This is a genomic window from Thermus neutrinimicus (genome assembly GCF_022760955.1).
GTDB classification, from domain to species: Bacteria; Deinococcota; Deinococci; order Deinococcales; family Thermaceae; genus Thermus; species Thermus neutrinimicus.
On record NZ_JAKTNU010000005.1, the window covers coordinates 56622 to 110075 of the forward strand.

Below are 53454 nucleotides of genomic sequence, written 5' to 3' on the forward strand. Positions count from 1 at the left end.
ACCCCTTTAGCCAGAAGGGAGAGGAGGAAAAGCCCCACCCCGCCCAAAAGGGGCAGAAGGGCTCCCCGGCCCCGGGCCATGAGGGCCCAAGCCCCTCCCAGGACCAGGGCCAGCCACAGGGTGCCGGGGAGCTTCCCTTCTAAAAGCCACACCAGGGAAAGGGGGGCGAACATCAAAAGCTCCCCGATGGGCACCAGGATCACCCGGGTGACGGCAAAGACCAGAACCAGGGAGAGGGCCAAAAGGCCGTAGACCACCCCGTTTTGCAACCCGTCCAAGAGCAGGAAGCTGAGGATGGTGGCGTCCATGGCTTAGCGGAAGGTGCGCTCCAGCTTCCAGCGGCCCCCCTCCACCCGAACCATCACCGCGGCATCCTCAAAGCGCAGACCCAGGTGATCCTCCTTGCTGAAGGTGAAGACCCCGTGGGTGGCCACCAGGTTCCGGGTGGCCTCGATCTCGTCCCTGAGGGCAGCGCGGAAAGCAGCCAAGTCCTTGGCAGGATCGGCCCGCTTCAAAGCCCGCTCCAGGGCCGGCTTCAGGATCAGCCAGGCATCCCAGGCATGGGCGCCGAAGGTGGAGTAGCTACCGATGCCGTACTTGGCCTCGTAACGCTGGATGTAGTCCAGGGCCACCCGCTTGCTGGGGAAGGTGCCGGGGAGTTGCTCCGCCACCAGGATGGGCCCGGCCGGGAGGAGGGTGCCCTCCACGTCCTTGCCCCCTACCCGGAGGAAGTCGGGGTTGGCTACCCCGTGGGTCTGGTAGATGAGGCTGGCGTAGCCCCGTTCCTTCAGGGTGCGCTGGGGAAGCACGGCGGGGGTGCCGCTGGCACCGATCAAGACCGCATCGGGCCGCCGGGCGATGATGCGGAGCACCTGGCCCGTCACGGAGGTATCCGTCCGGTTGTAGCGCTCGCTGGCCACCACCTGCAGGCCCTTGGCCTTGGCCTCCGCCTCGAAGAAACGGGCCCAGCCCTCCCCGTAGGCATCGTTAAAGCCGATGTAGGCCACGGTCTTGACCCCCCTGGCCACCATGTCCGCCACGATGGCCCGGGCCATGAGCTCCTCCGTCTGGGGGGTCTTGAACACCCAGTACCGCTGAGCGTCCACGGGGTGGATGATGTCCTTGCTGGCCGCCAGGGAGATCATGGGCACCTTGGCCTCGGCCACCACGGGAATCATGCCCAAGGAGGCCGGGGTGGTGGTGGTGCCCACCACGGCCACCACCCCCTCCTCCACCAGGCGCCGGGTATTCCGTACCGCCTGGGTGGTATCCGAGGCATCGTCCAGGATCACGAACTGTACCTTGCGCCCGGCCACGCCGCCCGCGCGGTCCAGCATCTCCTGAAGCATGAGGAAGGTGTTCCGCTCGGGGATACCCAAGGAGGCGGCAGGGCCGGTGGCCGAGACCACCACGCCCACCTTGAGAGCCTCCTGAGCCAGGGCCGAAAGGCCTAAAACCAACAGGGCTACCAACCAGCGCTTCATCTTCTTCCCCTCCTTCGTCCTCTTTGCCGTCCATTCCCACCGGGCGAGACCCGGATTGGGTCTAACTAACGCTCGTTTGCCTTCCAGTTTAACCAGGGACTTCTGTCCCGTCAAGCTAGGTCACGTGCTCGGGGATGCCCGCCAGGGGTGAAGGCCGCGTGGCCACGGGCTTCCCCTCCAGGTCCAAAAGCGCGCTTCCCTCCAGGAACCAGCTCTTCGGGGTCCTGTGCCCCCAGAGGGTCTGGCGCCTGGGGTCGTTCAGGCTCCAGCGCACCGGGGGCAGGTCGGGGTCCACGGTGAGGTAGTCGGAGGTGTAAAGCTCGATGCGGTGTCCGTCTGGGTCCTTAAGGTAAAGGAACATGGCGTTGGAGATCCCGTGCCGCCCGGGCCCTCTTTCGATCTGGTCCGTCCTGCGGGCTCCCGCCAGGATGTCCGCCGCCTTGAGGATGGCCATGGGATCGGGAAGCCAGTAGGCGAAGTGGTGGAGCCTCGGGCCCTCCCCGTTGGTAAAGGCCACGTCGTGCACGTTCCCCTTGCGGTGGAGCCAGCTGGCCCAAAGCCTCCCCTCCTCGTCCTCCGTGTACTCGGTGAGGCGGAAGCCTAGCCTCTCCTGGTAATAGCGGGTGGCCCGCTCCACCTCGGGGGAAAAGAGGTTCAGGTGGTCGATGCGCAAAACCCCCGGCCCCCGGTAGAGGTGGTACTCCTGCAACACCCGAGGAAGCTTCTCCGCCCCCGCGTAGAAGACCAGGGGATAGCCGAAGGGGTCCTGGACGCGGAGCATCCTGGGCCTACCCCAGTCCGTTTCCAACCGGTGGGGAAGCCCCTCCCCTTCCGCCCAGGCCTGGGCCTGCTCCATCCCGTTCTCGTCCACCTTGAAGCCCAGGCTCCGCACCGCGGGCCCTTCCGCCTGGGTGAGCTTCAGGCTCCACTCCAGCTCCTCGTAGCCCCTGAGGTAGGCGCTTTGCCCCTCCCTACGCTCCAGGCGGAAGCCCAAAAGCCCCTCGTAGAACTCCAGGCTCCTCTCCAGGTCCCTCACCCAAAGCTCTATGAACCCCACCCTCACGATGGCCATACCAACCTCCTGTAACCCCGGCCGAAGTACACCAAGGGAAGGCCCGGCTCCCCCAGCTCCACCCCCTCCACCCGGCCCACCACCAACCGGTGGTCCCCCCCGGGGTAGGCCGCCTCCAGGCGGCAAAAGAGCACCGCCAGGGCCCCGGGCACCCTGCCCGCCACCAACCCCACCCCTTCCTGGGGCTTTCCGGCAAAGTGTTGGGAAACTGCCTCCTGCCCCTCCCTCAGGAAGCTTATGGTAAAGGCCCTCGAGGCCTCCAATAGGGGTAGGAGCCTCGCCTTCTCGTGGATGCCCAGGGCCACCAGGGGAGGCTCGAGGCTCAAGGACATGAAAGCGGTGGCGGTCATGCCCCTCTCCTCCTCCCCTAGCCGGGCGGCGACCACGGTCACCCCAGCGGCAAACCGGCTTAGGGCCTCCTTGAAGGCCTCCCTTAGGTGTTCCGCCGGGGAAGCGCCTGTCTTATGGAGGCCCATAGAACCCTCGGTCACGCCTCCACCTCCGCAAACACGGCAAGCGCCCTCTTCAGGTAGGCGCGGATCCGCTCCTTGTAGGGTTCCTTGTCGTACACGCTGAAGAGGGTCTGGTACATGCGCACGGGATCCCCGAAGAAGAAGCGCTCGTAAAGCTCCTGCCGGGCCCCGAATCCCGAGAGGGTCATGTCCCAGGCAAGGCGGAAGAGGGCCACCCGCTCCTTGGCCTCGAGGGTAGCCCCTTGCAGGTACTTCTCCAACATGGGGGCCAGGGGTCCCTTGAAGTCCCGCTCCGAGGGGAGGGTGATCAGGCCGCTGGCCCCGATCTGCTCCAGGATCTCCCTAAGCCGGGGGTAGAGCCTGGGGTAAAGGTTCCGCGCCCCGTCCAACGCCCCCCGGTCGGGTACCAGAAGGCCAAAGGCATTCTCCTTGGCCTCCTCCTCCGCCCGGGTCCAAAAGGCCCGCATGGCCTCCAGATAGACGATGATCTCGGCGATCTTTTCCTGCACGTGGCTGTAGGCGTCGGCCCCGATCCCCTCGGCCATCAAAGCCGCCACCCCCAAAAAGGCCTCGGTCTTGGCGGTCTTCAGGGCCACCACCTGGTGGGCCATGTGGTGAAGGGCCCCCGTGGCCGCGTAGGCGTTGTTGCAAAGCTCCACGTTTCCCAGGATGAAGACCCGCTCCCATGGGACCAGCACGTCGTCGAAGATCACCAGGCAGTCCATCTCCTCGAGGCGGCTGCTAAGGGGGTAGTCGAAGGGGCTATCCCCGCCCACCAAGGCCTCGCGGCAGAGGAAGTGCAGGCCCGGGGTGGAGGTGGGCAGGGCGAAGGCGATGGCGTACTTCTCGCTGCCCGGCCCCTCCTTAAGGAGGGTGGAAGGGAAGATGAGGACCTCATCCGCCAAGGGAAAGGTGGCGGTCATGCGGGCCCCCCGCACCACGATGCCCTTTTCCGTCTGGCGCACCACCCCCACGGGGATGTAGGGGTCGGGCTGGGCCGAGGGAGGCTTGGCCCGGTTCACCTGGGGGTTGGTGAGGGCGTGGGTGGTGGCCAGGTCGCGGTCGCGGAGGTAGCGGTAATAGGCCCGCACGTGCTCGGCGAACTCCCCGAAGTACTCGGCGCTGGCGGCATAGGCCATGACCACGGCGTTCAAGTAGTCCGGGCTACGCCCCATCATCCCCAGGTTCTGGTCAGCCCAGAGCTTGTAGGCCTGGCCCCGCCGCTTTAGGTCCTCCTTGGTCTTGGGGATGAGGAAGCTCATCCCGTGCCGCCTCCCCTCCTCCTCGTAGGTGAGGGCCTCCCGGTACCGGGGGTCGTGTTGCAGGTCATAAAGGGCAGCCATGGTGCGCACGATGCCCCGGAAGACGGGATGGGTGGTGGGGTCCTCCACCTTCTCCCCCTTGTACCAGAGGTTGGGGGGCCGCTCCTTCAAGGCTTCCAGATACTCCGCTCCAGTCCTTGCCATCCTCTCACCTCTTCCCGAACTTGGGCACGTGGGGGGACCTCAGGGGAAGCCCCACGGCCTTGAGGTCGGTGTAGAACTCCAGGGCGTATAGGCCACCTTCCCGCCTCTCCCCGCTGGCCTTCACCCCGCCAAAGGGGGTGGGCAGGTGGCGCACGTTATGGCTATTGAGGTATACGAGGCCCGCCTCTAGCTCCAAGGCCAGGCGGTGGGCCCTTTCCAGGTCCTTGGTGAACACGTAGGCGGCAAGCCCATACCGGGTGTCGTTGGCCTTCCTGAGAGCTTCCTCCTCGTCCTTGAAGGGGATGGCCACCAGGACGGGCCCGAAGATCTCCTCCTGGGCGATTTTCATGTGGTTCTCCCCCACGAAGAGGGTGGGCAAAAGGTAGTTCCCCTGGGAAAGATCCTCCCCGCGGAAGGAGGTGGTGGCCCTCTTCCCGCCCACCAGAAGCCTCGCCCCCTCCTCGAGGCCCGCTTCCACATACCCCAAGACCCTCTCCAGGTGCTCGGGGTGGATGAGGGGGCCCACCTCGGTCTCGGGGTCCAGGGGATGGCCCACCCGGATGGCCCGGGCCCTTTCCGCCACCCTCTCCACAAAAGTCTCAAAGATGGCTTCCTCCACCAGGAGGCGGGAGCTCGCCGTGCACCGCTCCCCGTTGAAGGAGTAGATCTGGAAGACCACCGCGTCCAAAGCCCTTTCCAGATCCGCATCGGCAAAGACCAAGGCCGGGCTTTTCCCGCCAAGCTCCAAGGAGAGCCGCTTGAGGTGGCGGGCAGCGTTTTGCATGACGATCTTCCCGGTCTCCGTCTCCCCGGTGAGGGTGATGAGGGGAACGAGGGGATGGGCCACCAAGGCGGCCCCCGCCTCCTCGCCGTAGCCCTGGACCAGGTTGAAGACCCCAGGAGGAAGGTCAGCCTCCTGCACGATCTCCGCCAGCTTGCTGGCGGTTAAGGGGCTCCACTCCGCGGGTTTCAGCACCACCGTGTCCCCAAAGGCCAGGGCCGGGGCGATGCGCCAGGTGGAGAGCATCAAGGGGGCGTTCCAGGGGGTGATGATGCCCACCGGCCCCGCCGGAACCCTCAGGCTGTAGTAGAGCCAGTCCTGGTCCACGGGGAAGGTGCGGTCCTCCATGGCGTGCTCGGCGTACTCGGCGTAGAAGGCAAAGTTCTCCGCAGACCGGGCCACCTGGGCCTTCACGATCCGGAGCACCTGCCCAGCATCCAAGGCCTCCACCACCGCCAGCTCATCCGCGTGCTTTTCCAAAAGCTCGGCGATCCTCAGGAGGTAGCGCTTCCTCTCCCGGGCTGGGGTGCGGCTCCACCGCTGGAAGGCCTCGTGGGCGGCCTTGGCCGCCCGGTCCACCTCCCTTTCCCCACCCCGGGCCGCATGGGAGAGCACCTCGTTGGTGGAAGGGTCCAAGGTGGGAAAGACCTCCCCGCTTTCCGAGGGGCGGAACTCCCCGCCGATGAGGTGGAGGGCCGTCCACCCCTTTAGGGCCTTCCGAATAGCCTCAATCCTTTCCCAGGGAATCCCCGCCACCTGGTCCTGGTACCTCATGCCTCCTCCTCTATGGGGTTTTCCAGGGCGCCAAGCCCTTCGATCTCCAGCCGCATGACATCCCCAGGGAGCACCCGGCTTATGCCCTTGGGCGTCCCGGTGAGGATGACGTCGTAGGGCTCCAGGGTCATGAACTCGGATATGTATTCCAAAAGCTCGGCCACGGAGTAGAGCATCCTCGAGGTGTGCCCCTCCTGGCGAAGCTCCCCGTTCACATAGGCCCTTAGGGTGAGGTTCTGGGGGTCCTGCACCTCCCCCACCACCAGAAAGGGCCCAAGGGGGCCGAAGGTGTCCCGTCCCTTGGCCCGGATGGGAGGGCGGAAGGTGTTGGAAACATAGTCCCGCACCACCAGGTCGTTGGCGATGGTGTATCCCAGGACGTAGTCCAGGGCGTCCTTGGCCTTCACCCTGCGCATGGGCCGGCCCACCACCGCCGCCAGCTCCACCTCATAGTGCATGTACTCCGCCCCCTTTGGGTAACGCACCACCCCCTTGTGGGGGAGAAGGCTACTATTGGGTTTCCAGAAAAGGGCCGGCTCCTCGGGGCGGGAAAGGCCCAGCTCCTCGGCGTGGTCCGCATAGTTTAGGGCCACCCCTATCACCTTTCCCGGGGTGAAGGGAAGGAGCCAGGCCACCTCTTCGGGATCGTGGGCCTCCCCCGCCTCATCCAGGAGGACCCCATCCCTATAAACCCCGTGATGGAGCCTTCCCCTAGCCAGGAAACGGCAGAGCTTCATGCCTCCTCCCCGATCAGGCGGTAGCGCCGGGCCATGGCCCTCAGCCTTTCCTCCACCTCGGGGGTGGCGGGCCCCAAGGGGAGGCGCCACTCCTTCTCCAAAAGGCCCATCCAGGACAGGACGGTTTTCAAGGGGATGGGGTTGGTGTCCCAGAAGATGGCCTCGTTGGCCTCGAGGAGGTGGTAGTGGAGCTCCCTAGCCCCCCGGAAATCCCCTGCCAGGGCCAGCTCCGTCAGCCTGGCCACCTCCTTGGGAAGCCAGTTGGCGGTGGCGGCGATGGTCCCAACCGCCCCCAGGCTCATCATGGGCAGGGTGAGGCTTTCCAAGCCGCAGAACACCAGGAAGTCCTCTCCCACCTCTTGGAAGAGCTGGGAGAGGTACTCCAGGTCCTTGGAGGAGTGCTTGAGCCCCACGATGTTGGGAAAGTCCCGCCGGAGGCGGGCCACGGTCCTGGGGGCGATCTCCACCCCCGCCCGGCCCGGGATGTTGTAGATGAGGATGGGAAAGTCGGGCACCGCCTTGGCCACCTCGGCGAAGTAGCGGTAAAGCCCTTCCTGGTTGGGCTTCAGGTAGTAGGGAACGATGACCATGGCCCCCTGGGCCCCTGCCTCCTTGGCGAAGCGGGTGAGCTCGAGGGTTTCCTCGAGCCGGAGGGCCCCGGTGCCGGGGATGACGGGAACCCGGCCCGCCGCCTGCTCCAGGGCCACCTCCATCACCCGCTTCCTCTCCTCCAGGGTCTGGGTGCCGGGTTCGCCCGTGGTGCCCCCCACGCTGAGGCCGTGGGAGCCCCCTTGGATCACCCGCTCCACCAAGCCCCGAAGGGCCTCCTCGTCGATATGGCCTCGCCGAAAGGGTGTGGGTAAGGGAGGAATGGACCCGCGGAACATGCTGCTCCTTTCCTCCCCCAGGATGGCCGTCCCAGCCCTGGAGGGCAACTGTAGATAGCACAAGATTATGCAGAGAATTGTCCTTACATACAAAAGGCCCTCCCTTGTAGCCGGGCCTAACGGGGTGTATTGTGCAACAGAACAATGGCCATGCCCGAGTTTAGCTCCACCTCCATCTCCTTCCTCCGCCTGGCCCAGGACCTGGGCCTCGAGGTCCTGGTCCCTTCCCATAGGCCGGTCCTCTACCTGTTGGAAGAGGCCAAGCCCCTTCTGCCCCTGGAGGGGGCCCTTCTCCTCTCCCGCCCCGAGGGAAGCCTCTGGCGCTACCGCACCGCCAGCGGCTTCCTCCTTCCCGACCCGGATGCGGAACTCCTGGAGTATGCCCGGAAGGAGGGCCTGGGGGTGGGGGTCTACCCCCCTTGGCTGAAGCGGGAGGAGCTGGCCAAGGCGGTGGCCCTGCGCCTCTTCCACCTGGGTTCCGGCCTGGGGATGGCCGGGCTTTTGGACCTGCTGATGAGGCTTCCGGAAAGGCCCTTCCTGGAAGTCCTCTACCAGGCCACGGGGCTGGCCCTGGCCCGGGTAGCCCCATGGGGGGAGGTGTTGGGATTTGCCGGCCTTGTGCCTCCCCAGCACCCCAAGGAGCCCGGGGAAGGCCGGGGATGGCTTTCCCTGGAGGCAGGGGAGGGTGTTCTGGTGGCCTACGGGGAGGAGGAGGGCTTGCGGCAAGCCCGGGGCCTCCTCGAGGTGGCCGCCCGCCTCCTCCGGGTCAGGGCCCTGGAGCGCTCCTTGGAGAGAATGCAGGAGGAATCCCTGGGCGGGGCCCTCCTGGATGGCCTCATCCTGGGGGAATCGGAGCCCGACCGGCTCTTCGCCTTCGGCTTCACCGAGGGGGTGGAATGGGTCCTGGCCCTGGTGGAACCCAAGGCGGTGCCGGGCCGCCACCGGCTGGCGGAGGAGCAAAGGAGGGAGGCCACCCTGGAACTGAGGCGCCGGGCCGGCACCTTCCTGGACCGGCTGGGGGTGCCCTACCTCCTCACCACCCGGGGAAACCGCCTGGCGGCCATGTGGCAGGTGCACAACCCCAGAAGAGAGGCGCAAAGCCTCCTGGCCGCCCTGCCCCCGGGGAGCCGCCTGGGGTATTCCGCGGTCCACGCCGCTGGCGAGGAGGTGCAAAACGCTTACCGCGAGGCCCTCATCGCCCTCAAGGCGGCCCGGGCTGGTGAGGCCCTTTCCTTTAGCGGCCTGGACCCCGTGGCCTTCGTGCTCCTCCAGCAGTCCCCCGAGGACCTCAAGGCCCTGGTGGAGCGCTACCTACCCCTGCCCCCAAAGCTCCTGAAGACCCTCGAGGTGTACATGGCCACGGGCAGCGTGGAGGAGGCGGCCTCTTCCCTCCACATCCACCCCAACACCCTGCGCTACCGCCTCAAACGCATAGAAGCCGCCCTGGGTTCCCTGTCCCGCCCCGAGGTCCTGGCCCAGGTCCACCTGGCCCTCAGGGCCCGAGACCTCCTCATGGGGTAAAATCCCCTTATGCGACAGCCCAGGGTGGTTCTCCTGGTCCTCCTGCTCCTGGGTGGGGTGGGCTTGGCCCAGACCCTCCTGGAGGCCACCGCGGTGGTGGCCCTGGCCTCCAGCCTGGACCCGGCGGTGCGCCTACCCGCGGGAAGCTATCGGGCCAAAAACCCTGACCCCCTGCTCCTCCGCTTCCCCGAGGCCAAGGGGTATGCCCTCGAGGCCTTCGTGGCCAAAGGCATCGCCAGCAGGCTCCACGCCGCCTTCGTCCAGCAGGTGCTCACCAGCTTCGCCGCCGCGGGCTACTTCGTGGAAAAGCAGGAGGAAAGGACCGTGGACGGGGAGGTGCGAAGCCTTTACCTCCTCAAGGATAGCCTAGGCCGGTCCGCCATCCTCCTGGTGGTGCGCAAGGAGGAGGAGCTGGTCTACGGGTTCGGGAAAGGGCGCTGAAGCCCTAGAACTCCCCCCGCCAAGCCACCCAATAGCGCCATATTCCTTCCCCACCCGCCATGCTCAGGCCGAACCCCTCCAGCTCCAGGCCCACCCCCCACCCTAAGCCCTCCCGGTAGTTAAGCTGGAGCCAGTAATACGCACCCTCGCTCCCTCCCACCCAGCGCACACCCCAGGCCCAGGGATACATAATCTCTGCCAGGAGCTGATATTCCCCCAGGGCCCAGGTAAAACCCACTAGTCCCCGCAGCCCCCAACGAGTCAGGAAGGCCTCCCCATAGGCCAATCCTCCCCCTAGGGCAAGGTTTCCAGAAACCCCCAAGCCAAGGGGAAAAGCATAGACTTTGAGGTCAGACAGAGCTCCCTCGATCCAAAACCCCTGTGCCAAAGCATACCCGAGCCGCCACCTGACCTCCCCGTATAGGGTTAAGGAGACGCCCCAAACCCCCTCCTGGCCCCCTGCAGGACCAGGGGTATCCCAGGCGGAGGGGAAGAGGCGCCCTTCCCCTAGGGTCAAGGGCATACGGCCAAAAGCTAGGTCCACCTCGCCAACCTGTTCCTTTCGGGGAGCAACCCCTTCCACCACCAGATAAAGTTGCTCCAGGGAAAACCCTCCTTCCCCAAGCCCTAGCCGCCAGTAAGGGGCTAGAGCATAGCTGAGGCGCACCCCCTCCCCCATGGCCTGGCCCCAAAGCCGGAGGTAAAAGGCGGGGCCTTGGTCCGCCAGGCCAAAAGCCCCGACCTCTAGACCCTGGGCGACGGCAGAGCACAGGAGGGAAAGGAGCCAAAGGCTGCGCATGGACCCCTTACCTAACGCCGTTCCTCCCCCACGATAGTCCCGTCCTCGAGGTGCACGATCCGCCCCACATGCTCCAAGAGCCTGGGGTCATGGGTGGAGATGAGAAAGGTTACCCCTTGCTCCTGATTTAACGCCTTCAGGCGCTCAATCAAGGCCAGGCCGTTCTTGGAATCCAGGTTAGCCGTGGGCTCATCCGCCAAAACGATTAGGGGCTCGGCCGCCAGGGCCCGGGCCACCGCTACCCGCTGTTGCTCGCCTCCCGAAAGCTGGCGGGGAAAACGCCGGGCCTTGTCCATGAGGCCCAGGGCCTCTAAGGCAGCCAAAGCCTTCCTCTCCCGCTCGGCCCGGGGGATCCCCCGCAGCTCCAGCACCAACGCGGCGTTTTCCAGGGCGTTGAGAACCGGCAGAAGGTTGTAAGCCTGGAATACCAGGCCGATTCTCTCCAAGCGCGCCCGGGCCCTTTCACTTCGGGATAGGCCGGAAAGCAACCTTCCTCCCACCCAGACCTCCCCCTCCGTGGGCAAATCTAGCCCTGCCAGAAGGTGAAGAAGGGTGCTTTTGCCGCTACCCGAGGGCCCCACCAAGGCGGTGAACTCCCCTGCCTCCACCACCAAGTCCACTCCCCTAAGGGCCACGGTTTCCACCCCGTCGCCCCGGAATACCTTCCACACCCTTTTTGCCTCTAAAACGGGCATACCCCCCTCCTACGGTACATAGCGCATGGCCTCCACGGGCTCCAACCTCGAGGCCACATACCCCGGCCACAGGGCCGCCAACAGGGCAATCCCGATGGAGTAACCCAGGGTGAGGAGCACCTCCTTCACCCCTAGCCTTCCATAGAGCACCTCCGGCAGGCCAAACTCCCGGTACTGCTCCAGCATCCACTGGGGCATAGGCAGGCGAAAACCGTTGGCCAACTCCGCATGCACAATTAGCCCCGCCCCAGTCCCCACCAAGGCCGCCACCCCAACCAAAAGGAAGCTTTCCCAGAAAACCAGGGCCAAAACACGCCACCCGGTAAGGCCTAAGCCCGTCAAGAGACCGAACTCCCGCACCCGCTCCACCAGGGAAAGGTAGAGGGCGTTAAGGAGAATAAGCCCCCCGAGGACAAAAAAGATGCCCACGTATACAGCCATAATAGCGTCGTAAAGAGGAATAAGCGCGGCATAAATGGGATTGGCCTCAAGCCACGTTTCTACCTTCAGCCCCTGCAAGTGGGGAGCCAGGGTCTTCTTAACTTCCTCCAGAGCCTTAAAATCGTAAAGCCCAAGCCCTGGAAGCCTGATTTCCATCCGGGTCACCCGGCCTGGGGCCAAAAGAACCTGGGCATCTACAAGGGAAACCAAAAGTGTCTGGGCCTCGAGGGAGGTTTCCGGAAGGTCCAAAAGCCCTACCACCCGGAAGGGGTATACCCCCAAACCAAGCCCGCCGGGAGCGTAGACCACCACCTCCTCCCCCAGGCCCACCTTGAGGGCCTTGGCTAAAGCCTCGCCCAAAAGGGCTTCCCCCGAGCCTCGAGGAAGTCTTCCTTTCTTCAAAAGGCTCTGTTGCCGGGCCAGGCCTCGGGGCTCCAAGCCCGTAATCACCACCGCTCGGTTCCGCTCCCCAACAATGGCTAACCCCCTTCCCTCCAGCACCCCCTCCACCTCGGCCCCTGGGGCCAGGGGTAAGGAAGGGGGAAGAAAGACAAGGCTCTCAAAGTCTCTGCCCTCCTGGTATCCCTCCACCCGGACCACCAGATGCCCTGTCCTTTCCAGAAGAAGACGATAAAAGGCGTCAAAAGCTCCGGCGTACACAGAGAGAAAGACCAAAGATAAGAGGACCACCAAGGCCACCACGCCTCCCGTCACCAGGCTCCGCCCAGGGGTTCTGAGGAGGTTCCGCCAGGCCAGCCTAACCACCCTAGCACCCCCTTTCCAGGTAAAGGGGATTGAAGCACCGCTCGGGCACGGGTCCCACCTGAACCTCGGCTATCCGCAAAAGGGTGCGGTACCCTGGCTTTTCCACATCCCGAAGCTCCATCTCCCTGGGGAGGAAAGCTCCGTCCGAACGCTGGTAAGCGGAAAGTTTAAGCTCCCGCACCGCCAGGTTTCGCTGGTCGTAGTAAAGGATGCGCTCCACCAAGCGGTCCTTCAGGTACATCTCCACCTTCCCGTAAGGGGTAGGGGCTCCTGGCTTTGGGGTGAGCACCAGCACCCCCTGGACCTCCCCCACCTGGAAAAGCTCCTCTAGGTCCCGGCCCATAAGGTCCTGGTAGGTGAGGTCCGAACCCAGAAACCGCTCCCCCCGGCCCGCAGGGGGAAGGCGCAAGGTGCGGCCCAACCTGGGATCGTAAAGGTACAGGTCCTCCCCTAGGGAGAGAAAAGCCTGGCCAGCCTCGCTTCTAGGCTCTAACACCCGAACGTGGACCCTCTTGCCATCGGTGTACACCTTCAACCGGTAGGTACGCACTAAGCCGGGCCGTTCCACTCGAAGCTCGTACACCCCCTGGTGGGCCGGACCCCTTAGACGGTCCAAAGCTTCTTGAAGCTTTTCCAAAGGGGATTGGGCCAAGGCCAGGGTCAAAAGAACCCACGGGAAAACAAGCATCCCCTTCATCTCATTCCCCCCTCAGGTAATGGGATGGATCGAGGCGAAGCACCAACCTCCCTGGAAACAGGAGGGCTAGAAGGGCGGAAAGAACCACCACCAGACTGGCGTACAGGGCGTAGATGGGCCTCAAGGCCGTGTACAGATGCTCGGAAAGCCCCGCCTCCGGCAGGAGCTCCACAGAAAGGCGCATCAGGGGCCCAAACACATCATGGGTGGAGGTGTACCACAGGAGGGCATAGCCTAAAAGGAGTCCAGCCATCAGGCCCAAGGCGGCGGCAAGAGCGGCCTCTAAAGCCACCTGGGCCGCCACGTGGATTGGAGCTAAACCCAGGCTTTCCACTATCGCAAACTCCCTTAGCCGTTCCCGCACACTCACGTAGACCGTACTCACCACCGCCACCGCCGCCAGCAACATAAAAAGCGCCAAGAGGGGCAGGTAGAACAGGCGGCTTCCCTCATAGTCAGCCCGGATGGGTCCCATAAGCTCCCATACGTCCTTGGCCAAAAAGCCCTGGGGAAGATTTTCGTTAAGCTTCTGGGCCACCCGAGCCTCCTGCCCCCTGGGCACCTTCAACGCCAAATGGGTAGCCAAAATTTCCCTACCCGAAAGCCTACGGGCATCTTCCAAGTGCACGTAAACCCCAGCGAAATCCACGTTGCCAACCCCCGCCTGCACCAAGCCCACCACCTCGAGCCCCAAAGCTCCCTGGCCGGTCTCCACCACCAGCCTTTCCCCAAGCCGAACATCTAGCCTCTGGGCTAAACGGTATCCCAGAACCACCTCTCCCGGACCGCTAAGCCAGCGGCCCTCCTTCACCTTGGAAGGCACGCGGGAAAGCGCCTTCTCCTCTTCCGGTTTCACTCCGAGGACCACCCCGCCCTGCACGTGGTAGGGGGAGCGCAAAAGGGCATACAGGGAAAGCCGAGGACTCATAGCCTGGATGAGGGGGTAAGTGAGGCTGGGCATGACCCTTAGACCATGCTCCGGATCGCGGTCCTCCCACCATAGGGCCTGGGCTACCACTACGGGAGCCTCCACATACTGGCCGTAGGCTTCTACTAAGCTCTCCCCGTAGCCATCCAGGAAGCCGAACAGGAATAGAACTGCCACGGACACGTAGACCACCACTAAGGACAATAGGGCTGTGCGCCGCCTCTGCCTTAGCACATTGCGCCAGGCCAACCTCAGAAGGCTCATCCCTCCTCCACAAATCTTGCCAGAAGCTTGGGAAGCTCCCGCTCAAAGAAGGCGTACAGGTCTCGCATCTCCCTAAGCCGATCCCCCTTACCCTCCCCCACCAGGGCCAACCCCTTTTCCGCCCGCTCCCGGTAAAGGGAAAGCGCTCGGGCCTTTTCCATGAGAAGCCGTTTCCAGGCCCCTGGACGCACGGCATACCGATCGGCGCGCTCCCCGGGGCGACGCAGGCGCTCCACCAACTGCAGCCGAACAAGAAGGTTCAGAGCAGGGCTCAGGGCTCCCTTGCTAGCAGAAAGGAACTCGCTGATCTCCTTGGCGCTAGCCTCCGGGGGGTCGGACACCAGGAGGTAAGCCAAAACCCGCCCAGCCATTCGAGGCAGGCCTGCGGATTCAAAGAGAAGGCCGGTTTCCTCCACCCAGTGCTTCAAAGTAGGATCCACGCACACCAAGATACATGGATCGGTATGTTCTGTCAAGTCTGAACTTTCGGCTCTAAGTGAGCATAAACGCAGGGGTTATGTGTGCGGTTTTTCACGATATAAAGCGCATGAGAATACCCTCTCCTCTAACGACCCCACTTGGGCTCTAAAACTCCGCCAGGTCCACCCTCTCCAAAACCGGCAAGGCCCGAAGGGCCTCCAGGACCTCCGGGGCAGGCTTCTGGTCCACGGTGAGGACAAAGAGGGCCCTTCCCCCCGGCACATCCCGGCCCAGCTGCATTCCGGCGATGTTCACCCCCGCCTCGCCCAAGAGGGTTCCCACCTGGCCCACCACCCCGGGGCGGTCGTAGTTGACGCAGACCAGCATGTACCCCTCCGGCACCACCTCGAGGGCATAGTCGTCTATGCCCACCAGGCGCGGTTTACCCGCCATCACCACCCCCCGGGCCCGGCGCTCCTCCTGGTCGGTGGCAAGGCGTACCTCCAGAAGCCTGGTGTACTCCCCCGCCTCCTCCTGCCTGCGGGTCACGAGCCGGACGCCCCGCTCCTTAAGAAGGGGCCTGGCGGAAACCAGGTTCACCATCTCCTCCCCCAGCACCCGGGAGAGGAAACCCTTGGCCACGGCGCTGGCCACGGGCTCAGGGTCCTTGTCAAACCGGCCCAAGAAGCCTACCTCCAACACCTCGGGCCGGCCCCGGGCGATCTGGGCAAGAAGCTTTCCCAAAGCCTCCCCCAGGGGTAGGAAGCCCCTTAGGGCCTCGAGGGCCTCGGGGTCAAACCCGGTGTTCAGGGCATAGGAGAGATCCCCCTCCAGGGTACGCACCACCCGCTCCAAAACCGCCTCCCCCACCCGGTCCTGGGCCTCAAAGGTGTTAGCCCCCAGGTGGGCGGTGAGGACCACCTTCGGATGCTTGAGAAGCGGGTGGTCCTTGGGGGGAGGCTCCTGGGCAAACACATCCAGGCCTGCGGCGAAGAGGTGGCCCTCCTCCAAAACCTCCAAAAGGGCCTTCTCGTCCACGATGCCCCCTCTGGCCGCGTTCACCACCACCGCTCCCCGGGGGAGGAGGTAGAGCTCCCTACGCCCGATCATCCCCCGGGTTTCCTCGGTGAGGGGGGCATGAACCGTGAGGAAATGGCTCTGGCGGAGGAGGTCGGAAAGGTCCTCCAGGAGCTCCACCCCCAGGCTCTCCGCCCGGGTGCGGGGGATGTAGGGGTCGTAGGCCAAGACCCGCATCTCAAACCCCTTGGCGAAGCGGGCCACCTGGCTTCCGATCCTTCCCAGGCCGATAATGCCCAGGGTTTTCCCCTTAAGCTCCAGACCCAAGAACTTGCGGTCCCACTCCCCGGCCCGGATCTTGCGGTCGGAAAGGGCAATGCCCCGGGCTGCCGCCAAAAGAAGGCCAAAGGCCAGCTCCGCCGCCGAGCGGGTGTTGGCCTCGGGAACGTTCACCACCAGGATGCCCAGGCGGCTTGCCGCCTCGAGGTCCACGTTGTCCACGCCTACCCCGCCCCGTCCCACCACCTTGAGCCGCTTGCCCCGCTTCAGCAACTCCGCATCCACATGGGTTCGGCTCCGGGTAATGAGGGCATCGTAGGCGGGGATGATCTCCAAGAGTTCCTCCCGCCCGATCCCCGGCCGGTAGTCCAAAAGCACCCCGGGGTACCTCACATCCCCAAGCCGCATCTCGTCGGAGACCAAGACCCGCCACATATACCCTTGACCCTAGCAGAAAGCCCCTCTTAGAGCAATAAGGCCACCACACCCCACCCTAGACCTGTGGTATCTTGTCCGGGAGCACGAGGAGGAGATATGAAGGTTGCCCTGATCACCGACTCCACCTCCGACCTACCCCAGCCCCTAAGGGAACGCCTGGGGGTAAGGGTAGTACCCCTTTACGTGAACCTGGGAGGACGCATCTATAGGGACTGGGAGGAGATCACCCCCGAGGAGATCTTCAAGAAGGTGCGGGAGGGGGAGGCCTTTCCCACCACCAGCCAGCCATCCCCAGAGGATTTTCAGCGGGCCTACCAGGAGGCCTTGCGGGAGGCCGACCACGTGCTTTCCGTTCACATCTCGGCCAAGCTCTCGGGAACGGTGCAGTCCGCCCTTCTCGCAGCGCAACACTTTCCCGAGCGCATCACCGTCTTTGACAGCCAGGCGGCTTCCTTGGGGATAGGCATGATGGTCCTGCGGGCCCACGAGCTCCTGCAGGCAGGCCAGGCCCTGCCGGAGGTCATCCGCGAGCTTGAGCGCATCCGCCAGGACCACTTCGTGCGCTTCAGCGTGGCCACCTTGGAATTTTTAAAGCGAGGTGGGCGGATCGGCGGGGCCCAGGCCCTCTTGGGCACCCTCCTGGGCATCAAGCCCATCCTGACCCTGAAGGAGGGGCGGGTGGAGGCGGCGGGCCGGGCCCGGGGGGAAAAGAAGGCCCGGGAAGAGATCCTTAAGGACTTCCAGGCCTGGGCCAAGGGCCGGGGACGCATCCGGGCCTTCTTCCTCTACAGCGCCGAGGAAGGCGCCGTGAGGGACCTAAAGGAGATGGTCTTGGCCTCGGGCTTCCCCGTGGAGGAAGCCCTGGTGAGCGAGCTGGGGGCGGTAATCGCCAGCCACACCGGCCCCGGCACCTACGGGTTTTATGCCTATAGCCTCTAAGGTGGCCTTCGTGGCCGACTCCACCCTGGGCCTAAACCCGGAAGAGGCCTTAGAGCAGGGCATTCACGTGGTGCCCCAGCAGGTGATCTGGGGAAATAGAGCCCTCCGCGACCAGCTGGAGATCACCGACGAGGAAGTCCTGGACCTTCTGCGCCAAGGGGAGCGGCTTTCCACCAGTCAGGTGGCCCCGGAAGACCTGCGCACCGCCTACGAAACCCTCCTAAAAACCCACGAGCGGGTGCTTTCCGTCCACTTGTCCGGCCTCCTCTCGGGAACCGTGGCCAACGCCATGGCCATAGCCCAGGAGTTTGGGGGAAGGGTCAAGGTGCTGGATTCCTGGTCCCTTAACGGAGGCCTTCTCCTGGTGCTGGAGGAGGCCCGGCGGCTCCTTAGAAGGGGGGTGGCCTGGGACCAGCTGGAGGAGGCCGTGGCTCCCTATCGGGAGCGGGTGCGGGGCTATATCCTTCCCCAAACCCTCACCTATCTGCACCGCTCCGGGCGCATATCCGGCTTGCAGAGGTTCATGGGCGGGCTTCTCAGCATCCTTCCGGTGCTGGAGGTCAAGGGGGGCCGGGTCCTGGCTGGCCTCCGGGTGCGGGGCTTCCAGGAGGGCCTGCGCCGGCTGGCCCAGCTCTTCCGCCGCGACTCCCCGGCCGGGGGACCCGTCTACCTAGCCCATGCGGGCAACCTCGAGGGCGCCAGGACCCTGGGCGAGGCCCTGAGGGCGGAAGGGGTGGAGGTCTTGGGCCCCTTGCGGGCAGGGGCTGCGGTGAGCGTCCACGCGGGCCCGGGCACCGTGGCCCTCTTCGCCGGGCCCAGGGGGTGAGGCATGCGGGCGGTGGTGCAACGGGTTTCCGAGGCCTTCGTGGAGGCGAATGGCGAGGAGGTGGGGAGGATTGGCCTGGGGCTTCTGGTCCTCCTGGGGGTGGGGCAAGGGGACACGGTGGAGGATGCCCTCTACCTGGCGCGGAAGATCGTGGCCCTGCGCATCTTCGGGGACGAGAACGGCAAGATGAACCTTTCCCTGAAGGAGGTGGGAGGGGAGGTGCTCCTCGTGAGCCAGTTCACCCTTTATGCGGACACCCGCAAGGGCAACCGCCCCTCCTTCGTCAAGGCCGCACCCCCCGAGGTGGGGAAAAGGCTTTATGAGGCGGCCATAGAAGCCTTCCTGCAGCAGGGGGTGCACGTGGAAACCGGGATCTACGGGGCCCACATGCACGTGCACCTGGTGAACGATGGGCCGGTCACCCTCATCCTGGACTCGGAGGCAAGGCCCGAAAGGCTCAGGACCCGTTGAGGGGCATTGGAGCTCCAAAAAGTGCCCCCTGGGCATAGGGGAAGCCCAGCCGGGGCAACCCCTCACCCTCCCCACCCCAAGGGCCGCCAAGGGTACCCCGACTCCTCGGCCCACTTGGGCCTGGATATTCTCACCATCCTCACCCCCTTAGGGGCTAACCTGAGGCGCTCCTGGAAGGGAGTTAAGGTATGCAGAAGGTAGAGCCCAAAGACTGGATCCCCCTCATCAAACCCTACGCCAAGCCCCACACCCTACGGAGCCTCCGCCAGGTGGCCAATACCCTCCTTCCCTTTCTCCTCCTCTTCTACCTGGCCCACAAGGCCCTCTCCGTTTCCCTGGCCCTTACCCTCCTCCTGGACTTCGCGGCCGCCCTTTTTCTGGTACGGCTTTTCATCCTGCAGCACGATGCCGGCCACGGCTCCTTCTTCCCCAAGAAGTGGGCCAACGACCTTCTGGGCTTCTTCACCGGGGTTCTGACCCTGGTCCCCTATCACCACTGGCAGCTTTCCCACGCGCGGCACCACGCCACCAGCGGCAACCTGGACAAACGAGGGGTGGGGGACATCTACACCATGACCCTCGAGGAGTACCTGAAGGCCAGCCCCTGGGAGAGGCTCAAGTACCGGCTTTACCGGAATCCCTTGGTGATGTTCTTCCTGGGCCCCATCTACGTCTTCATGCTCTCCTACCGGCTTCCTTTAGGCTACGGCTCGGACAAGCCCTCGGTGCGGAACTCCGTGGCCTTAACCAACCTCTTCCTGGCCCTCTTGCTGGCGGGGATCGTGGTCTTTTTCGGGGTCAAGACGCTTCTCCTCGTATACTTGCCCATCCAGTACATGGCCGGAATGGTGGGCATTTTCCTCTTCTACGTGCAGCACCAGTTTGAGGACGCCTACTGGGAGCACGACCCCCGCTGGGAATACCTGAAGGCGGCCATGGAGGGAAGCACCTATTTGAAGCTTCCCAGGGTGCTCCAGTGGCTCACCGGGAACATAGGCTTCCACCACATCCACCACCTGGCCCCTAAGATCCCCAACTACCTCCTGCCCAAGGTGCAGGAGGAGGTGGACCTGGTAAAGGTGGCCCCCACGGTTACCCTCAAGGATGCCTTCAAGATCGCCTTCGCCGACATGCACCTCTACGACGAGGAACGCCGCAAGCTGGTGGGCTTTAAGGAGGCCCACCGGCGCTTGCGGGAAGCCCAAGGCAAAAAGGCCTACTAAACCCCTGGCTGCACCTTTGGGAGCCCCATGGGGCTCCCTTTCGGCTTCCCTAAGACCAGGTGTCCGCAAGCCCGCGGGCCCAGGTCCCGGGGGAGCCCCCCAACTGGATCAACAACCATGCCACACGGCCAGTGGGCTTGGCCTCGAGGCGCCCTAAGGGGAGGGATTCAATGCCGGAAGTGCCGCACCCCAGTGAAGACCATGGCCATGCCCAGCTCGTCCGCCGCCCGGATGGAGTCCTCGTCCCGCACGCTTCCGCCAGGCTGGATGATGGCGCGGATGCCAAACTCCCCCGCCAGACGCACCACGTCGTCAAAGGGGAAGAAGGCGTCCGAGGCCAGGACCGCTCCCCTGGCCTTCTCCTTGGCGGTCTTCAGGGCATGCTTGGCGGCGGCATAGCGGTTGGTCTGCCCCACCCCGATGCCCAGGGTCTGGCCCCCCTTGGCCACCACGATGGCATTGGAGCGCACGTGCTTCACCACCTTCCAGGCGAAGAGGAGGTCCTGCCATTCCTCCTCGGTGGGGGCCTTCTGCGTGACCACCTTGGGCTCCATGGGATCCCGGGTATCGGCGTCCTGAAGGAGCACCCCGCCCCTTAGGCGCCTCAAGTCCAGGTAAGCCCCCTGGGCGGGGAAGGGCACCTGAAGGAGGCGGAGGTTCTTCTTGCGGGAAAAGGCATCCAGGGCCTCTGGGGTGAAACCCGGGGCCAGGACCACCTCCAAAAACACCTCCCCCATGGCCACCGCCGTGGGCCCGTCCACCTCCCGGTTGAAGGCCACGATGCCCCCAAAGATGGAAACCGGGTCTGCCTCATAGGCCTTGCGGTACGCCTCCAGGGGACCTTCCCCCAAGGCCACCCCGCAGGGGTTCTGGTGCTTGATGGCCACGCAGGCAGGCCCCTCAAACTCCGAGACCAGGTTCCAGGCGGCCTCGGCGTCCAGGTAGTTGTTGAAGCTCATGGCCTTGCCCTGGAGGACCCGGGCCTCCAAAAGAGGCCCCTTCTCCCCATAAACCCGGTAGAGGGCCGCTTCCTGGTGTGGGTTCTCCCCGTAGCGCAAGGGGCTTTCCCGCCTCAGGACCAGAAACTTCTCGGGGGGAAACTTCTCCCCAGCCAGCCACTCCGCGATGGCAGCGTCGTAGCCTGCGGTGTGGGCGAAGGCCTTGCGGGCAAGCTCCCTCCGAAATTCCAGGGACGGGCCCTCCTCGAGGGCCTGGAGCACCCGGGGGTAGTCCTCGGGGTCGCACACGGGCAGGACCGCCATGTGGTTCTTGGCCGCTGCCCGCAGCATGGCCGGGCCCCCGATGTCGATCTGCTCCAGGGACTCGGCAAAACCCGCCCCCTTGGCCACCGTTTCCCGGAAGGGGTAGAGGTTCACCGCCAGGACCCCGATCCGCTCAAAGCCCAGGGCCTTTAGCTCCTCCTCTTGGTCGGGCCGGGCGAGAAGCCCCGCGTGCACCTTGGGGTGCAGGGTCTTGACCCGGCCCTCGAGGACCTCGGGAAAGCCGGTGAAGTCGGAGATGTAGGTGACGGGAAGCCCCGCCTCCACCAAGGCCCTATGGGTCCCCCCGGTGGCCAAGAGCCTGTAACCCAGCCCTAAAAGCCCTTGGGCGAAGAGCACAAGCCCCCTCTTGTCGGAAAGGGAAAGGAGCGCCCACATGAGGGGCATTTTACCGGCTACACTAAGTGGAGGATGAGCATCTACGAGGCCATCAAGGAAACCATCAAGGAGGCCATGAAGGCCCGGGATCAAAAGACCCTGGACTTCGCCCGGGTGGTGAAGGCGGAGCTGGACCGCAAAGGGGATGGCAAGGCCCTGCCCGACGCCGAGGCGGTTAAGGTGCTCAAGGCCCTGCGCGAGATCGCCCTGGAGCAGGGCAACACCTTCGAGGTGGAGTTCCTGGACCGCTTCCTGCCCAAGGAGATGAGCGAGGAGGAGATCGAGGCCTGGATCCGGGAAAACGTAGACCTATCCCAGTTTAAGACCCCTCTGGCCGCCATTGGGGTGGTGACCAAGGCCCTGGGACCCAGGGCCCCCGGGGAGAAGGTGCGCCGGGTCATAGAGCGCATGGCGAGATGAGTCCCTGGAAGCGCCTGGAGCTGGAAGAGATCCTCTCCGAGCCCGTGAGGCTGGTGCGGGAAAGGTTGCGCACCCACACCGGCAAGGAGCTCACCTACATCTACCGCCCGGGGCCGGTGGCCGCGAGTTTCGTCCTGCCCGTGACCGAAAAGGCCACCGCCCTCCTCATACGCCAGTACCGCCACCCCACGGGCAAGTTTCTCCTGGAGATCCCCGCGGGCAAGGTGGACCCTGGGGAAACCCCCTTGGAAGCCGCCCAGAGGGAACTTTTGGAGGAGGTGGGGGCCGAGGCCAAGCGGTTTTTCCCCCTTCCCCCCTTCCACCCCCAACCCTCCTTCACCGCGGTGGTCTTCCACCCCTTCCTGGCCCTTCAGGCGGAGGTGGTGGCCAGGCCAGCCCTGGAGGAGGGGGAGCTTCTGGAACCCGTGGAACTTCCCCTTCCCCAGGTCTACCGCCTCCTGGAGGCCGGGGAGATCCAGGACGCCTCCACCGCCCTCACCCTCTTTTACGCCCGCCCCCACCTGGAAGCCGAAGGCCTCCTGTAAAAAGCCGTCCTCTGATGCATAAAATGCGCCTGGGAAAGGGGCCAGGACCCTGGTAGACTGGCCCCGTATGAAGCCCAGCATCCATACTCCGCTTCCCGGTCCCAAGGCCAAGGCCCTCTTGGAAAGGGGTCAGGCCGTCCTCTCCTCCTCCTACATCCGCCCCTACCCCTTTGTCCCCGCCCGGGGGCAGGGGGTGTTCCTGGAGGACGTGGACGGGAACCTCTTCCTGGACTTCATGGCGGGGATAGCGGTCAACACCACGGGCTACGCCCACCCTAAGGTGCTGGAAGCCGTGCGGGCCCAGGCGGAGCGCTTCGCCCACGTGTGCTTTTCCGACTTCACCCACGAGCCCACCCTTTCCCTGGCGGAAAGGCTGGTGGGTAGGCTCGGCGGAGGCTACCGGGTCTTCTTCGGCAACTCGGGCACCGAGGGGATAGAAGCCGCCATCAAGCTGGTACGCCACCACACGGGAAGGCCCTACCTTCTGGCCTTTACCGGGGCCTTCCACGGCAGGAGCCTGGGCTCCCTCTCCCTCACCGCCAGCAAAAGCGCTTACCGCAAGGGCTTCTCCCCCCTTCTTCCCGGGGTGGTGCACGTGCCCTTCCCTAACCCCTTCCGCCCTCCCCTCGAGGCCAGGCCGGAGGAGGTGGGGAAAGCGGTGCTGGAATACCTGGAGCACCTTTTCCGCACCGTGGTGCCCCCGGAGGAGGTGGCCGCCTTCTTCTTGGAGCCCATACAGGGGGAAGGGGGGTATCTGTTGCCTCCTTCCGGCTTCATCCCCGAGCTCAAGGCTCTTCTGGAACGTTACGGCATCCTCCTGGTGGCGGATGAGGTGCAGTCGGGCGCCGGCCGCACCGGGCTCTTCTTCGCCCTCGAGCACGAGGGGGTGAAGGCGGACGTCTACGTCCTGGCCAAGGGCCTGGCCTCGGGCTACCCCATTAGCGCCCTTCTTTTCCGGGAGGAGCTTTCCAGCTGGCGCCCGGGGTCCCACGGCACCACCTTTGGCGGCCAGGCGGTGGCCGCGGCCGCCGCCCACGCCACCTTGGACCTCCTGGAGGCGGGCCTCATGGAAAACGCCAGGCAGGTGGGGGCCTACCTCCTCAGGGAGCTTAAGGCCCTTCAGGAACGCTTCCCCTTCCTTGGGGACGTGCGGGGGAGGGGGCTCATGATCGGCCTGGACTTCGGTACCCCAACGGAGGAGCGGCCCGACCTCAGGGACAAGGCGGTGGAGCTGGCCTTCAGGAAAGGGCTTCTCCTCCTTCCCGCAGGGCCCTCGGCCCTCCGCATCGCCCCGCCCCTCATCCTCACGGAGACGGAGGCGGCCATGGGCCTGGAGATCCTGGAGGAGGTCTTCCGGGCACTCTAAGGCCCTAAGGCTCCAGGGGCAAGGGGCTCAGAAACCCCTCCTGGGGGCCGTGCGGGAGGGATGCGGGAGGCTTGAAAACCATTCGCCCAGAAGCCAGGCAGCGGTGAAAAACGGGCCAGGGAGGACCTCCCTGGCCCCAACCCCGCAGGTTCTACTTGGGCTCTCCGGGCCAGTCCCCCACCACTCCTGGCGCCGCCCACTCCATGGTGAGGAGCTCCTCGAGGGTGGCCTTTTTGCCCGCCGGGATACGCAATACCCCCTTCCGGTCCCGGATGGGCCCCGTGAAGGGATCAAAGGTGGGCTTGGGGCTCTGCATATCCTGCAGAAGGGCCATGATGCGGTCGTAGACGCTCACCTTCTTCCCGCCCACGGTCATCTCCGCCTTCTTTAACAGGGGCACGTGCTTGGGGTTTATGGGCACCCCGTAGTCCGCGCCCATCTCCACCGCCTTGTGCTGCAGGAGCCAGAAGTAATCCACATTCTGCAGGTTCTTGGCGGTGTAGACACCCTCCCTCACCTTCTTGAGGAAGTCGATGTAGATCACATCCCAGTGGACGATCTGGCCGGAGACCACGTGGTCCGGGGCAAACTTCAGCATGGGGGTGTAGTGGCCGAAGGAGTAAGCCCCCTTTCTGGCCGCCGTCTGGATCACCGTGGGGGTGTCCTCGGTGAAGGCGAAGACGTCCGCCCCCTGGGCCAGAAGGGCCTCCGTGGCCTCCCTGGCCTTGGCCGGATCGTACCAGGCGTTAATCCAGCGCACCAAGACCTGGGCCTTGGGGTTCACCGCCCGAACCCCCAGGGTGAAGGCGTTGATGTGCCGCTTCACCTCGGGGATGGGGAAGGCGGCCACATACCCCACCTTACCCGTCTTGGAAAGGGCCCCGGCGGCCAGGCCGTTCAGGTAGTAAACCTGGTAGAAGTCGGCCATGTAGGTGGCCACGTTGGGAGCCCGCTTGATCCCGGTGGCGTGGGCGAAGATGACGTTCGGGTACTTCCTCGCCCCCTCGAGGACCGCCTCCATATACCCGAAGCTGGTGGCGAAGATCACCTGGCACCCTTCCTTCACAAACCGGTCGATAACGGGAAGGGCCTGGGCCTCGGGCACGCTCTCCACATACCGGGTCTCCAGCCAAGGAAGGGCGGCCTCCGCCTTCTTCCGCCCTTGATCGTGGGCGAAGGTCCATCCCGCATCCCCGATGGGCCCCACGTAGATGAAGCAGGCCTTGAGCCCATCCCCTTGGGCCCACGCCAACCCCAACGCCAACACCAGCAAAACCCCTATTCTCCTCATAGCTCACCTCCCCCGGTCAAAGGGCTGGCCCAGGGCCTTGGGGGCCCGGGCGCGGCCCGATAGGGCCAGGACCAGGATAACCAAAAGGTAGGGCATGGCGGCAAAGGCCTCCGCCGGTATAGGTACACTGCCCTGCAGGCGGAACTGCAGGAAGAATAGGAGGCCAAAAAAGTAGGCCCCCAACACGGCCCTCAAGGGGTGCCAGCCCGCCAGGATCACCAAGGCGATGGCTACCCAGCCCAGCCCTGAGGTCATGCCGTCTGTCCAGGAAGGGCGGTAGGCCAGGGAGAGGTAGGCCCCAGCCAGGCCGATTATCCCACCCCCCAGGGCCAAGGCCAGGTACCGCACCCCCTCCACGCTCACCCCGAAGAGATCCGCCGCCTTGGGGTTTTCCCCCACGCTCCTCAGGTAAAGGCCAAAGCGGGTGCGGGAAAGAAGGAGGTGGAGGCCCAAAGCCAAGGCCAAGGCCACCAGGGCCAGACCCCCCTCCGGCAGGGGCTGGGGTAGGGGCACCCCCTCATACCGCTTCCCCAAAAGCCCCGAGGCCCCAAGGCCCAAGGCGGCCAGGGCGAGCCCCGCCACGAACTGGTTGGCCCGGAGGACCACGGCAAAGAGGCCCAGGAAAAGGCCCATGAAGGAGCCTACCCCTACCCCGGCAAGAATCCCCCTAACCGGCCCGACCTCGAGGGCCACGGCAAAGGCTCCCAGGGCGGAGAGCGCCATCATGCCCTCCACCCCCAGGTTCACCACCCCACCCCGCTCGGAAAGGAGAGCCCCCAAGGAGGCAAGGAGTATGGGCGTCCCAAACAGCACCGCGCGCACCAGAGCCTCTTCCATCAGCGCCTCCAGATCAAGCGACGTTGGCTCAAGGCCTCAGCCCCGATGAGGCTAAGGAGCAAAAGCCCCGCCACCACATCCACCACCCGGAAGGGCATGGAAAGGGAAAGCTTCAGGGCATCCCCACCGGCCAGGATGAGGCCGAGAAGGGGAGCGGTAAAGAGCACCCAAAGGGGCCTTCCCCGGGCCAACCAGGCCACCAGGATGGCGGTGAAGCCGTACCCCAGGGAAATCTGGGCAGGCTCCAAGAGCCTCAGGTGAATGCCCGCCACCTCCCCCACCCCCGCAAGGCCCGCAAGAAACCCGGAAAGAAGCGCGGCCAAGGGGATCAGCCTGCCCCCCTTAAGGCCCAGGTACCGGGCAGCCTCGGGGTTTTCCCCCAGGATTCGCCACTCAAAGCCCAAGGGGGTGCGGAAGAGAAGGAGCTGAAGCCCCAAGGCCGCCGCAATGCCAAGGACCAGGGTGGGCCAGTGCACCAGGGTATCCCCCAGGCGGGGAAGCTTTGCCTCCGGGGGAAACGGGTCCGTGTAGAGGAAGCCGAAGACCGTCTGCCCCTTCCAGGGTCCCGCCACCAGGTAGACCACCAGGTAGTAAACCAGGTAGTTCTGCATGAGGGTGGTCAGGATCTCGTTGGCCCCAAAGCGCACCCGAAGCCAGGCGGCAAGCCCGCTCCAAACCGCCCCCAAACCACCCCCCAGAAGGAACATAAGGGCCAGGGTCCAGGGCCCAGGGGGTAGAAAAAGGGCCACGTAGGCTCCCCCTACCGCTCCCATAAGGAGCTGCCCCTCCGCCCCAATGTTGAAAAACCCCACCCGGAAGGCCAAGGCCAGGCCCGAGCCGATAAGGAGAAGGGGGATGGTGCGCCGCACCACCTCCGCTAAGCCCAAGGTATCCATGAGGGGCGAGAGAAGGAGGCCATACGCCTTAAGGGGCACTACCCCGTAAAGGAGGAAGAGCACACCCAGGCCCAGGAGGGATAGCAAAAGAAAAACGGCATAGGTGAGAAGGACCTTCGGGGGGGAGGGGTTTGGATCCAACTCCCACCTCATATTCGCCCCTCCGTCATCATCCTCCCCAGGCGTTCCCGGTCCGCCTCCCCCCGGGAAATGGGCCCCACGAAGCGCCCGCGGTACAGGGCCGCCACCTTATGGGAGAGGGCCAGGATCTCGTCCAGGTCCTCACTGACCAAAACCACAGCCCCACCCGCTTGTACCAGCTCTAGAATACGCCCGTGGACCTCCTCCGTGGCCCCCACATCCAGCCCGTAGGTGGGGTGCATGGCCAAAAGGAGGCGAGGCCCCCCCTGAAGCTCCCGGGCCAGGATCACCTTCTGCACGTTTCCCCCCGAGAGGAACCGCACGGGGGTGCGGGGGGAGGGGGTGCGGATGCCGTAGCGCTGGATCAAGCCCTCCGCCTCCTTCTCCATGGCCCGGTAATCCAGGAGGCCCCTGCGAACAAACCGGGGGTAGGTCCTAAGGGCTAGGTTTTCCGCCACGCTCATGCCGCCCACCACCCCCATGCTCCGCTCCTCGGGAACATGGGCCACCCCCTGTCGGAAGAGATGGTTGGGATCCCGGGGCCAGGGCCTGCCGAGGAAGCGCACCCGGCCCTGGTGGGGCCTGAGCCCCGCCAGGGCTTGCACCAGCTCCGCCTGCCCGCTTCCCGCCACCCCCGCAATCCCCAGCACCTCTCCCGCCCGCAGGGCAAAGGAAACCCCCTGAACAGGAAAACCATGCCGGGGCACCAGAAGGTCCTCCACCTCGAGGATCACCTCCTCCCGGGGCGGGGGCATCTTGGGGGGCGGGGCCAGGCTTCGGCCCACCATAAGGCGCACCAGGAGGTCCTTGCTGGCCTCCTTCCGCCAAACCTCCCCCACCTTCTCCCCAGCCCTAAGCACCGCGATCCGGTCAGCAATGGCCAAAACCTCCTCCAACTTGTGGCTGATGAAGATCACCGCAAGGCCCAGGGCCTTGAGGCGCAGGATCTCCTGAAAAAGCCCGTCCACCTCCTTGGGGGTAAGAACGCTGGTGGGCTCGTCCAAAACCAGCACCTTGGGGCGGTTGAGAAGGGCGCGGAGGAGCTCCACCCTTTGCTTTTCCCCAGCGGAAAGACGGGCCGCAGGCGCCTCGAGGTCCACGCCCAATGGATGCCCCTCCAAAAGGGCCGCAAGCCGCCGCACGAGAGCCCGGCGGGAGAAAACCAGAGGCAGATCCAGGCCTAAAGCCAGGTTCTCGGCCACGGTGTGGGCCTCGATGAGCTCAGGATGCTGGGGCACCAAGGCAATGCCCAGGCGCTGGGCGGCCTTGGGGGATGGGATGCGTACCTCCTGGCCCTCCAGGAGGATCCGCCCCTCGTCCGGGGCATAGAGGCCGTAAAGGATGCTCACCAAAGTGGTCTTCCCCGCCCCGTTTTCCCCCAGAAGGGCCAGGACCTCCCCCCGGGCCACCTCGAGGGTGACCCGGCGGTTGGCCACCACGGAACCAAAGCGCTTGGTGATGTTCTCCAGTTTCAGCATGGACAGGGCCCCGAGGGCCGGCCTTGAGAATACCATGCTCGAGGCCCCTTCTCGTCCCCTTAGGCGGTAGATAAGCCGCAAAAGGCATCCCCCGGCCATGCCACCGGGGGTAAACCTTTGCGTCCTGGGCTTGGCGGGCCCGGAGGGATTCGAACCCCCGACCTACCGCTTAGAAGGCGGCTGCTCTGTCCCCTGAGCTACGGGCCCATAGGCGAAGCCGGGGTGAAACCTCACCCCGGCCATCTGGAGCGGGAGACGGGACTCGAACCCGCGACCCTCGGCTTGGAAGGCCGATGCTCTACCAACTGAGCTACTCCCGCGTGGTCGGGGCGGCCCGATTTGAACGGGCGACCCCCTGCTCCCAAAGCAGGTGCGCTACCGGCCTGCGCTACGCCCCGGGGCCTTCGGCCACCCCAGAGGCCACGATAACACTTGACCTCAAGAGGGTCAAGGCGTGCTACAATAGCCGCATGCGCTTAGGTCCAGTGGAAATCCTCCTCATCCTTCTCGTCATCCTCCTCCTCTTCGGCGCCAAGAAGCTTCCCGAGCTGGCCCGGGGCATTGGCCAGTCGGCCAAGGAGTTCAAAAAGGGCCTCCAGGAGGGCGAGGAAAAGAAGGAAGAGCCTAAGGCCTGAGAACCCCCTCGGGCACCGGCATACCGCCTGGGGCGTAGAGGCGGTAGCCTGTTGGGCGCACGTAGGCCGCCAGGGCCAAGCCGTAGCGGCGGGCTAGCTCCACGGCAGGGAGGGTGGCTCCCGTGCGGCTCGCCAGGAGCACCGCGCCCATACCGATGGCTTTGCCCGCCATCTCCTGGCTTACCCTCCCCGTTACCGCCAAGAGCACGGGAGGCTGTACCCCCTCCAGGAGCATGTACCCCGCCAGGCGGTCCACGGCGTTGTGGCGACCAATATCCTCATTGATGTAGAGAAGCTGTCCGGAAAGGTCAAAGAGGGCCGCTCCGTGTATACCCCGGGTCCGGGCGTAGCGCACCGCATGCTGGCGCAGTTGGGCCATGAGCTCCAGGGGAAGTCTGGGCTCCAGGGGCAACCTAGGCAGGGGGGAAAGGCGGGGTTCACCATAGCGTAGCCCCGCAGCGCAACCGCTATCCCGTACGCCCACCCCCTTGTCGGGATCCCCGGGCAGGTCCACGGCCACCACCCCCTCGCCCACCAACCAGCGCACCCCCTCGAGGCCCGAAAGCACCCCGCTCAAGAAGAGATGGCCGAGGGCCAGGTAGGCCTCGTCCCCGGGGGTGTAGCTGAAAGAAGTCCAGGGCTTCCCGTTTACCAAAAGGAGGAAGCGCTCCTCCTCAGGCAGGGGGAAGGTTTCCCCCAGGAAACGGCCTCCCTCAAACCTCCACATCCTCTTCCTCCGCCAAGGCGTACCAAGCAGCCCTGGCCCTAAGGGCGGGTAGGTCTAGCTCCGCCTTGAGCCTTAGGTCCTGAACCACAAAGCGCTCCCCACAAGAGCGGCACACGTAAACCCGGTAAGGGCCCTCCTTTTCTATTCTAGCCGGCTATACCCCCTAAAGCCGCTTGAGCACCTCCTCCGCCTCCTTGTAGCCGGGCTTTAACTTTAAAGCCTCCTGGCACTGGTAACGGGCGCCCTCCTTGTCCCCTAGCTTTTCGTTGGCCAGGCAGAGCTGGTATCGGTACTCGGCCCGCTTGGGCTCGAGGCGCACCGCCACCGTGAGGCGGCTTTTGGCCTTCTGGGCATCCCCCAGGGCCAGGTAGATCTGCCCCAGGTAGTAATAGGCCACGGGGAAGCGCAAAGGGGCCAGGGCCACCGCGTTCTCCAGGGCTACCCCTGCCTCCTTGGAACGACCCAGGAGGAAATAGGCCTGGCCCAAGGTGTACCAACCCTCGGCATCTAGGGGCTTGAGGCGGTAGCCCTCCTCCAAAACCCTCACCGCCTCCTCCGCCCGACCCTTCAGGAGGAGGGCCGAGGCATAGCGGACCCTCAGGTTTCCATCCTGGGGTAAAAGCTGGACCGCTTTGGCGTACTGCTCCAGGGCCTCATCCAGGCGGCCTGCCGCCAGATAGAGCTCGGCCAAAGCCCCCCTCACCTCCGCGGAGTCCTGCAGGCTCAGGGCCCTCTTAAAGGCCTCCTCCGCCTTGTCCGCCTGGCCCAGGAAGGCGTAGACCAGACCCCTTTGGGCATGGAGGGGAGCGTAGCGGGGGTTCACCCGCTCGGCATCGCGGAGTACGGTCAGAGCCTGATCCAGATAGCCCTTCCCCTTCTCCCGATCCTCCGAGGCCCGAAAGAGGGCCACATAGGCCTCGGAAAGAACCATGTACCCCCCGATGTACCGGGGGTTCCTGGCCACCAGACCCTTGGCGTTCTCCAAGGCGGGGTTGAGGAGCCCCACTTTGAGCTGGGCCCGGGCCAGCCAGTAGAGGATGTCCGGGTCCTGGGGTTTCTCCTTCAAGGCCCGCTCAAAGAGCTCCAGGGCCGCCTCGTACCGGCCCAGGGCGTAAAGCTGTACCCCAAGCCGGAAGGCATCCTGCTTCTCCACCTGGTTGGAGGGGGGTGGGGGGGTCTGGGCTAGAGCAGGTCCAGCCAGCAAACCCAAAGCCAAAAGGATCCAGCGCATCTTTACCCTCCTACAGCACAAACCGCGTCATGTCCGGGGAAGCGAAAACCGCTTCCAACCTCTGCTCCACATAGGCCCGGGTGATCTCCACCCGGCCCAGGTCCGTCTGGAAGCTGACCTCCTCCAGCACCCGTTCCAAGACCGTGGCCAGCCTCCTGGCCCCGATGTCCTCGAGCTCCTGATTAGCCCGGTAGGCCGCCTCGGCGATGGCCCTTAGGGCATCCTCATGGAAGAGGAGCTCCGTGCCGTCTGCCCGTAAAAGCTCCGTGTACTGGCGGATCAAGGAGTTTTCCGGCTCCTTCAGGATGCGGTAAAACTCCTCGGGGCCCAAGGGGGAAAGCTCCACCCGGATGGGGAACCGGCCCTGGAGCTCGGGGATCAGGTCCGAGGGCTTGGCCACATGGAAGGCCCCCGCGGCGATGAAGAGCACATGCTCGGTGGACACCGGACCGATGCGGGTGGAGACCACCGTACCCTCCACGATGGGCAGGAGGTCCCGCTGGACCCCCTCCCCGGACACATCCGGCCCCACCGTGCCCTCCCGGCGGGCCACCTTGTCGATCTCGTCAATGAAGACGATTCCGTCCTCCTGGGCCCGCCTCCTGGCCTCTTCCTTCAACTCCTCCTTATCGATGAGGCGCTCGGCGTGCTGGTTCTTGAGCACCTCCCGGGCTTCCTTTACCGTCATGCGCTTGCGCACCGGCCGCTTGGGAAGAAGGCCTTTCAGCATCTCCCCCATGCCGCCAAAGCCCTCGCCCCCGAGGACACCCATGAAGGGCAGGCTCACCTCCTCTTCCACCTGCACCTCCACAGAGAGGCTATCCAGCCGCCCCGCGCGCACCTCGGCCACCGAGGCGCGGAGCAGGGTGGCCAGCTCCTCCTCGGCCAGGGCCAGGGCTTTTTCCTCCACCTTCTTTTTCATCTCCTCCATCACCAGCTGGTAGCTGGCCTCCGCCAGGTCCCGCACGATGGCGTCCACATCCCGGCCCACGTAACCCACCTCGGTGAACTTGGTGGCCTCCACCTTGACAAAGGGAGCCCCCGCCAGGCGGGCCAGGCGGCGGGCGATCTCCGTCTTACCCACCCCCGTGGGCCCGATCATGAGGATGTTCTTGGGGGTCACCTCCCGGGCCACCTCGGGCGGAAGTTTCTTCCGGCGGTACCGGTTCCTCAAGGCCACGGCCACCGCCCGCTTGGCCGCCTCTTGTCCCACGATGTGCTTGGAAAGCTCCCGAACGATCTCCGCAGGCGTGAGGTTCATGCTTCCTCCAGGGTGAGAACCGTCACCTGGCCCGAGGTGTAAAGATCCACCTCAGCCGCAATCTTAAGGGCCTCCTCAGCGATCTCCCGAGCGGAAAGGCCGGAGTGCCGGTAGAGGGCCTTGGCCGCCGCCAAGGCATAGGGGCCCCCAGACCCCACCGCCAAAAGGGGTTCCTCGGGGGTGATGACCTCGCCGCTTCCGGAAAGGAGCACCATCCCCTCCCGGTCGGCGGCAATGATCATGGCCTGAAGGTGGCGCAACACCCGGTCGGTGCGCCAAAGCTTGGCGGTTTCCACCGCCCCCTTGAGCAGGTTGCCCTTGGCCTCCTTAAGCTTCTCCTCAAAGCGCTCCAGAAGGCTTAAGGCGTCCGCCACCCCGCCGGCAAAGCCCACCAGGATGCCTTCCCCCACCTCGAGGCGCCGCACCTTCACCGCCCCCCGCTTGAGGACGGTCTGCCCGAAGGTAACCTGGCCATCCCCGGCCAAGGCGGTAACCCCGTCCTTGCGCACGGCCAAGATGGTGGTGCCATGGATCTCCACGAGAGGCACCTTACCGCCAGGGGATGAGAAGGGCGTTAGGCGAGGATTACGGGGAAGAGGACGCCAGGCCCTTCAGGCGGGCCCAGGCCCCTTCCCGCTCAAAGAGGGGAACACCCTCCCGCAGGGCCGCATGGACCAGGCCATGCCCCTCCCAAAGACCCCTTACCGCTTCCTCCCAGGTGTAGGGAAAGACCTCCACCCTCCGGATCCCCTGCGGCCGGTAGAGGACCAGGCGCTCGGGGAAGGGCAAGGGGGAGCCTTCCAAAAGGACCAAGAGGTCGGCGTCGCTCATGGCCGTGGCCTCCCCCCGGGCCAAGGAGCCAAAGAGGACCACCGCCAGAACCTCCGGCCGCTCCGCCAACCAGGCCGTAGCCCGTTCCAACTCCGCACGGCGGGCCTCGGGATCAAAGGTGAAAATCCTCGTCACAGCACCCCCAGTCCCTCCCCCGATTCATGCCCCTATGCTACCCCCGTGCCGCCCTCCGCCACAAACCCCTAACCTCCCCTGGGCCTAAACTGGAGGGGTGAAGGCCAAGACTCTCGGCGAACTCCGGCGCACCTATCCCATGGAGAAGCTTGGGCGCACCGTCAAGGACGAGGCCCGGGAAAACCTCAAGGAAAAGCTCCGCAAAGGGGAAAGGCTTTTCCCAGGCATCCACGGGTACGAGGACACCGTCATCCCCGCCTTGGTCCAGGCCATCCTGGCCAAGCAAAACTTCATCCTCCTGGGCACCCGGGGCCAGGCCAAAAGCCGTATCCTTCGCAGCTTGATCAACCTTCTGGACGAGGAGATCCCCGCCCTGGCCACCGAGCTTCGGGACAACCCCCTAAGGCCCATCTCACCGGAAGGGAAGCGGCTTCTGGAGGAGGCCGGGGACGAGGCTCCCATCGTCTGGATAACCCGGGAGGAGCGGTATGTGGAGAAACTGGCCACCCCCGACACCACCGTGGCCGACCTCCTGGGGGACATGGACCCCATCAAGGCAGCCCGCAAGGGAACGGGTATGGCTGACCTGGAAAGCATCCACTTTGGCCTCCTTCCCCGGGCCAACCGGGGCATCTTTGCCGTGAACGAGCTGGCCGACCTCGCCCCCAAGGTGCAGGTGGCCCTGTTCAACATCCTGGAGGAAGGCGACGTGCAGATACGCGGCTACCCCATCCGCCTGCCCTTGGACGTCTGGCTGGTCTTCACCGCCAATCCCCAGGACTACACGGCCAGGGGACGGATCGTGACCCCCCTCAAAGACCGCATCGGCAGCGAGATCCGCACCCACTACCCCAAGACCCTCGAGGAGGGCCTTCGGATCAGCGCCCAGGAAGCCTTCGTGCCGGAAGGGGTTCTCATCCCCGAGTGGATCCGCCTTTCCGTGGAGGCCGTGGCCTTCGCCGCCCGGGAAGACCGGCGGGTGGACCAGACGGCCGGCGTTTCCCAACGCCTTTCCATAAGCCTTCTGGAGGTGGTGGCGGCCAGCGCCGAGAGGCGGGCTCTCCTTCAGGGCACGCGGCCTGTGGCCCGTCCCCTGGACCTCTACGCGGGGCTTCCCGCCATCACCGGGAAGCTGGAGTTGGAGTACGAGGGGGAGCTTCAGGGAGCGGAAAAGGTGGCCCGGGACCTGGTGCAAAGGGCCTTTGGCATGGTTATCCCCCGCTACCGCTTGAGGACCGAGGCCATCGTGGCCTATTTCGAAGAGGGAAACCTCCTCACCCTGCCGGAGGGAAGCGTGGAGGAGGCCCTAAGCGCCATGGCGGAGGTGCCGGGACTCTTAGAGGCGGCAAGGGCCCTGGCGGAAAGCCAGGAGCCCGAGGGGCTCCTTTCCGCGGCGGAGTTTATCCTGGAGGGGCTGGTGGGCAGGAGAAAGCTCGCCCGGGGGGAGATGAGCTACCAGGCGGCGGAGAGGACGCGGAGCTATGGCAACTAGCCTGGACCGGGGCATGGAGGTGGCGGCCACCCTGGCCCCCTATCCCCGGGGCCCATGGGCAAGGTTTTTGGGAGGACGATGAAGGCCATCCGCTATAGCCGCTACGAGGGAAGCCTCGAGGACCTCTCCCCCGAGGAGATCCTGGGCCTCCTGGAGGACTTCCTCCTGGACTCCGGGTTTTCCGATCCCTTCCAGCGCTACGACCCCGACCCCGAACGCCGGCCTACGCTGGAGGATCTCTACGACGCCCTCCTCGAGGCCCTCCTCAAAAACGAACTGGTGCCGGAGGACTGGCTTAGGGAGGCCCGCTTCGCCGAGCGCAAGGAGGATACAAGGCTCCATCAGGCCCTCACCCGGATGCTGGAGAAGCTAAGGGAAGCCGGGTATCTCCGCTTCCCTGGAGAAGATCCCACTAACCCCGCCCAAGGAGGGTACAAGGGGGAGGCGGGCGAGACCCGCTTTGAGCTCACGGAAAAGGCCTCGGACTTCCTGGGCCTGAAAAGCCTCCGGGAGCTCCTGGGGGCCCTGGGCCGAAATGCGCCCGGGCTTCACCCCACCCCCCACCACGCCCCGGGGGTGGAGAAGACAGGGGAAACCAAGGGCTGGGAGTGGGGGGACCCCTTGGAGCTCAACGTTCCGGAAACCCTGAAAAAGGCCATGGCCAAGGGGCTTATGGAGCTCTCCCCCGAGGATCTGGTCATCGACCTCTCGGAGTACACCGCCAGCATGAGCACCGTGGTCCTCTTAGACTGCTCCCACTCCATGATCCTTTACGGGGAGGACCGCTTCACCCCCGCCAAAAGGGTGGCCTTGGCCTTGGCCCATCTGATCCGCACCCAGTACCCCGGGGACCGGGTGCGCTTCGTCCTCTTCCACGACACCGCGGAGGAAATCCCCCTCTCCCGACTTCCCCTGGCCCAGGTGGGCCCCTACCACACCAACACCAAGGCGGGGCTGGAGCTGGCCAGAACCCTTTTGCGGAAGATGGGCGGGGAGCTGAGGCAGATCATCCTCATCACCGACGGCAAGCCCTCGGCCATCACCCTTCCCAGCGGGGAAATCTACAAGAACGCCTGGGGCCTCGATCCCCTGATCCTGGCGGAAACCCTAAAGGAAGCCACCCTGGCCCGCAAGGAAGGCATCCCCATCCACACCTTCATGCTGGCCCGGGAACCGGAACTCCTGGCCTTCGTGAAGAAGCTTTCCCAGATCACCCGGGGTAAGGCCTACCTCACCCACCCCGGCAACCTCGGCAGGTACCTCCTCTTGGACTTCCTGAACAAGAAGGTGCAAAGGAACTGAACCATGAAGCCCCCTAAGCCCCAGGAAGCACCTCACCGGAAGGGGAACGGGAAAGCCCTCTGGGCTTTCCGCCTGAGCCTTCTTCTGGAAAGGCTCCGCCCCCACCTTTACCCCAAACCCCCTCCCGCCCTGGTGCAGGAGCTGAAGCAGGTGCGCACACCCCTCCGCCTGGATCTCCCCTACCATGTCGCCCGTTCGGGCCGGGAGTACGTGTTGATACCATGGGACAGCTACATGGAAGAGGGGGAAGAAATCCTAAGGAACCTCTGAGGGGGCCATGGGCATCCTCACCTATAAGGCTCAGGCCCGTTTGTCACATGCCCCTTGCCCCGGTCATGGCAGTCTGAAGGCATGGGCACGTGGACGTCCAGGTGGTTAGCCATCCTGGCCCTTCTGGCCCTGGCCGGGGCCATGGCCCAAGACTGGCGGCTTACCCGAAGCCAAACCCTAACCCAGGCGGGGGCCCGGGAGTGGCGGTATACCCTGGGCCCTTCCGGCAAGGAAGCCCAGGAGCTTTGGCGCAAGCTCTCCAGCCAGTACCAGGACCACCTGCGCGCGGGATACCGGGTGGACCTGGGGGCCTGGCGGGTCTACTTCCTGGGGGGAAGGCTACGATTGGAACCCCATTGCCAGGCGGTTAATCCCGCCTGTTTCACCTTCGGTGCCCTTCCTATACCCAAGGAACGGCAGGACCGCTTCCTCCTGGAGCTATCCCAACTCCTGTACCAGGCCCTTTCCCAAGCCCAAGCCACCGGGGGCGTGGTCCTCCTCACGCGGCTATTCCGCCTCGAGGTCCCCCGGGGGGCCAACCCTCCCTACCCCGCAAGCCCCTCGGGCTGGCGGCCCTGAGCACCCCCTGTCCCCTACGCTAAACTGGGGGCATGGCCTTCTTCTGGCAACCGATCGGGGAACATCCTAAAGGTGCGTCTCCCATGGGCATAGGTCCAGGGGGGTGGGCCCTCACCCCTCCCCCCTTGCGGGTTGCGGCGTGAGGGTGCTCAGGCTGGGCCTGGTGGCCTACCCCGGTCTGGGGGGTAGCGGGATTGTGGCCACGGAGCTGGCCCACCGCCTGGCCCAGATGGGCCATCAGATCTACCTTTTCGCCACGGAAAGGCCCTTCCGCCTGCCCAAGGAAAGCCCTGTGGTCTACGTCCCCGTGGACCTGCCCTTTTACCCCGTCTTCCCCGGCCCCCTTTACACCCTGTCCCTGGCCGGGGTGCTGGAGCGGGAGGCCAAGCGGCTGGGCCTGGAGCTGGTCCACACCCACTACGCCATTCCCCACGCCGCCGCTGCCTATCTGGGGCTCGGCGAGGAACTTCCCCTGGTGCATACCCTCCACGGCACCGATGTCTCGGTGCTGGGCATGGACCCGGCCTTCCACGGACCCACCCGGAAGGCCCTCCAAAGGGCCCAGGCCACCACCGCGGTGAGCCAAGCCCTGGCCCAGGAAGCCCGGAAGGCCTTCGGGGTTAGCCCCGTGGTCATCCATAACGCCGTGGACCCGGAGCGCTTCTACCCAAGACCGGAGCGGAAGAAGCTCTATGCGGAGGAGGGGGAGTGGCTTTTGCTGCACGCCTCCAACTTCCGCCCCATCAAAAGGGTGCCGGATATCGTGCGGGCCTTCGCCAAGGTGCGAAGAAGGGTAAAGGCCAGGCTCCTTCTCCTGGGGAAGGGACCGGAGGAAGGGGAGGCCAAGCGGGTTGCGGAGGAACTCGGGGTGGAGCGCTGGGTCACCTTCCACCCCCCCACGCCCCACCCTGAGGAGGTCCTGGGGGCTGCTGATCTCTTCCTGCTGGCCTCGGAGGAGGAATCCTTTGGCCAGGCGGCCCTCGAGGCCCTGGCCAGCGGGGTGCCCGTGGTGGCCACCGCCGTGGGCGGGGTTCCCGAGCTGGTACGGCCCGAGGTGGGCCGGCTGGTGGAGCTGGGGGACCTGGAGGGCTTCGCCCAGGCGGTGCTGGACCTCCTTGCCCATCCCGGGCTCCCCAGCATGCGCAAGGCTGCCCGGGAATACGCTATCGCCCGCTTTCACCCCGAAAGGATCACCCAGGCCTACTTGGAGGTGTACCAAAAGGCCCTGGAGGGGTCCCCCTGAATCAGGACCCCGCCGGGTGGCCTGCCCGGCGGGGAGAAAGGGCATGCCCCTGGCCCCTAGAGGCCACCCCTAGGCATGGGCCACCACTTCCCTTTTGCCCCGCGCCTTGGTTCCCCTGGCCTTGGCCTCCTTAGCCCTTTGCTCCAAGGCCTTGAGCCCACCCACCAGGGCCAGGTCCAGGACCGTGTCCAGGTGTTCCACGAAGTGGAAGGTCATGTTCTGGCGCAAGGGCTTGGGGATGTCGCTGAGGTCGGCTTCGTTCTGCTTGGGAAGGAGCACCTCCCGGATCCCCGCCCGCCTGGCCCCCAGCACCTTCTCCTTTACCCCGCCGATGGGGAGCACCCTGCCCGTGAGGGTGATCTCCCCGGTCATGGCGATGTCGTGGCGGACGGGCACCTCCGTGAGGGCGCTGACCAAGGCGCTCACGATGGCCACCCCGGCCGAAGGCCCTTCCTTGGGAATGGCCCCCGCGGGCACGTGGATGTGGATGTCGGACTCCTCAAACCGCTTCAAGGGGATGCCGAAGCGCTCCGCGTTCCGCTTGGCGTAGGAGAGGGCCGCCCGGGCGGACTCCTTCATCACGTCCCCCAGTTGCCCGGTGAGGATCAGGTTGCCCTTGCCGGGCATCACGGACACCTCCACGAACATGATGTCGCCCCCCACCGGGGTGTAGTACATGCCCGTGGCCACCCCCACCTGGGGCTCGCGGGCCTCGGTTTCCGGCAGGTGGCGGGGTGGACCCAGGTACCGTTCCAGATCCTTCTCCGTGATGCGCACCCGCTTCTTGCCCTCTTCCAGGATCTGGCGGGCCGCCTTGCGCAAAAGGGACCCGATCTCCCGCTCCAGCTGGCGCACCCCGGCCTCGCGGGTGTAGTGGGTGATGAGGCGCATGAGGGCCGCCTCGGTGATCACCACCTGGCCCTCGAGGAGGCCGGTTTCCCGCATCTGCCGGGGCAGGAGGTAGCGCTTGGCGATCTCCAGCTTTTCCTGCTCGATGTAGCTGGTGAACTCGATGGCCTCCATCCGGTCCCAGAGGGGGGCGGGGATGTTCTGGGGGAAGTTGGCGGTGCAGATGAACATCACCTCGGAAAGGTCAAAGGGCACCCCCAGGTAGTGGTCCACAAACTCCTTGTTCTGGGCAGGGTCCAGCACCTCCAAGAGGGCCGCCGCAGGGTCCCCCTGGTAGGAGATGCCCAGCTTGTCCACCTCGTCCAGGAGGAAGACGGGGTTCTTGGTGCCCGCCTGGCGCAGGCCCTGGATGATGCGGCCGGGCATGGCCCCGATGTAGGTACGCCGGTGCCCCCGGATGTCGGATTCGTCCCGCACACCCCCCAAGGAGATGCGCACGTACTTGCGGCCCAAGGCCTCGGCGATGCTCTTGGCGATGGAGGTCTTCCCCACCCCAGGGGGCCCCACGAAGAGGAGGATGGGCCCCTTGTTCACCTCGTCTGGTGGGATCTCCCCCCGCTTGGCCCGCTCCGCCTTGAGCTTCCGCACCGCCAGATACTCCAGGACCCGGTCCTTCACCTTCTCCAGGCCGTAGTGGTCCCTTTCCAGGATCTCCTTGGCCCGGTTTAGATCCAGGTTGTCCTCGGTACGGGTGTTCCAGGGAAGGTTGACGATCCAGTCCAGGTAGGTGCGGATGACGCTGGCCTCGGCGGAATCAGGGTGCATGCGGGCAAAGCGGTTGAGCTCCCGCTCCACCTCCTGCCGCACCACGGGGGGAAGGTGGAGCTCCTCCACTTTCCTGCGGAACTCCTCCACCTCCTCGGCGCCTTCCTCCCCGTGGAGCTCCCGCTGGATGGCCTTCATCTGCTCCCTGAGGAAGTACTCCCGCTGGTTGCGGTCGATCTCCTCCTTGACCTGCTGCTGGATGCGCCTTTGCGTCTCTATGAGCTCCAGCTCCGCCTCGAGGAGGACCAAAACCCGCTTCAGCCTCTCCGCCACGTTGGGGGTTTCCAACACCCTCTCCTTGTCCTCCAGGCGGAAGTCCATGTGGAAGGCGATGTAATCCGCCAGCTGGCTTGGGTCCTCCAGGTTCAAGACGAACTGGGCCACCTCGGGGGCCAGGTACTTCCCCTCCTTCAGAAGGGCCTGGAACTTGTCCTTCACCTCCCGCACCAGGGCCTTGACCAAGGTGGGATCAGCGGGTTCATCGGAGAGAACCTCCCCCTTGGCCTCGAGGTGGTCCCCCAGGTCCAGCCACTCCTTGACCCGCACCCGGGCAAAGGCCTGCACCAGCACCTGGACGGAGCCGTCCGGGTTCTTGCGCATCTTGAGGATGTTGCAGGCGGTGCCCACCTCGTAGAGGTCCGAGGGCTTAGGGGTTTCCACCTCCTTGTCCTTCTGGCTCACGATAAGTAGCACCCGCTCTCGGGCCAAGGCCTCGTCGATGGCCCGGATGGAGATAGGCCTCCCGGCATCGATGGGCATGACCATGGTGGGGTAGATGACCGACCCCCTCACCGGGCAGACGGGCAGGGTTTCTGGCAGCATGTTTTCCCTCCTTTCTCTTTTCTCGTCCATAGCCTAAGCCTACCTATGTCAAGTTTACTGCATCGTTGGTTTTAGCACAAAGCCTCCTGGCCCTGGGGTATGCTGAAGGCCATGCGCCGCCTCGTTTGGCTCCTGCTTCTGGCCCTCTCCCTAGCCCTGGCCCAGAAGAGCGGGGGCGGCGCAGGCGGACGCCCCTATGCCCCTACCCCACCCCCCATGAGCCCGGGGCCAGCCCCGGTCTTCCCCAGCCCAGCCCCCTCGTACCCCCCCTATCCTGGCCCGGTGGTGGTCTACCCCGGAGGGGGTGGGGGAAGTTTGGGTATTGTACCCGTTTTGGTCTTCCTGGGCCTGGCCGTGCTGACCGCCTACCTGGTCCGGGGCCTCCGCCAGGCGGGGGGTTACGGGCCAGGCCAATACCCCCTAGAACCCACCGCCAGCGTGGCCAGGTTGCGCCTAGCCCTCCTGGCCCGCCCCCAGGTGCAAAGGGCCCTCCGGCTTCTGGCCGAGGGAGCGGACACCACCTCGGCCAAGGGCCTGGCGGACCTGGTGGACGAAGCGGCGCTTTTGCTCCTCAAGGAGGAACCCGCCTGGCGCTTTGGGGATTACCGGGTGGTGGCAGGTTCCGAGGAGGAGGTCCTGGGCCGGTTTGACGCGTGGATGCTGGAGGAGCGGAGCAAGTACCAGGAAACCTTCCGGCACTTTGAGGGAAAGAAGCAGGTGTGGGAGGAGTACCAGGCCCAGGTGGAGCCCGGCGGGCGCTACCTGGTGGTAAGCCTCATCCTCGCCGAGCGCAGGTTTCTTCCTCCCCAATCCCCCTTGACCCGATCCCGGGCCAGGCAAGCCCTCATGGACCTGGCGGGATCCAGCCCCTTCACCCTCTTGGCCGCGTACCTCTCCTGGACCCCGGAAAGGGAAGGTGAGGCCCTGACGGAGGAGGAGCTCCTTCTCCTCTACCCGGAGTTGGCCAAGCTTTAGCTCCGCTCCTGTCCCGGGTAGAGTATTCCCGTGGTACGGGTTTCCAAGCGCACCGTCACCTTCTTTCCCCCAGCCCAGGCCAAGGCCCTGGTGGGAGATTTCACCGACTGGGAAAGGAACCCCATTCCCCTCCAAGGCCCCGTCACCCTGGAGTTTCCCGAAGGAGCCTATGTGGAATACGCCTTCCTGGACGAAGGGGGTAGGCCCTTCCCCGACCCCGATAACCCGGAGCGGGCGGACAATCCCTGGTGGACCTATCCCCGGGCCATTCGGCTTCCCGGGCACCGGTTCGAAGCGCCCCCTGAGCCCAGGGAAGAACCCAGGGTAGAGCGGCACCGCTTGGGGGAAAGACGCTTCTACGTAGCCGATGCGGGGACAAGTCCCCAGGCCACCCTGGTGGCCCAGGATGGGGTGGCCTTCTACCGCACCGCAGGCCTGCACAAGGTGGCCCAGGCCCTGGTGGAGGCGGGCGAGATCCCAGCGGTGCGCCTGGTCTTTGTGGAGCCCATCGACCGGAACCAGGAGTACCGGTTTTCCGAAGCCTACGAGGAGGAGTTCCACCGGGTCCTAGGGGAAGTGGAACGCCTAAAGGGCCCCTTGGGGGAGGTCCTCCTGGTGGGGGCCTCCTTGGGGGGGCTTTTTTCCTTGTGGCAAGCCCTTCGCCACCCGGGCCGCTTCCCAAAGGTCCTCGCCCTCTCCCCGGCGCTAAAGGCCCATCCAGGCGGCACCGACGCCTATCGGGACCGGGAATGGCTTTTGGAGCAGTACGCTAACGCCAAGGTCCTACCCCGCATCTACCTGGAGGTGGGTCTTTTGGAATGGCTCCTGGCCCCAGTCCGCCGCTTCGCCGCCCTCCTGGCTGACCGCAAGGTTCCCCATGCCTACCGGGAAAGGGCCTCGGGACACAACTGGGTCACGTGGAAGCAAGCCTTGGCCCCTGGGCTAAGGTACCTTTTGGGGGAGGCATGAGCGGGGAAGCGCTATTGGTGCTCCTTTCCGTGGCGGTCCTCGAGGCCCTCCTCTCCGGGGACAACGCCTTGGTGCTGGCGGTGATGGTGAGGCCCCTGCCCACCCACCTGCGCCGCAAGGCCCTCTTCTACGGGGTCCTGGGGGCCTACCTCCTCAGGGGCCTAGCCCTCCTCTTCGCCGTGTACGTGATCCGGCTATGGTGGGTTCAGGTGTTGGGGGGGCTTTACCTCCTCTTCCTTATGGTTCAACACTTCCACGACCACCCCGAGGCCAAGCCCTTGCCCGAAACCACCGCCCGGGAGTTTTGGCGGGTGGTCCTCCTCATCAACCTGGTGGATCTGGCCTTTGCCGTGGACTCCATCCTGGCAGTGGTGGCCTTTTCCCAGGACCTCCTCCTGGTCTTCCTGGGCGTGGCCCTGGGCATCCTCTTCATCCGCCTGGCTGCCAGCTACGTGGTGGCGGTTATGGAGCGGTATCCCGGCCTGGAAAAGGTGGCCTACGCCCTGGTGGGCTGGGCCGGGGTCAAGCTCCTCTTGGAAGGAAACGCCACCCTGGCGGAACTCCTGCACCGTCCCGAGCTGGCCTGGCACCTGCCGAAACCCGCCTTCTGGGGCGTAACCTTCCTCATCCTCCTGGGGGGAAGCCTTCTGGCCTTCCGGAAACATGCCTAGGGATTGGGATGCCTTTTACCGGGAAACGGAAGGGGAACGAGCCCCGGCCTTCACGGTGCGGGCCTATGGCCCCTTCGTACCCCCTGGGCCCATCCTGGACCTGGCCGGAGGCCTAGGAAGGAACGCCCGCTACTTCCTGCAAAGGGGCCACCCCGTGGTCCTGGTGGAAAGGAGCCGCGAGGCCCTAAGGAAACTGGCCGGCACCCCCGGGCTCACCCTGGTGGAGCTGGACCTCGAGGACCCCAAGGCCCTCACCCACCTTCCCAAAGGCCCCTTCGCCGGCATCCTCATGAGCTATTACGTAAACCGGCCCCTTCTTAAGGCCCTTCCTCCCCTGGTGGCCCCAGGGGGGCTTCTCCTGGTGGAAGGCTTTAGCCGCCGGGAAGCCTTGCGGCGCAACAGGCCGCAAAGCCCCTTCTACTGGGAGCCCTACGAACTCCTCACCCCTCCCCCAGGCCTCCTGCTGCGGGCCTTTGGGGAGGGGTGGATGGAGGGCTACCGGGTCTTCGCCGTGTATGGAAACCCTAGGCCTTAAGGCCCCGGGCCACCAGCTCGGCGATGTCCAAAACCTCGGGGGGCTTCTCGTCCTGGGCCACCTCCACATTCATCATGGCCATGCAGAAGGGGCAACCCGTGGCGATAACCTCCGCCCCCGTGCCCTTAAGCTCCCGGTAGCGGTTTTCCGAAACCCGCATGGCCCCAGGTTCCTCTTCCTTCCAGAACTGGGCTCCGCCGGCCCCGCAGCAGAAGCTTCGCTCCCGGCTCCTAGGGGGTTCGGTGAGGAACAAGCCCACCCCCTTGAGCACCTCCCGGGGGGCCTCGTACACCCCGTTGTGCCGGCCCAGATAGCAGGGGTCATGGAAGACTACCCGCCGGGTTTCCTCGGAAACCTTCAGCCGGCCCGAGCGCAAAAGCTCGGCGATGAACTCCGAGTGGTGGACCACCCGGTACTCTCCGCCAAAGGCCTTGTACTCGTTGCCCAGGGTGTGGAAGCAGTGGGGGCAGGTGGTGACGATGGTCTTAGGGGCCACCTGGTTCAGGGTTTCCACGTTCTCCGTGGCCAGCTGGAAAAAGAGGTACTCATTGCCCGCCCGCCTGGCGGAATCCCCCGTGCACTTCTCCTTGCGGCCCAGGACCGCCCAATCCACCCCGCTGGCGTTTAGGATATCCACCATGCTTCTTGCGATCCTCTGGGCCCTGGGATCGTAGCTGGCCGCACATCCCACCCAGTAGAGGACCTCAGGATGAGGCTTTTCCTCCACGGTGGGCACCTTAAGGCCCTCCGCCCAGTCCAGGCGCTTATCCTGGCCGATGCCCCAGGGGTTGCCCGAGCGCTCCATGCCGCGGAAGGCGTTGTTGAGCTCCTGGGGGAACTCCCCTTCCATGAGCACCTTGGCCCGGCGCACGTCCAGGACGTGAAGCATGGGCTCGTTGCCCACCGGGCAGACCTCCACGCAGGCCATGCAGGTGGTACAGGCCCAAAGGGCCTCCTCGTTCAGGGCGAAGTCCATAAGGGGCCTCGGGCTTTCCTGCCCGCTGGCAAAGGCCGGGAGGATCTCATTCAGCTCGTACCGCTCGGAGATGACGATGGCCGCCGGGGAGAGGGCCTTTCCCGTGGCGTAAGCGGGGCAGGCCTCCTGACAGCGGTTGCACATGATGCAGGCATAGGCGTCCAGAAGGCGCTTCCAGGAAAGGTCCTCCAGCTTTTCAGCCCCGAACTTCTCCTCCTCCCTCTCAAAGTCCAGGGGCAAGAGGGCCCCAGGCCTCTCCTGGCGGAAGGCCAAGTTGATGGGACCCATCATCAGGTGGATGTGCTTGGAACGGGGGAAGTAGGGCAGGAAGAGGAGGATGGAGCCTAGGGCACCCCACCAGAAGAAATGTTCCAAAAACACTAGGCTGGAAGGCGAAAGGCCCCCAAGCCAAGAGGCCAGAAGGCTGGCGACCGGCTGGAAGGGATCGGGCTCCCCCTGGGCCAGGCCCGCGGCCTTGGAAAGCAGGCGGCTTCCCACGTGGAAGGTGATGAAGGCCCCCACGATAGCCGAATCCCGGGGGATTCCCCCGCGTACCCGTTCGTGGAGGGGCACCTTGGGATTCCAGGTGAAATCCTGAGGCGCCAGAAGGTAGCGGCGGAGCATGAGCCCCAGGATGCCCACCAGGATGGCGGCGGTGAGAAGGTCGGCCACAAGGTTATAAGCGTTCCACAGACCCCCTCGGGCGTGCAGGGGGAAGTACCCCTCCAGAAGGTCCACCAGGTTGACCAGGAGATAATAGACGAAGCCGTAGAAGACCAGGGCGTGGAGAAGGGAAACCAGAGGCCGCCTCTTGAAAACCGTCTGCTGCGTAAGGGTAAGCCAAAGGGCCCGGCCAACGCGCTCGGGCAGGCGGTCAAAGCGCTCCTCCGGACGCCCCCTGCGGATGGCCAGGTACACGCGGCGAAAACCAGTATAGGCATAGTAGAGGCTTGCGGCCAGGAGCAGGATAAAGAGGATTTTCTCCGGTAGCGTCAGCATGGGTGCAACCTCCTTATACTCGGTAAAAGTTTACCCCATCCCACCGAGCTGGCAAGGGCGTACAATGAAACCCCGTGGAAACGGTTGCCTTCGGCATCCTCCTCCTCTTTGGCCTTTTGAACCTCTGGGTCTTCCACCGCTTCAGGAAGCCCCTCCTGCCCCTGGTACTGGCCTTGTTCGCAGGCTTTTTCACCTTCTTTCTCTCCCCTGTGCTTGGGCTCCTCGTCTTCCTCTTGGGGCAGACCCTAGCCTTTTACGCCGCCGGGAAAAGGTGAAAGCTGAGGAAGGCCACCAAGGCGCCCAGCAATGCCCCCACCAGGACCTCGAGGTAGGTGTGGCCCAACAGTTCCTTAAGGGGCTCCGGAGCGGGGCCTTTCTCCAGCACCTGTTGCAGTTCCTGAACCAGCTGGTTCAGAAGCTGGGCGTGCAGGCCAGCCGCCCGGCGGATTCCCGTGGCGTCGTACATGACGATGAGGGCAAAGATGGCGGCCACGGCGAAGAGGGTGCTACCAAAACCTTCCTGGAAGCCCACGCCCATGGCCAAGGCGCTGACGGTGGCGGAGTGGGAGCTGGGCATTCCCCCGGTTTCCAGGAAGCGCTCCCATTGGAACCGGCCCTCCAGCAGGTAATAGAGAAACAGCTTCAGGGTCTGGGCCAGGAAGTTGGCCAGGATCGCGGTCCAAAAGACCTGGTTAGCGAGGAGCTCCATGCCGTCTAAGCAACGCCGCCTTCACGGTATTGGCCATCAACATGGCCACGGTCATGGGCCCCACGCCCCCGGGCACGGGGGTAAGGGCGCTGGCCACCTCGGCCACCTCGGGGTGAACATCGCCAAGAAGCCTACCCTCCACCCGGTTCACCCCCACGTCCACCACCACGGCCCCGGGCCGCACCCACTCCCTTCGCACCAGGTGCGGCCGCCCCACGGCCACCACCAACACCTCCGCCCGCCGGGTCACCTCGGGCAGGTTCCGGGTACGGGAGTGGGCTAGGGTCACCGTGGCGTCCTCCCGCAGGAGAAGGCCAGCAAGGGGCTTGCCCACGATGTTGGACCGGCCCAGGACCACCACCTCCTTACCCCTGAGCTCTACCCCGTAATGCCTGAGCAAGCGGACGATACCCAAGGGCGTGCAGGGGAAAAGCCCCTCCCCTCCGCTCCAAAGCTTCCCCACGTTGAGGGGGTGGAAGCCATCCACATCCTTAAGGGGGGAGATGGCCTCTAAGACCCGCTCCGTGCGGATGTGGGCGGGCAAGGGGAGTTGGACCAGGATGCCGTCCACCTCTGGGTCCTGGTTCAGGGCCTCTATACGCCGGAGAAGGGCCTCCTCCGGGGTATCCTCGGGGAACACCTCCACCTGGCTCAAGAGGCCAAGCTCCCTGGCCTTCTTGTCCTTAAGGCGCACGTAGGAGACCGAGGCGGGGTCCTCTCCCAAGCGGATCACCCGGAGGGAGGGGACGAAGGGCAGGGAGCTAAGGGCCTCCCGCAGCTCTCCATACACGGTGGTTGCCACCTCATGGCCGGAAAGGGTACGGGCAAGGGTCATCTCAGTCCTCCTTGGGCACCGCCTTCAGCTCACCCTCCTGGATCCGTCGGTACAAGCGGCCCAGAACCCCGTTGACAAAAGCCCCTGAGTGCTCTCCCCCATAGCGGTTGGCGATCTTTACCGCCACCTCGATCAGGGGCGCAAAGGGAGTGGGCTCGTGGAGCATCTCGTAAGCGGCCAGGCGCAGGACCGTGAGGTCGGTTTTGGACATCTGGCCGAAGTCCCAACCCTCCACCGTATCCCGTAGCACCTGGTCCACCTCTTCCGCATGGGCCTTGTATCCCTCCAGCAAGCGCCGGGCAAAGGCCACGCCCTCCTGGTCCAGGAGGTCCCCATAGGGGTCCTCCTCGCCTCCCATCTCCTCCAAGGCGTGCCGGAAAGCCTCCTCCAGGTCCACTCCCCCCTGGGTATGGGCGAACAAGGCCCGCATGGCCAGTTCCCTGGCTCGCCTAAGCATGGGCCTCCTTCCGGTACTCCACCTGGGCCACGGTAAGGTTCACCGCCTGCACCCTCTCCCCCGTGGCCAGGTAAAGGGCCTCCGCCACGGCTTTTTGCACCGCCTGGGCCACCTCGGGAATGGAGACCCCAAAGTCCACGGAGAGCACCAGGTCCACCGTGAACCCCTCGGGGGTGCGTTCCACCTTAATGGGCTTCATGCGGCGGAAAACCTCCCCCAGGGAGCGGGGGGCGGTTTCCAAGAGCCGCACCCCCTGAAGCTCAGAAAGGGCATGGGCCACCAGCCCCTCGAGGGCGTGGTCGCTGATCTCGTACTCCACCATCACACGCCCAGTCTACATCTCCATCCGCCGGGCCACGAAGTTGGTGTAGACCGCCCCCCGGCGGAAGAAGGCGTTTTGCAACACCTTCTGGTGGAAGGGAATGGTGGTCTTGAGGCCAGGGCCCTCGATCACCGTCTCGGCAAGAGCCCTTTCCATGCGCCTGATGGCCTCCTCACGGGTGGGGGCCCAGGCGATGATCTTGGCGATCAAGCTGTCGTAGTGGGGCGGGATCTGGTAACCCGCGTAGAGGTGGCTGTCCACCCGGATCCCCGGCCCCCCGGGGAAATGGAGGGTCTCCACCTTGCCGATGGAGGGCCTGAAGCCCTTCTCCGGGTCCTCGGCGTTGATGCGCACCTCTATGGCATGCCCCCGCACCTCCACCTCTTCCTGCCTGAACCAGAGCTTCTCCCCCATGGCGATGCGGAACTGGGCCTGGACCAGGTCAATGCCGGTGACCATCTCGGTCACGGGGTGTTCCACCTGGATGCGGGTGTTCATCTCTATGAAGTAGAAGTTCCCCTCCTTATCCACCAGGAACTCCAACGTTCCCGCAGACACGTACCCCACATGCCGGGCCAGACGGGCCGCCGCCTCGGCAATGGCCTTCCGGGTCTCCAAGGGCAAGGTGCTAGGGGCTTCCTCCAAGAGCTTCTGGTGCCGGCGCTGGATGGAGCAGTCCCGTTCCCAAAGGTGGATGACGTTCTCCCCGTCCCCCAGGACCTGGATCTCTATGTGCTTGGGCTCCTCTATGTACTTTTCCAGGTAGACGGCGGGGTTGCCGAAGGCAGCCCGGGCCTCCTCCTGGGCCTGCTGGACCGCCCTTTCCAACTCCTCCTCGGTGTGCACCAAGCGCATGCCCCTGCCCCCACCCCCGGCGGAGGCCTTGAGGATCACGGGATAGCCGATCTCCCGAGCGGCCCGTTTGGCCTCCTCCACGCTCGCAAGCTCGTCCGTCCCCGGCACCGTGGGCACCCCGGCCTCCCGCGCCACCTTCCTGGCGGTGGCCTTGTCCCCAAGGGCGCGCATGTTCTCCGGGGTGGGGCCGATGAAGGTGATGCCGTGATCCCGGCACATCTCGGCAAAGGTGGCGTTCTCCGCCAGGAAGCCGTAACCAGGATGGATGGCGTCGGCCCCGGTCACGATGGCCGCGGAAAGCAGGTTGGGGATGTTCAGGTAGCTCTGCCCGGAAGGGGGAGGGCCGATGCAGATGGCCTCGTCCGCCAGGAGCACCGGGAGGCTTTTCTCGTCCGCGGTGGAGTGGGCCACCACGGTCTTGATCCCCAACTCCTTGGCGGCCCGGATGATCCTCAAGGCGATCTCGCCCCGGTTGGCGATAAGGACCTTCTTCATAGCGGCTGGATCAGGAAGAGGGGCTGCCCGTACTCCACGGGTTCCCCGTTTTTCACCAGGATCTTCTTGACGATCCCGGAAACCTCCGACTCGATCTCGTTCATGAGCTTCATCGCCTCAATGATGCAGAGCACCTGGCCCTTTTCCACCCGGTCCCCTTCCTCCACGTAAGGAGGGGCATCCGGGGCCGGCGCCCGGTAGAAGGTCCCCACGATGGGGGCCCTCACCTCCACGCAACCCGCACACTCCCCCCCAGCCTCCTTAGCCTCCTTGGCCCCTTTGGCCTCCTGGGCCTTTAGGGCAGGAGCCCCGGCGGCCGGAGCCAGGTCCCCAGGGGCGGGGGTGGGGGGGGAAGGAAGCGGAGCCACAGGGGCAGTTACCCCCTGCGGCAAGGCCACCACCTGCACCTCGCCCCCTCGGCGCACGGTCAGCTTGTAATCAGGGGTTTCCAGGGTGAGCTCGCTCACCCCGTGCTCCACCAGGGCCTGCAGGATCTGTTTCAGCTCCTTGGGCGTCATGGGTACACCTCGCGGCATAAAGCTTACCCTATCCTGGCCCCACCACTGCCTTTGGACTCGGTAAAAGAAAGGGCCCGGGGCGAACCCGGGCCACAGAGCCCCAAGGCCTTAAGCCCGGCCCACGTACTGGCCCGTGCGGGTATCCACCTTGATGACCTCACCAGGCTCCACGAAAAGGGGCACCTGCACCACCGCCCCCGTTTCCAGGGTGGCCGGCTTGCTGCCGCCGGAGACCGTGTCCCCCCGCACTCCCGGGGGCGTATCCACCACCTTGAGCTCCACCACGGTGGGCGGGGTAATCTTCAGGGGACGCCCCTCGTACATGTCCCCCAGGACGGTCATGCCCTCCTTGAGAAACCGAGCGGCCTCCACCTGATCCTTGGGCAGGTGGAACTGCTCGTAGGTTTCCAGGTCCATAAAGACCAGGTCGTCCCCCTCCTGGTACAGGTACTGGAGCTCCCGGGTTTCCACGTAGATGTCCTCCAGCTTCTCCCCGGAGTTGAAGGTGCGCTCAATGGTGGCCCCGGTTTCCAGGTTCTTGAACTTAGCCACCACCTTGGCCCCGCCGCGGCCGATCTTCTGGTGCTGGTACTCCACGCACTCCCAAAGGCCGCCCTCCATCCTCACCTTGGTTCCGGGTCTGAGGTCAGTTACGCTGATCATGCTTCCTCCTAAAGGTTCAGGACCTGGGGCCTAAGCCCTAAGAGGTCAATATACCGGAGGTACTCCTCTTCCCCAAGCTCCTGACCGGCCAGGGCCACCAGGAGGGCCTCCATGACGTTGGTGCCAAAGCTCCGCCCGTCCAAGCGGGGGGTGGTGGTGATGAGGCGCCTTACCCCCCTCTCCTTCAAAAAGGCCAGGTCCTCCTCCGTGGTGGTGTTGGTGAGCACCGTCTTCCCCCGCATATCGTCGGGCATGTGCCGCTTGATGTAGTGCCAGTCCCCCGCCACCAGGTCTGCCCAAAGGTAGTAGCGGCTTCGCCAGTCCACCGCCCGCTTCTCCTGCTTTTCCCCCGTGGGGTAGAGGAGCTGGAAGGGAAGCTGGGTAAGGACGGGAAGGAGGACCAAGGCGAGCTTCTGCAGGAAGGAGAGGGAGTAGAGGGGTATGGGCAAACCCAGGGCAAAGATGAAGTCCCCGTAAAGAACCCTGGCCCCGGCCTCGTGCAGGGCCTCGGCCAGGCCAAAGCGGTCCACGGCGGAGGGCAGAAGGACCTTGGTATTTTTCCAATCAATCAGCCCCGCCAGCTGGGCCACCGCCCGGCGCTCCAAGGTGTGCTTGAGGCCGGATCCGTCCACCACAGGGGTTTTGCGGGCCGCCTCCTTAAGCCTTTTGGCATCCCGGATGGTGTAGCGCCGCCCCCCTGCCCAAAGGTAGAGGTCTATGCCCCCAAGGCCGATGGCGTCTACCTTTCCATCCAGCTCAGCAATGAGGCGAAGGGCTTTCTGGAAGTCGCCGTCCGTGCCCCGCCTTTCCAAAACCACCTCCTCCCCGAGAAGCTCCAGCTGAACCCTGGAGTCCCGGCGGCTAGCCCCCAGGGACACGGAAACCACGTGCTTGGCCACGAAGGGCTATTCTAACCGAAGGAGGAAGCCCAGGACCAGCCAAAGGGCGGCCAGCAGGAAGAAGGGCCAGGCGCGCCGCACCCCGAGCAGGCGGGCTAGAAGGCCAAAAGCCGCGCTCCCAAAGGCAAGGGCGAAGAAGAGGGCCTCGAGGTTCTGAAAGAAGGCCTGCATGGCTCAAGGTTAGCCCAAGACCCGCCCGAAAGGAGGGGTTCGGGCAGGGTGAAGGGCTGGGCAAGGCCCGTCCCCCGGAGAAGCAGGCCCCAAAACCCCCGCGCCCAGGCCCCAGGATCGGGAAACTGGGGGACAGGGGATGTGGACTACAGGCCCTTGGCCTCGAGCCACCCCGCCTGGAGGCCCTTAAGGCCTATGGCGTGATAGACCAGCTGGGCCGCGGTCATCTCCGCGTGGAACTGGCCGTTGGGGGAAAGCTCCACGAAGTCCATGCCCACCACCTCCTTTGCCCCGAAGACCGCCTCCAGTAGGTCCACCACCTGGCGGTAGGAAAGCCCCCCAGGTAAGGGGGTGCCCACGCTGGGCATGACGCTGGGATCCAGGGCATCAAAGTCCAGGCTGATGTAGACCCTCTCCCCCAGGGCCTCGAGGATCTCCCCTAAAGGAAGCCCTTCCCGGTGAAGCCGGTGAGCGGGGAAAAGGGCCACCCCCTTCGCCTTGGCCAAGGCCAAGGACTCTTGATCCATGGCCCGGATCCCCACCTGGACCAAGGGGAAACCCTCTTGCACCAAGCGGTAAAAGGGCGAGGCATGGGAGTAGATGGATCCCTGCCACCCCGGGTAAAGATCCGCATGGGCATCGATCTGAAGCAGGGAGAACCCCCCCAGGGCCTCCCGGTGGGCCTGGACCAGGGGATGGGTGATGGAATGGTCCCCCCCCAGGGCCACCAGGAACTTGCCCGCCCGAAGATGGTTTAGGGCAGCCTCCCGGATCAGGGCGTGGCTTTCCTCGGCGCTTCCCGCCACCCAGGGCACCGGCTCCGCCGCGTGGATGCCCACCTCCTCCGGGGCCACGCCTAGCTCTAACAGAAAGGGCTCCAGCTCCCGGCTGGCCAGCAAGATGGCCTCAGGGCCCCGCCTCGCCCCCGGCAAGAAGGAGAGGGAAAGGTCGTAGGGCACGGGCAGGACCACCACCCGGGCCTCCTCGAGGGCAGTATCGCGCTCGCCAAAGGGTAGACGCATACCCCTAAGAGCCTAGCAGATGGGGCTAGACTCCGAGGGAGTAAAGCTCAAGAAGCCTGAGAAGGGCCAGGGTTCCCCGCTCAAAATCCCGGATGCGGATGTGTTCGTTGGGGCTATGCACCCGGCTCCCCGGATACCCCACCCCAAGCCCCACCGCCGGGGCCCCCAGGTGGTGGAGGAAGGGATGCATGGGGCCAGACCCCGCCATATTGGGGTAAAGCACCGCCTTCACCCCAAAGGCTTCCTCCAGAGCCCTTCGGGCCAGGCCAAGGAAGGGATGGGAAAGGTCCGAGCGGGCCGGGTGCTCCCCCTTTTCCAGGACCACCACCTCCACGTCGTGGAAACCCTGGGCCTCGAGGTGCCGCTTGAGAAGCCTGGGGATCTCCTCCGGGTCCTGGTCGGGCACCAGGCGGAAGTCCAGCTTGGCAAAGGCCTCCGCGGGCAACACGGTCTTGGAACCTGGGCCTCCGTAGCCCGAGTGGAAGCCGTTTACGTTGACGCAAGGCTCCGCATAGAGGCGCTGGTTGAACTCCAGGTTCCTGGCCCCACCCAGGAAATCCCGTACGCCGAAGGCATCCTTCAGCGCCTCTGATTCGTCGGGGATCTCCGCCAGCACCTCCATCTCCTTGGGGGAAAGGGGACGGACCCGGTCATAAGTACCCTCCTCTTAAAATATCCCCATGCCTGCACCCATCCGAGTTCATCTGACTC

At 65.1% G+C, this 53454-nt stretch carries 57 protein-coding genes, 3 tRNA genes and 1 pseudogene (1 of these 61 cut by a window edge); 20 read left to right on the top strand and 41 right to left on the bottom strand.

The window, feature by feature from the left end; translation table 11 throughout:
- The 8 genes from L0C59_RS04925 to hpaI form a co-directional block, all read right to left on the bottom strand.
- Positions 1-308: the 5' end (the start) of a branched-chain amino acid ABC transporter permease gene (locus L0C59_RS04925; RefSeq protein ID WP_243090092.1), read on the bottom strand. Its footprint begins 670 nt before the window's first position; the window shows 308 of its 978 coding nt (coding positions 1-308); its start codon is at positions 306-308; the stop codon falls past the left edge of the window.
- Between the two features lie 3 nt (positions 309-311).
- Complete coding sequence (locus L0C59_RS04930; protein WP_243090093.1) at positions 312-1484, bottom strand: ABC transporter substrate-binding protein; 1173 nt, start codon at positions 1482-1484, stop codon at positions 312-314.
- A gap of 115 nt (positions 1485-1599) precedes the next feature.
- On the bottom strand, positions 1600-2556 hold the full coding sequence (gene hpaD, locus L0C59_RS04935; protein ID WP_243090094.1) for a 3,4-dihydroxyphenylacetate 2,3-dioxygenase: 957 nt from the start codon (positions 2554-2556) through the stop codon (positions 1600-1602).
- Entirely contained in the window at positions 2544-3032 is a 489-nt protein-coding gene (gene hpaC / locus L0C59_RS04940) for a 4-hydroxyphenylacetate 3-monooxygenase reductase subunit (RefSeq protein ID WP_243090145.1), read from the bottom strand. The genes hpaD and hpaC overlap by 13 nt, the downstream gene beginning before the upstream one ends.
- An 11-nt stretch (positions 3033-3043) precedes the next feature.
- Positions 3044-4495, bottom strand: a complete 1452-nt coding sequence (gene hpaB / locus L0C59_RS04945) for a 4-hydroxyphenylacetate 3-monooxygenase, oxygenase component (RefSeq protein ID WP_243090095.1) — start codon at positions 4493-4495, stop codon at positions 3044-3046.
- 4 nt (positions 4496-4499) lie between these two features.
- Complete coding sequence (gene hpaE / locus L0C59_RS04950; RefSeq protein ID WP_243090096.1) at positions 4500-6050, bottom strand: 5-carboxymethyl-2-hydroxymuconate semialdehyde dehydrogenase; 1551 nt, start codon at positions 6048-6050, stop codon at positions 4500-4502.
- Positions 6047-6787 (bottom strand): fumarylacetoacetate hydrolase family protein, encoded by a 741-nt coding sequence (locus tag L0C59_RS04955; protein ID WP_243090097.1) that lies wholly within the window; start codon positions 6785-6787, stop codon positions 6047-6049. Before L0C59_RS04955 ends, hpaE begins: the two co-directional genes overlap by 4 nt.
- A complete protein-coding gene (gene hpaI, locus L0C59_RS04960) occupies positions 6784-7674 on the bottom strand; it encodes a 2,4-dihydroxyhept-2-ene-1,7-dioic acid aldolase (protein ID WP_243090098.1) in 891 nt (296 codons plus the stop codon). Before hpaI ends, L0C59_RS04955 begins: the two co-directional genes overlap by 4 nt.
- Positions 7675-7818: 144 nt before the next feature.
- On the opposite strand from hpaI, the gene L0C59_RS04965 reads away from it, so the two are divergent.
- A complete protein-coding gene (locus L0C59_RS04965) occupies positions 7819-9195 on the top strand; it encodes a PucR family transcriptional regulator (RefSeq protein ID WP_243090146.1) in 1377 nt (458 codons plus the stop codon).
- A 9-nt stretch (positions 9196-9204) separates the two neighbouring features.
- Positions 9205-9636, top strand: coding sequence for a hypothetical protein (locus L0C59_RS04970; RefSeq protein ID WP_243090099.1), 432 nt, complete (start codon positions 9205-9207; stop codon positions 9634-9636).
- Between the two features lie 4 nt (positions 9637-9640).
- Here the strand turns inward: L0C59_RS04970 and L0C59_RS04975 are convergent, their stop codons facing one another.
- The 7 genes from L0C59_RS04975 to serA all read right to left on the bottom strand — a co-directional run bounded on the left by L0C59_RS04975 (position 9641) and on the right by serA (position 16376).
- Positions 9641-10435 carry a hypothetical protein gene (locus tag L0C59_RS04975; protein ID WP_243090100.1) on the bottom strand — a complete coding sequence of 265 codons (795 nt, stop codon included), beginning with the start codon at positions 10433-10435 and terminating at the stop codon, positions 9641-9643.
- Positions 10436-10446: 11 nt separating this feature from the next.
- Positions 10447-11130, bottom strand: coding sequence for an ABC transporter ATP-binding protein (locus L0C59_RS04980; RefSeq protein WP_243090101.1), 684 nt, complete (start codon positions 11128-11130; stop codon positions 10447-10449).
- 9 nt (positions 11131-11139) lie between these two features.
- A complete protein-coding gene (locus tag L0C59_RS04985) occupies positions 11140-12336 on the bottom strand; it encodes an ABC transporter permease (RefSeq protein ID WP_243090102.1) in 1197 nt (398 codons plus the stop codon).
- 1 nt (position 12337) lies between these two features.
- Positions 12338-13033 carry an outer membrane lipoprotein-sorting protein gene (locus L0C59_RS04990; RefSeq protein WP_243090103.1) on the bottom strand — a complete coding sequence of 232 codons (696 nt, stop codon included), beginning with the start codon at positions 13031-13033 and terminating at the stop codon, positions 12338-12340.
- Between the two features lies 1 nt (position 13034).
- Positions 13035-14225, bottom strand: a complete 1191-nt coding sequence (locus L0C59_RS04995; RefSeq protein WP_243090104.1) for an ABC transporter permease — start codon at positions 14223-14225, stop codon at positions 13035-13037.
- The gene (locus L0C59_RS05000; protein ID WP_243090105.1) at positions 14222-14665 is read right to left on the bottom strand and encodes a GbsR/MarR family transcriptional regulator; all 444 of its coding nucleotides are present in this window, start codon (positions 14663-14665) and stop codon (positions 14222-14224) included. The genes L0C59_RS04995 and L0C59_RS05000 overlap by 4 nt, the downstream gene beginning before the upstream one ends.
- A 145-nt stretch (positions 14666-14810) precedes the next feature.
- Positions 14811-16376 (bottom strand): phosphoglycerate dehydrogenase, encoded by a 1566-nt coding sequence (gene serA, locus L0C59_RS05005; RefSeq protein WP_243090106.1) that lies wholly within the window; start codon positions 16374-16376, stop codon positions 14811-14813.
- Positions 16377-16475: 99 nt separating this feature from the next.
- Here serA and L0C59_RS05010 point away from each other — a divergent pair, with 99 nt between their 5' ends.
- The 4 genes from L0C59_RS05010 to L0C59_RS05025 all read left to right on the top strand — a co-directional run bounded on the left by L0C59_RS05010 (position 16476) and on the right by L0C59_RS05025 (position 19838).
- On the top strand, positions 16476-17318 hold the full coding sequence (locus L0C59_RS05010; protein WP_243090107.1) for a DegV family protein: 843 nt from the start codon (positions 16476-16478) through the stop codon (positions 17316-17318).
- Positions 17302-18144 (top strand): DegV family protein, encoded by an 843-nt coding sequence (locus L0C59_RS05015; protein ID WP_243090108.1) that lies wholly within the window; start codon positions 17302-17304, stop codon positions 18142-18144. Before L0C59_RS05010 ends, L0C59_RS05015 begins: the two co-directional genes overlap by 17 nt.
- Before the next feature lie 3 nt (positions 18145-18147).
- A complete protein-coding gene (gene dtd, locus L0C59_RS05020; RefSeq protein WP_243090109.1) occupies positions 18148-18615 on the top strand; it encodes a D-aminoacyl-tRNA deacylase in 468 nt (155 codons plus the stop codon).
- A 188-nt stretch (positions 18616-18803) separates the two neighbouring features.
- Positions 18804-19838, top strand: a complete 1035-nt coding sequence (locus L0C59_RS05025) for a fatty acid desaturase (RefSeq protein WP_243090110.1) — start codon at positions 18804-18806, stop codon at positions 19836-19838.
- A gap of 167 nt (positions 19839-20005) precedes the next feature.
- Here the strand turns inward: L0C59_RS05025 and purH are convergent, their stop codons facing one another.
- On the bottom strand, positions 20006-21496 hold the full coding sequence (gene purH / locus L0C59_RS05030) for a bifunctional phosphoribosylaminoimidazolecarboxamide formyltransferase/IMP cyclohydrolase (protein WP_243090111.1): 1491 nt from the start codon (positions 21494-21496) through the stop codon (positions 20006-20008).
- 33 nt (positions 21497-21529) lie between these two features.
- Between purH and L0C59_RS05035 the strand changes: the two genes are divergently transcribed.
- The 3 genes from L0C59_RS05035 to L0C59_RS05045 all read left to right on the top strand — a co-directional run bounded on the left by L0C59_RS05035 (position 21530) and on the right by L0C59_RS05045 (position 23827).
- Positions 21530-21916 (top strand): GatB/YqeY domain-containing protein, encoded by a 387-nt coding sequence (locus L0C59_RS05035; RefSeq protein WP_243090112.1) that lies wholly within the window; start codon positions 21530-21532, stop codon positions 21914-21916.
- Positions 21913-22461 carry an NUDIX hydrolase gene (locus L0C59_RS05040; protein ID WP_243090113.1) on the top strand — a complete coding sequence of 183 codons (549 nt, stop codon included), beginning with the start codon at positions 21913-21915 and terminating at the stop codon, positions 22459-22461. Before L0C59_RS05035 ends, L0C59_RS05040 begins: the two co-directional genes overlap by 4 nt.
- Positions 22462-22528: 67 nt before the next feature.
- Positions 22529-23827 (top strand): acetyl ornithine aminotransferase family protein, encoded by a 1299-nt coding sequence (locus L0C59_RS05045; protein ID WP_243090114.1) that lies wholly within the window; start codon positions 22529-22531, stop codon positions 23825-23827.
- A 151-nt stretch (positions 23828-23978) separates the two neighbouring features.
- Here L0C59_RS05045 and L0C59_RS05050 read toward each other — a convergent pair whose 3' ends face one another.
- The 7 genes from L0C59_RS05050 to L0C59_RS05080 all read right to left on the bottom strand — a co-directional run bounded on the left by L0C59_RS05050 (position 23979) and on the right by L0C59_RS05080 (position 28868).
- Positions 23979-25118 carry a BMP family ABC transporter substrate-binding protein gene (locus L0C59_RS05050; RefSeq protein ID WP_243090115.1) on the bottom strand — a complete coding sequence of 380 codons (1140 nt, stop codon included), beginning with the start codon at positions 25116-25118 and terminating at the stop codon, positions 23979-23981.
- A 3-nt stretch (positions 25119-25121) separates the two neighbouring features.
- Positions 25122-25955, bottom strand: coding sequence for an ABC transporter permease (locus L0C59_RS05055; protein WP_243090116.1), 834 nt, complete (start codon positions 25953-25955; stop codon positions 25122-25124).
- Complete coding sequence (locus tag L0C59_RS05060; protein WP_243090117.1) at positions 25955-27004, bottom strand: ABC transporter permease; 1050 nt, start codon at positions 27002-27004, stop codon at positions 25955-25957. Before L0C59_RS05060 ends, L0C59_RS05055 begins: the two co-directional genes overlap by 1 nt.
- On the bottom strand, positions 27001-28470 hold the full coding sequence (locus L0C59_RS05065) for an ABC transporter ATP-binding protein (RefSeq protein WP_243090147.1): 1470 nt from the start codon (positions 28468-28470) through the stop codon (positions 27001-27003). The genes L0C59_RS05060 and L0C59_RS05065 overlap by 4 nt, the downstream gene beginning before the upstream one ends.
- A gap of 131 nt (positions 28471-28601) precedes the next feature.
- A tRNA-Arg gene (locus tag L0C59_RS05070) sits at positions 28602-28677 on the bottom strand.
- 37 nt (positions 28678-28714) lie between these two features.
- Positions 28715-28790 (bottom strand) — tRNA-Gly (locus tag L0C59_RS05075).
- Position 28791: 1 nt separating this feature from the next.
- A tRNA-Pro gene (locus tag L0C59_RS05080) sits at positions 28792-28868 on the bottom strand.
- 72 nt (positions 28869-28940) lie between these two features.
- Here L0C59_RS05080 and tatA point away from each other — a divergent pair.
- Positions 28941-29105, top strand: coding sequence for a twin-arginine translocase TatA/TatE family subunit (tatA, locus tag L0C59_RS05085; RefSeq protein WP_038030191.1), 165 nt, complete (start codon positions 28941-28943; stop codon positions 29103-29105).
- Here the strand turns inward: tatA and L0C59_RS05090 are convergent.
- From L0C59_RS05090 to L0C59_RS05110, 5 genes are all read right to left on the bottom strand, one after another.
- A complete protein-coding gene (locus L0C59_RS05090) occupies positions 29095-29832 on the bottom strand; it encodes a formate dehydrogenase accessory sulfurtransferase FdhD (RefSeq protein ID WP_243090118.1) in 738 nt (245 codons plus the stop codon). The two genes, tatA and L0C59_RS05090, sit on opposite strands and share 11 nt — an antisense overlap.
- 163 nt (positions 29833-29995) lie before the next feature.
- Complete coding sequence (locus L0C59_RS05095) at positions 29996-31063, bottom strand: tetratricopeptide repeat protein (protein ID WP_243090119.1); 1068 nt, start codon at positions 31061-31063, stop codon at positions 29996-29998.
- Between the two features lie 10 nt (positions 31064-31073).
- Positions 31074-32324 (bottom strand): ATP-dependent protease ATPase subunit HslU, encoded by a 1251-nt coding sequence (hslU, locus tag L0C59_RS05100; protein WP_243090120.1) that lies wholly within the window; start codon positions 32322-32324, stop codon positions 31074-31076.
- The gene (gene hslV / locus L0C59_RS05105) at positions 32321-32863 is read right to left on the bottom strand and encodes an ATP-dependent protease subunit HslV (protein WP_243090121.1); all 543 of its coding nucleotides are present in this window, start codon (positions 32861-32863) and stop codon (positions 32321-32323) included. Before hslV ends, hslU begins: the two co-directional genes overlap by 4 nt.
- Before the next feature lie 46 nt (positions 32864-32909).
- The gene (locus L0C59_RS05110; RefSeq protein WP_243090122.1) at positions 32910-33290 is read right to left on the bottom strand and encodes a nucleotidyltransferase domain-containing protein; all 381 of its coding nucleotides are present in this window, start codon (positions 33288-33290) and stop codon (positions 32910-32912) included.
- A 97-nt stretch (positions 33291-33387) separates the two neighbouring features.
- Here L0C59_RS05110 and L0C59_RS05115 point away from each other — a divergent pair, with 97 nt between their 5' ends.
- The 5 genes from L0C59_RS05115 to bshA all read left to right on the top strand — a co-directional run bounded on the left by L0C59_RS05115 (position 33388) and on the right by bshA (position 38176).
- A complete protein-coding gene (locus L0C59_RS05115) occupies positions 33388-34782 on the top strand; it encodes a sigma 54-interacting transcriptional regulator (RefSeq protein ID WP_243090123.1) in 1395 nt (464 codons plus the stop codon).
- A gap of 78 nt (positions 34783-34860) precedes the next feature.
- Complete coding sequence (locus L0C59_RS05120; protein WP_243090124.1) at positions 34861-36084, top strand: vWA domain-containing protein; 1224 nt, start codon at positions 34861-34863, stop codon at positions 36082-36084.
- 3 nt (positions 36085-36087) lie between these two features.
- The gene (locus tag L0C59_RS05125) at positions 36088-36354 is read left to right on the top strand and encodes a hypothetical protein (protein WP_243090125.1); all 267 of its coding nucleotides are present in this window, start codon (positions 36088-36090) and stop codon (positions 36352-36354) included.
- A gap of 81 nt (positions 36355-36435) precedes the next feature.
- Positions 36436-36933 (top strand): hypothetical protein, encoded by a 498-nt coding sequence (locus L0C59_RS05130; RefSeq protein ID WP_243090126.1) that lies wholly within the window; start codon positions 36436-36438, stop codon positions 36931-36933.
- A gap of 139 nt (positions 36934-37072) precedes the next feature.
- Positions 37073-38176 (top strand): N-acetyl-alpha-D-glucosaminyl L-malate synthase BshA, encoded by a 1104-nt coding sequence (gene bshA / locus L0C59_RS05135; RefSeq protein ID WP_243090127.1) that lies wholly within the window; start codon positions 37073-37075, stop codon positions 38174-38176.
- 69 nt (positions 38177-38245) lie between these two features.
- Here bshA and lon read toward each other — a convergent pair whose 3' ends face one another.
- Positions 38246-40672 carry an endopeptidase La gene (gene lon, locus L0C59_RS05140; protein ID WP_243090148.1) on the bottom strand — a complete coding sequence of 809 codons (2427 nt, stop codon included), beginning with the start codon at positions 40670-40672 and terminating at the stop codon, positions 38246-38248.
- 111 nt (positions 40673-40783) lie between these two features.
- Here lon and L0C59_RS05145 point away from each other — a divergent pair, with 111 nt between their 5' ends.
- Genes L0C59_RS05145 through L0C59_RS05160 form a run of 4 tightly spaced genes read left to right on the top strand, consistent with a single transcriptional unit; the run spans position 40784 to position 43822 of the window.
- The gene (locus L0C59_RS05145; protein ID WP_423247922.1) at positions 40784-41647 is read left to right on the top strand and encodes a DUF1517 domain-containing protein; all 864 of its coding nucleotides are present in this window, start codon (positions 40784-40786) and stop codon (positions 41645-41647) included.
- 30 nt (positions 41648-41677) lie between these two features.
- On the top strand, positions 41678-42616 hold the full coding sequence (locus L0C59_RS05150) for an alpha/beta hydrolase-fold protein (protein ID WP_243090129.1): 939 nt from the start codon (positions 41678-41680) through the stop codon (positions 42614-42616).
- Positions 42613-43287 carry a TerC family protein gene (locus L0C59_RS05155; RefSeq protein ID WP_243090130.1) on the top strand — a complete coding sequence of 225 codons (675 nt, stop codon included), beginning with the start codon at positions 42613-42615 and terminating at the stop codon, positions 43285-43287. Before L0C59_RS05150 ends, L0C59_RS05155 begins: the two co-directional genes overlap by 4 nt.
- Positions 43280-43822: a class I SAM-dependent methyltransferase gene (locus L0C59_RS05160; RefSeq protein ID WP_243090131.1), complete on the top strand. Its 543-nt coding sequence runs from the start codon at positions 43280-43282 to the stop codon at positions 43820-43822. Before L0C59_RS05155 ends, L0C59_RS05160 begins: the two co-directional genes overlap by 8 nt.
- Here the strand turns inward: L0C59_RS05160 and L0C59_RS05165 are convergent.
- A complete protein-coding gene (locus L0C59_RS05165) occupies positions 43812-45797 on the bottom strand; it encodes a (Fe-S)-binding protein (protein WP_243090132.1) in 1986 nt (661 codons plus the stop codon). The genes L0C59_RS05160 and L0C59_RS05165 overlap by 11 nt on opposite strands.
- A 74-nt stretch (positions 45798-45871) precedes the next feature.
- On the opposite strand from L0C59_RS05165, the gene L0C59_RS05170 reads away from it, so the two are divergent.
- Positions 45872-46072 carry a hypothetical protein gene (locus L0C59_RS05170; RefSeq protein WP_243090133.1) on the top strand — a complete coding sequence of 67 codons (201 nt, stop codon included), beginning with the start codon at positions 45872-45874 and terminating at the stop codon, positions 46070-46072.
- Here the strand turns inward: L0C59_RS05170 and L0C59_RS05175 are convergent.
- The 11 genes and pseudogenes from L0C59_RS05175 to L0C59_RS05225 form a co-directional block, all read right to left on the bottom strand.
- On the bottom strand, positions 46051-46506 hold the full coding sequence (locus tag L0C59_RS05175) for a divergent PAP2 family protein (RefSeq protein WP_105317911.1): 456 nt from the start codon (positions 46504-46506) through the stop codon (positions 46051-46053). The genes L0C59_RS05170 and L0C59_RS05175 overlap by 22 nt on opposite strands.
- Entirely contained in the window at positions 46490-47341 is an 852-nt protein-coding gene (locus L0C59_RS05180; protein ID WP_243090134.1) for a bifunctional 5,10-methylenetetrahydrofolate dehydrogenase/5,10-methenyltetrahydrofolate cyclohydrolase, read from the bottom strand. The genes L0C59_RS05175 and L0C59_RS05180 overlap by 17 nt, the downstream gene beginning before the upstream one ends.
- Position 47342: 1 nt before the next feature.
- A complete protein-coding gene (gene nusB, locus L0C59_RS05185) occupies positions 47343-47798 on the bottom strand; it encodes a transcription antitermination factor NusB (RefSeq protein ID WP_243090135.1) in 456 nt (151 codons plus the stop codon).
- On the bottom strand, positions 47791-48120 hold the full coding sequence (locus tag L0C59_RS05190; RefSeq protein ID WP_243090136.1) for an Asp23/Gls24 family envelope stress response protein: 330 nt from the start codon (positions 48118-48120) through the stop codon (positions 47791-47793). Before L0C59_RS05190 ends, nusB begins: the two co-directional genes overlap by 8 nt.
- Positions 48121-48132: 12 nt before the next feature.
- A complete protein-coding gene (accC, locus tag L0C59_RS05195; protein WP_243090137.1) occupies positions 48133-49470 on the bottom strand; it encodes an acetyl-CoA carboxylase biotin carboxylase subunit in 1338 nt (445 codons plus the stop codon).
- Positions 49467-49988: an acetyl-CoA carboxylase biotin carboxyl carrier protein gene (gene accB / locus L0C59_RS05200; RefSeq protein ID WP_243090138.1), complete on the bottom strand. Its 522-nt coding sequence runs from the start codon at positions 49986-49988 to the stop codon at positions 49467-49469. Before accB ends, accC begins: the two co-directional genes overlap by 4 nt.
- 108 nt (positions 49989-50096) lie before the next feature.
- Positions 50097-50651, bottom strand: a complete 555-nt coding sequence (efp, locus tag L0C59_RS05205) for an elongation factor P (RefSeq protein ID WP_243029611.1) — start codon at positions 50649-50651, stop codon at positions 50097-50099.
- Positions 50652-50659: 8 nt separating this feature from the next.
- A complete protein-coding gene (locus L0C59_RS05210; RefSeq protein WP_243090139.1) occupies positions 50660-51550 on the bottom strand; it encodes a PHP domain-containing protein in 891 nt (296 codons plus the stop codon).
- A gap of 6 nt (positions 51551-51556) precedes the next feature.
- Complete coding sequence (locus L0C59_RS05215) at positions 51557-51721, bottom strand: hypothetical protein (RefSeq protein ID WP_243090140.1); 165 nt, start codon at positions 51719-51721, stop codon at positions 51557-51559.
- A 146-nt stretch (positions 51722-51867) separates the two neighbouring features.
- On the bottom strand, positions 51868-52743 hold the full coding sequence (gene speB, locus L0C59_RS05220) for an agmatinase (protein ID WP_243090141.1): 876 nt from the start codon (positions 52741-52743) through the stop codon (positions 51868-51870).
- Between the two features lie 25 nt (positions 52744-52768).
- Positions 52769-53404: pseudogene (locus L0C59_RS05225) on the bottom strand (M20/M25/M40 family metallo-hydrolase); the annotation flags it as partial.
- Positions 53405-53454: the final 50 nt, after the last annotated feature.

Bases quoted from the DNA above. Each gene is read 5' to 3' on its own strand.
- L0C59_RS04930 (WP_243090093.1), bottom strand. From the start codon at position 1,484: ATGAAGCGCTGGTTGGTAGCCCTGTTGGTTTTAGGCCTTTCGGCCCTG.
- hpaD (WP_243090094.1), bottom strand. From the start codon at position 2,556: ATGGCCATCGTGAGGGTGGGGTTCATAGAGCTTTGGGTGAGGGACCTG.
- hpaC (WP_243090145.1), bottom strand. From the start codon at position 3,032: ATGGGCCTCCATAAGACAGGCGCTTCCCCGGCGGAACACCTAAGGGAG.
- hpaB (WP_243090095.1), bottom strand. From the start codon at position 4,495: ATGGCAAGGACTGGAGCGGAGTATCTGGAAGCCTTGAAGGAGCGGCCC.
- hpaE (WP_243090096.1), bottom strand. From the start codon at position 6,050: ATGAGGTACCAGGACCAGGTGGCGGGGATTCCCTGGGAAAGGATTGAG.
- L0C59_RS04955 (WP_243090097.1), bottom strand. From the start codon at position 6,787: ATGAAGCTCTGCCGTTTCCTGGCTAGGGGAAGGCTCCATCACGGGGTT.
- hpaI (WP_243090098.1), bottom strand. From the start codon at position 7,674: ATGTTCCGCGGGTCCATTCCTCCCTTACCCACACCCTTTCGGCGAGGC.
- L0C59_RS04965 (WP_243090146.1), top strand. From the start codon at position 7,819: ATGGCCATGCCCGAGTTTAGCTCCACCTCCATCTCCTTCCTCCGCCTG.
- L0C59_RS04970 (WP_243090099.1), top strand. From the start codon at position 9,205: ATGCGACAGCCCAGGGTGGTTCTCCTGGTCCTCCTGCTCCTGGGTGGG.
- L0C59_RS04975 (WP_243090100.1), bottom strand. From the start codon at position 10,435: ATGCGCAGCCTTTGGCTCCTTTCCCTCCTGTGCTCTGCCGTCGCCCAG.
- L0C59_RS04980 (WP_243090101.1), bottom strand. From the start codon at position 11,130: ATGCCCGTTTTAGAGGCAAAAAGGGTGTGGAAGGTATTCCGGGGCGAC.
- L0C59_RS04990 (WP_243090103.1), bottom strand. From the start codon at position 13,033: ATGAAGGGGATGCTTGTTTTCCCGTGGGTTCTTTTGACCCTGGCCTTG.
- L0C59_RS04995 (WP_243090104.1), bottom strand. From the start codon at position 14,225: ATGAGCCTTCTGAGGTTGGCCTGGCGCAATGTGCTAAGGCAGAGGCGG.
- serA (WP_243090106.1), bottom strand. From the start codon at position 16,376: ATGTGGCGGGTCTTGGTCTCCGACGAGATGCGGCTTGGGGATGTGAGG.
- L0C59_RS05010 (WP_243090107.1), top strand. From the start codon at position 16,476: ATGAAGGTTGCCCTGATCACCGACTCCACCTCCGACCTACCCCAGCCC.
- L0C59_RS05015 (WP_243090108.1), top strand. From the start codon at position 17,302: ATGCCTATAGCCTCTAAGGTGGCCTTCGTGGCCGACTCCACCCTGGGC.
- dtd (WP_243090109.1), top strand. From the start codon at position 18,148: ATGCGGGCGGTGGTGCAACGGGTTTCCGAGGCCTTCGTGGAGGCGAAT.
- L0C59_RS05025 (WP_243090110.1), top strand. From the start codon at position 18,804: ATGCAGAAGGTAGAGCCCAAAGACTGGATCCCCCTCATCAAACCCTAC.
- purH (WP_243090111.1), bottom strand. From the start codon at position 21,496: ATGTGGGCGCTCCTTTCCCTTTCCGACAAGAGGGGGCTTGTGCTCTTC.
- L0C59_RS05035 (WP_243090112.1), top strand. From the start codon at position 21,530: ATGAGCATCTACGAGGCCATCAAGGAAACCATCAAGGAGGCCATGAAG.
- L0C59_RS05040 (WP_243090113.1), top strand. From the start codon at position 21,913: ATGAGTCCCTGGAAGCGCCTGGAGCTGGAAGAGATCCTCTCCGAGCCC.
- L0C59_RS05045 (WP_243090114.1), top strand. From the start codon at position 22,529: ATGAAGCCCAGCATCCATACTCCGCTTCCCGGTCCCAAGGCCAAGGCC.
- L0C59_RS05050 (WP_243090115.1), bottom strand. From the start codon at position 25,118: ATGAGGAGAATAGGGGTTTTGCTGGTGTTGGCGTTGGGGTTGGCGTGG.
- L0C59_RS05055 (WP_243090116.1), bottom strand. From the start codon at position 25,955: ATGGAAGAGGCTCTGGTGCGCGCGGTGCTGTTTGGGACGCCCATACTC.
- L0C59_RS05060 (WP_243090117.1), bottom strand. From the start codon at position 27,004: ATGAGGTGGGAGTTGGATCCAAACCCCTCCCCCCCGAAGGTCCTTCTC.
- L0C59_RS05065 (WP_243090147.1), bottom strand. From the start codon at position 28,470: ATGCTGAAACTGGAGAACATCACCAAGCGCTTTGGTTCCGTGGTGGCC.
- tatA (WP_038030191.1), top strand. From the start codon at position 28,941: ATGCGCTTAGGTCCAGTGGAAATCCTCCTCATCCTTCTCGTCATCCTC.
- L0C59_RS05090 (WP_243090118.1), bottom strand. From the start codon at position 29,832: ATGTGGAGGTTTGAGGGAGGCCGTTTCCTGGGGGAAACCTTCCCCCTG.
- L0C59_RS05095 (WP_243090119.1), bottom strand. From the start codon at position 31,063: ATGCGCTGGATCCTTTTGGCTTTGGGTTTGCTGGCTGGACCTGCTCTA.
- hslU (WP_243090120.1), bottom strand. From the start codon at position 32,324: ATGAACCTCACGCCTGCGGAGATCGTTCGGGAGCTTTCCAAGCACATC.
- L0C59_RS05120 (WP_243090124.1), top strand. From the start codon at position 34,861: ATGAAGGCCATCCGCTATAGCCGCTACGAGGGAAGCCTCGAGGACCTC.
- L0C59_RS05125 (WP_243090125.1), top strand. From the start codon at position 36,088: ATGAAGCCCCCTAAGCCCCAGGAAGCACCTCACCGGAAGGGGAACGGG.
- L0C59_RS05130 (WP_243090126.1), top strand. From the start codon at position 36,436: ATGGGCACGTGGACGTCCAGGTGGTTAGCCATCCTGGCCCTTCTGGCC.
- lon (WP_243090148.1), bottom strand. From the start codon at position 40,672: ATGCTGCCAGAAACCCTGCCCGTCTGCCCGGTGAGGGGGTCGGTCATC.
- L0C59_RS05145 (WP_423247922.1), top strand. From the start codon at position 40,784: ATGCGCCGCCTCGTTTGGCTCCTGCTTCTGGCCCTCTCCCTAGCCCTG.
- L0C59_RS05155 (WP_243090130.1), top strand. From the start codon at position 42,613: ATGAGCGGGGAAGCGCTATTGGTGCTCCTTTCCGTGGCGGTCCTCGAG.
- L0C59_RS05160 (WP_243090131.1), top strand. From the start codon at position 43,280: ATGCCTAGGGATTGGGATGCCTTTTACCGGGAAACGGAAGGGGAACGA.
- L0C59_RS05165 (WP_243090132.1), bottom strand. From the start codon at position 45,797: ATGCTGACGCTACCGGAGAAAATCCTCTTTATCCTGCTCCTGGCCGCA.
- L0C59_RS05175 (WP_105317911.1), bottom strand. From the start codon at position 46,506: ATGGAGCTCCTCGCTAACCAGGTCTTTTGGACCGCGATCCTGGCCAAC.
- L0C59_RS05180 (WP_243090134.1), bottom strand. From the start codon at position 47,341: ATGACCCTTGCCCGTACCCTTTCCGGCCATGAGGTGGCAACCACCGTG.
- nusB (WP_243090135.1), bottom strand. From the start codon at position 47,798: ATGCTTAGGCGAGCCAGGGAACTGGCCATGCGGGCCTTGTTCGCCCAT.
- L0C59_RS05190 (WP_243090136.1), bottom strand. From the start codon at position 48,120: ATGGTGGAGTACGAGATCAGCGACCACGCCCTCGAGGGGCTGGTGGCC.
- accC (WP_243090137.1), bottom strand. From the start codon at position 49,470: ATGAAGAAGGTCCTTATCGCCAACCGGGGCGAGATCGCCTTGAGGATC.
- accB (WP_243090138.1), bottom strand. From the start codon at position 49,988: ATGACGCCCAAGGAGCTGAAACAGATCCTGCAGGCCCTGGTGGAGCAC.
- efp (WP_243029611.1), bottom strand. From the start codon at position 50,651: ATGATCAGCGTAACTGACCTCAGACCCGGAACCAAGGTGAGGATGGAG.
- L0C59_RS05215 (WP_243090140.1), bottom strand. From the start codon at position 51,721: ATGCAGGCCTTCTTTCAGAACCTCGAGGCCCTCTTCTTCGCCCTTGCC.
- speB (WP_243090141.1), bottom strand. From the start codon at position 52,743: ATGCGTCTACCCTTTGGCGAGCGCGATACTGCCCTCGAGGAGGCCCGG.